Annotated in this window: 51 protein-coding genes and 1 tRNA gene (1 of these 52 only partly in view); 21 read left to right on the forward strand and 31 right to left on the reverse strand. The window is 68.9% G+C overall.

Annotated features, from left to right (window positions below):
• Positions 1 to 176: 176 nt before the first annotated feature.
• Positions 177 to 251, forward strand: a tRNA-Gln gene (locus ACFE87_RS13195).
• A gap of 62 nt (positions 252 to 313) precedes the next feature.
• Here ACFE87_RS13195 and ACFE87_RS13200 read toward each other — a convergent pair.
• From ACFE87_RS13200 to ACFE87_RS13230, 7 genes are read right to left on the reverse strand one after another with little or no spacing between them, the layout of a single operon-like run.
• The gene (locus tag ACFE87_RS13200; protein WP_375460101.1) at positions 314 to 1744 is read right to left on the reverse strand and encodes an FAD-binding oxidoreductase; all 1431 of its coding nucleotides are present in this window, start codon (positions 1742 to 1744) and stop codon (positions 314 to 316) included.
• On the reverse strand, positions 1741 to 2694 hold the full coding sequence (locus tag ACFE87_RS13205) for a 2-hydroxyacid dehydrogenase (protein WP_375460102.1): 954 nt from the start codon (positions 2692 to 2694) through the stop codon (positions 1741 to 1743). Before ACFE87_RS13205 ends, ACFE87_RS13200 begins: the two co-directional genes overlap by 4 nt.
• Before the next feature lie 9 nt (positions 2695 to 2703).
• A complete protein-coding gene (locus ACFE87_RS13210; RefSeq protein WP_375460103.1) occupies positions 2704 to 3366 on the reverse strand; it encodes an RraA family protein in 663 nt (220 codons plus the stop codon).
• A 13-nt stretch (positions 3367 to 3379) separates the two neighbouring features.
• Positions 3380 to 4354 carry a tripartite tricarboxylate transporter substrate binding protein gene (locus ACFE87_RS13215; protein WP_375460104.1) on the reverse strand — a complete coding sequence of 325 codons (975 nt, stop codon included), beginning with the start codon at positions 4352 to 4354 and terminating at the stop codon, positions 3380 to 3382.
• A 56-nt stretch (positions 4355 to 4410) separates the two neighbouring features.
• Positions 4411 to 5388 carry a Bug family tripartite tricarboxylate transporter substrate binding protein gene (locus ACFE87_RS13220; RefSeq protein ID WP_375460105.1) on the reverse strand — a complete coding sequence of 326 codons (978 nt, stop codon included), beginning with the start codon at positions 5386 to 5388 and terminating at the stop codon, positions 4411 to 4413.
• Between the two features lie 22 nt (positions 5389 to 5410).
• Positions 5411 to 6451 (reverse strand): NAD-dependent epimerase/dehydratase family protein, encoded by a 1041-nt coding sequence (locus ACFE87_RS13225; protein WP_375460106.1) that lies wholly within the window; start codon positions 6449 to 6451, stop codon positions 5411 to 5413.
• Positions 6448 to 7905, reverse strand: a complete 1458-nt coding sequence (locus tag ACFE87_RS13230) for an aldehyde dehydrogenase (protein WP_375460107.1) — start codon at positions 7903 to 7905, stop codon at positions 6448 to 6450. Before ACFE87_RS13230 ends, ACFE87_RS13225 begins: the two co-directional genes overlap by 4 nt.
• Before the next feature lie 155 nt (positions 7906 to 8060).
• Between ACFE87_RS13230 and ACFE87_RS13235 the strand changes: the two genes are divergently transcribed.
• On the forward strand, positions 8061 to 8774 hold the full coding sequence (locus tag ACFE87_RS13235; protein WP_375460108.1) for a GntR family transcriptional regulator: 714 nt from the start codon (positions 8061 to 8063) through the stop codon (positions 8772 to 8774).
• Between the two features lie 3 nt (positions 8775 to 8777).
• Here the strand turns inward: ACFE87_RS13235 and ACFE87_RS13240 are convergent, their stop codons facing one another.
• From ACFE87_RS13240 to ACFE87_RS13270, 7 genes are all read right to left on the reverse strand, one after another.
• Complete coding sequence (locus tag ACFE87_RS13240; protein WP_375460109.1) at positions 8778 to 9656, reverse strand: AEC family transporter; 879 nt, start codon at positions 9654 to 9656, stop codon at positions 8778 to 8780.
• Positions 9657 to 9672: 16 nt separating this feature from the next.
• Positions 9673 to 11181, reverse strand: a complete 1509-nt coding sequence (locus tag ACFE87_RS13245) for a tripartite tricarboxylate transporter permease (RefSeq protein ID WP_375460110.1) — start codon at positions 11179 to 11181, stop codon at positions 9673 to 9675.
• Positions 11182 to 11189: 8 nt separating this feature from the next.
• Complete coding sequence (locus tag ACFE87_RS13250; protein ID WP_375460111.1) at positions 11190 to 11663, reverse strand: tripartite tricarboxylate transporter TctB family protein; 474 nt, start codon at positions 11661 to 11663, stop codon at positions 11190 to 11192.
• A gap of 13 nt (positions 11664 to 11676) precedes the next feature.
• A complete protein-coding gene (locus ACFE87_RS13255; protein WP_375460112.1) occupies positions 11677 to 12657 on the reverse strand; it encodes a Bug family tripartite tricarboxylate transporter substrate binding protein in 981 nt (326 codons plus the stop codon).
• A 59-nt stretch (positions 12658 to 12716) separates the two neighbouring features.
• On the reverse strand, positions 12717 to 13943 hold the full coding sequence (locus ACFE87_RS13260) for a CaiB/BaiF CoA transferase family protein (protein ID WP_375460113.1): 1227 nt from the start codon (positions 13941 to 13943) through the stop codon (positions 12717 to 12719).
• Between the two features lie 37 nt (positions 13944 to 13980).
• Positions 13981 to 14811 (reverse strand): enoyl-CoA hydratase/isomerase family protein, encoded by an 831-nt coding sequence (locus tag ACFE87_RS13265; RefSeq protein WP_375460114.1) that lies wholly within the window; start codon positions 14809 to 14811, stop codon positions 13981 to 13983.
• A gap of 142 nt (positions 14812 to 14953) precedes the next feature.
• The gene (locus ACFE87_RS13270) at positions 14954 to 16621 is read right to left on the reverse strand and encodes a thiamine pyrophosphate-binding protein (protein WP_375460115.1); all 1668 of its coding nucleotides are present in this window, start codon (positions 16619 to 16621) and stop codon (positions 14954 to 14956) included.
• Between the two features lie 169 nt (positions 16622 to 16790).
• On the opposite strand from ACFE87_RS13270, the gene ACFE87_RS13275 reads away from it, so the two are divergent.
• From ACFE87_RS13275 to ACFE87_RS13285, 3 genes are read left to right on the forward strand one after another with little or no spacing between them, the layout of a single operon-like run.
• Entirely contained in the window at positions 16791 to 17633 is an 843-nt protein-coding gene (locus tag ACFE87_RS13275) for an ABC transporter permease (RefSeq protein WP_375460116.1), read from the forward strand.
• A 29-nt stretch (positions 17634 to 17662) separates the two neighbouring features.
• The gene (locus ACFE87_RS13280; RefSeq protein WP_375460117.1) at positions 17663 to 18688 is read left to right on the forward strand and encodes an ABC transporter substrate-binding protein; all 1026 of its coding nucleotides are present in this window, start codon (positions 17663 to 17665) and stop codon (positions 18686 to 18688) included.
• A 13-nt stretch (positions 18689 to 18701) separates the two neighbouring features.
• Positions 18702 to 19526 carry an ABC transporter ATP-binding protein gene (locus tag ACFE87_RS13285; RefSeq protein ID WP_375460118.1) on the forward strand — a complete coding sequence of 275 codons (825 nt, stop codon included), beginning with the start codon at positions 18702 to 18704 and terminating at the stop codon, positions 19524 to 19526.
• A 7-nt stretch (positions 19527 to 19533) separates the two neighbouring features.
• Here the strand turns inward: ACFE87_RS13285 and ACFE87_RS13290 are convergent, their stop codons facing one another.
• On the reverse strand, positions 19534 to 19821 hold the full coding sequence (locus ACFE87_RS13290; RefSeq protein WP_375460119.1) for a type II toxin-antitoxin system RelE/ParE family toxin: 288 nt from the start codon (positions 19819 to 19821) through the stop codon (positions 19534 to 19536).
• Entirely contained in the window at positions 19818 to 20099 is a 282-nt protein-coding gene (locus ACFE87_RS13295) for a type II toxin-antitoxin system ParD family antitoxin (RefSeq protein WP_375460120.1), read from the reverse strand. The genes ACFE87_RS13290 and ACFE87_RS13295 overlap by 4 nt, the downstream gene beginning before the upstream one ends.
• Before the next feature lie 80 nt (positions 20100 to 20179).
• Between ACFE87_RS13295 and ACFE87_RS13300 the strand changes: the two genes are divergently transcribed.
• A complete protein-coding gene (locus ACFE87_RS13300; RefSeq protein WP_375460121.1) occupies positions 20180 to 21409 on the forward strand; it encodes an amidohydrolase family protein in 1230 nt (409 codons plus the stop codon).
• Between the two features lie 79 nt (positions 21410 to 21488).
• Here the strand turns inward: ACFE87_RS13300 and ACFE87_RS13305 are convergent, their stop codons facing one another.
• The 3 genes from ACFE87_RS13305 to ACFE87_RS13315 all read right to left on the reverse strand — a co-directional run bounded on the left by ACFE87_RS13305 (position 21489) and on the right by ACFE87_RS13315 (position 24597).
• Complete coding sequence (locus tag ACFE87_RS13305) at positions 21489 to 22637, reverse strand: Gfo/Idh/MocA family protein (RefSeq protein ID WP_375460122.1); 1149 nt, start codon at positions 22635 to 22637, stop codon at positions 21489 to 21491.
• The gene (locus ACFE87_RS13310) at positions 22634 to 23554 is read right to left on the reverse strand and encodes a polysaccharide deacetylase (RefSeq protein WP_375460123.1); all 921 of its coding nucleotides are present in this window, start codon (positions 23552 to 23554) and stop codon (positions 22634 to 22636) included. Before ACFE87_RS13310 ends, ACFE87_RS13305 begins: the two co-directional genes overlap by 4 nt.
• 71 nt (positions 23555 to 23625) lie before the next feature.
• Positions 23626 to 24597, reverse strand: coding sequence for a Bug family tripartite tricarboxylate transporter substrate binding protein (locus ACFE87_RS13315; protein ID WP_375460124.1), 972 nt, complete (start codon positions 24595 to 24597; stop codon positions 23626 to 23628).
• 209 nt (positions 24598 to 24806) lie between these two features.
• Here ACFE87_RS13315 and ACFE87_RS13320 point away from each other — a divergent pair, with 209 nt between their 5' ends.
• The 4 genes from ACFE87_RS13320 to ACFE87_RS13335 all read left to right on the forward strand — a co-directional run bounded on the left by ACFE87_RS13320 (position 24807) and on the right by ACFE87_RS13335 (position 30756).
• Complete coding sequence (locus tag ACFE87_RS13320) at positions 24807 to 26348, forward strand: acetolactate synthase large subunit (protein WP_375460168.1); 1542 nt, start codon at positions 24807 to 24809, stop codon at positions 26346 to 26348.
• Between the two features lie 374 nt (positions 26349 to 26722).
• Positions 26723 to 28357, forward strand: coding sequence for a porin (locus tag ACFE87_RS13325; RefSeq protein ID WP_375460125.1), 1635 nt, complete (start codon positions 26723 to 26725; stop codon positions 28355 to 28357).
• A 187-nt stretch (positions 28358 to 28544) separates the two neighbouring features.
• Positions 28545 to 30335, forward strand: coding sequence for a hypothetical protein (locus tag ACFE87_RS13330; RefSeq protein ID WP_375460126.1), 1791 nt, complete (start codon positions 28545 to 28547; stop codon positions 30333 to 30335).
• 10 nt (positions 30336 to 30345) lie between these two features.
• Positions 30346 to 30756, forward strand: coding sequence for a hypothetical protein (locus ACFE87_RS13335; RefSeq protein WP_375460127.1), 411 nt, complete (start codon positions 30346 to 30348; stop codon positions 30754 to 30756).
• Here ACFE87_RS13335 and ACFE87_RS13340 read toward each other — a convergent pair.
• A complete protein-coding gene (locus tag ACFE87_RS13340) occupies positions 30743 to 31648 on the reverse strand; it encodes an alpha/beta fold hydrolase (RefSeq protein ID WP_375460128.1) in 906 nt (301 codons plus the stop codon). The genes ACFE87_RS13335 and ACFE87_RS13340 overlap by 14 nt on opposite strands.
• Complete coding sequence (locus ACFE87_RS13345) at positions 31645 to 33735, reverse strand: lytic transglycosylase domain-containing protein (RefSeq protein ID WP_375460129.1); 2091 nt, start codon at positions 33733 to 33735, stop codon at positions 31645 to 31647. The genes ACFE87_RS13340 and ACFE87_RS13345 overlap by 4 nt, the downstream gene beginning before the upstream one ends.
• Before the next feature lie 77 nt (positions 33736 to 33812).
• On the opposite strand from ACFE87_RS13345, the gene dapA reads away from it, so the two are divergent.
• The 3 genes from dapA to ACFE87_RS13360 are packed head-to-tail and all read left to right on the forward strand — an operon-like array spanning position 33813 to position 35766.
• Positions 33813 to 34703 carry a 4-hydroxy-tetrahydrodipicolinate synthase gene (gene dapA / locus ACFE87_RS13350; RefSeq protein ID WP_375460130.1) on the forward strand — a complete coding sequence of 297 codons (891 nt, stop codon included), beginning with the start codon at positions 33813 to 33815 and terminating at the stop codon, positions 34701 to 34703.
• A complete protein-coding gene (gene smpB, locus ACFE87_RS13355; protein WP_375460131.1) occupies positions 34703 to 35182 on the forward strand; it encodes an SsrA-binding protein SmpB in 480 nt (159 codons plus the stop codon). Before dapA ends, smpB begins: the two co-directional genes overlap by 1 nt.
• Positions 35182 to 35766 carry a peroxiredoxin gene (locus tag ACFE87_RS13360; RefSeq protein WP_375460132.1) on the forward strand — a complete coding sequence of 195 codons (585 nt, stop codon included), beginning with the start codon at positions 35182 to 35184 and terminating at the stop codon, positions 35764 to 35766. Before smpB ends, ACFE87_RS13360 begins: the two co-directional genes overlap by 1 nt.
• 3 nt (positions 35767 to 35769) lie before the next feature.
• On the opposite strand, the gene ACFE87_RS13365 is transcribed toward ACFE87_RS13360, so the two are convergent.
• The 4 genes from ACFE87_RS13365 to ACFE87_RS13380 form a co-directional block, all read right to left on the reverse strand.
• Entirely contained in the window at positions 35770 to 37584 is a 1815-nt protein-coding gene (locus ACFE87_RS13365; protein ID WP_375460133.1) for an ATP-binding protein, read from the reverse strand.
• Between the two features lie 31 nt (positions 37585 to 37615).
• Positions 37616 to 39766 carry a RelA/SpoT family protein gene (locus tag ACFE87_RS13370; RefSeq protein WP_375460134.1) on the reverse strand — a complete coding sequence of 717 codons (2151 nt, stop codon included), beginning with the start codon at positions 39764 to 39766 and terminating at the stop codon, positions 37616 to 37618.
• Between the two features lie 125 nt (positions 39767 to 39891).
• The gene (gene rpoZ / locus ACFE87_RS13375; RefSeq protein ID WP_375460135.1) at positions 39892 to 40293 is read right to left on the reverse strand and encodes a DNA-directed RNA polymerase subunit omega; all 402 of its coding nucleotides are present in this window, start codon (positions 40291 to 40293) and stop codon (positions 39892 to 39894) included.
• A 172-nt stretch (positions 40294 to 40465) separates the two neighbouring features.
• The gene (locus ACFE87_RS13380; protein WP_375460136.1) at positions 40466 to 40939 is read right to left on the reverse strand and encodes a hypothetical protein; all 474 of its coding nucleotides are present in this window, start codon (positions 40937 to 40939) and stop codon (positions 40466 to 40468) included.
• 223 nt (positions 40940 to 41162) lie between these two features.
• Between ACFE87_RS13380 and fabD the strand changes: the two genes are divergently transcribed.
• The 7 genes from fabD to gmk all read left to right on the forward strand — a co-directional run bounded on the left by fabD (position 41163) and on the right by gmk (position 47748).
• Positions 41163 to 42122 (forward strand): ACP S-malonyltransferase, encoded by a 960-nt coding sequence (fabD, locus tag ACFE87_RS13385; RefSeq protein WP_375460137.1) that lies wholly within the window; start codon positions 41163 to 41165, stop codon positions 42120 to 42122.
• Positions 42115 to 42852 carry a 3-oxoacyl-[acyl-carrier-protein] reductase gene (gene fabG, locus ACFE87_RS13390; protein WP_375460138.1) on the forward strand — a complete coding sequence of 246 codons (738 nt, stop codon included), beginning with the start codon at positions 42115 to 42117 and terminating at the stop codon, positions 42850 to 42852. Before fabD ends, fabG begins: the two co-directional genes overlap by 8 nt.
• A gap of 164 nt (positions 42853 to 43016) precedes the next feature.
• The gene (locus tag ACFE87_RS13395) at positions 43017 to 43256 is read left to right on the forward strand and encodes an acyl carrier protein (RefSeq protein ID WP_375460139.1); all 240 of its coding nucleotides are present in this window, start codon (positions 43017 to 43019) and stop codon (positions 43254 to 43256) included.
• Positions 43257 to 43304: 48 nt separating this feature from the next.
• A complete protein-coding gene (gene fabF / locus ACFE87_RS13400) occupies positions 43305 to 44567 on the forward strand; it encodes a beta-ketoacyl-ACP synthase II (protein WP_375460140.1) in 1263 nt (420 codons plus the stop codon).
• A 116-nt stretch (positions 44568 to 44683) separates the two neighbouring features.
• On the forward strand, positions 44684 to 46174 hold the full coding sequence (gene mltG, locus ACFE87_RS13405; RefSeq protein WP_375460141.1) for an endolytic transglycosylase MltG: 1491 nt from the start codon (positions 44684 to 44686) through the stop codon (positions 46172 to 46174).
• Between the two features lie 9 nt (positions 46175 to 46183).
• The gene (locus ACFE87_RS13410) at positions 46184 to 47071 is read left to right on the forward strand and encodes a YicC/YloC family endoribonuclease (protein ID WP_375460142.1); all 888 of its coding nucleotides are present in this window, start codon (positions 46184 to 46186) and stop codon (positions 47069 to 47071) included.
• Entirely contained in the window at positions 47068 to 47748 is a 681-nt protein-coding gene (gene gmk, locus ACFE87_RS13415) for a guanylate kinase (protein WP_375460143.1), read from the forward strand. Before ACFE87_RS13410 ends, gmk begins: the two co-directional genes overlap by 4 nt.
• Here the strand turns inward: gmk and rsmA are convergent.
• The 6 genes from rsmA to ACFE87_RS13445 all read right to left on the reverse strand — a co-directional run bounded on the left by rsmA (position 47694) and on the right by ACFE87_RS13445 (position 54943).
• A complete protein-coding gene (gene rsmA / locus ACFE87_RS13420) occupies positions 47694 to 48593 on the reverse strand; it encodes a 16S rRNA (adenine(1518)-N(6)/adenine(1519)-N(6))-dimethyltransferase RsmA (RefSeq protein ID WP_375460144.1) in 900 nt (299 codons plus the stop codon). The genes gmk and rsmA overlap by 55 nt on opposite strands.
• On the reverse strand, positions 48590 to 49603 hold the full coding sequence (gene pdxA / locus ACFE87_RS13425) for a 4-hydroxythreonine-4-phosphate dehydrogenase PdxA (protein ID WP_375460145.1): 1014 nt from the start codon (positions 49601 to 49603) through the stop codon (positions 48590 to 48592). Before pdxA ends, rsmA begins: the two co-directional genes overlap by 4 nt.
• A gap of 61 nt (positions 49604 to 49664) precedes the next feature.
• The gene (locus tag ACFE87_RS13430; protein ID WP_375460146.1) at positions 49665 to 52274 is read right to left on the reverse strand and encodes an LPS-assembly protein LptD; all 2610 of its coding nucleotides are present in this window, start codon (positions 52272 to 52274) and stop codon (positions 49665 to 49667) included.
• A gap of 35 nt (positions 52275 to 52309) precedes the next feature.
• On the reverse strand, positions 52310 to 53392 hold the full coding sequence (gene lptG / locus ACFE87_RS13435; protein ID WP_375460147.1) for an LPS export ABC transporter permease LptG: 1083 nt from the start codon (positions 53390 to 53392) through the stop codon (positions 52310 to 52312).
• A 6-nt stretch (positions 53393 to 53398) separates the two neighbouring features.
• Positions 53399 to 54565, reverse strand: a complete 1167-nt coding sequence (lptF, locus tag ACFE87_RS13440; protein WP_375460148.1) for an LPS export ABC transporter permease LptF — start codon at positions 54563 to 54565, stop codon at positions 53399 to 53401.
• Positions 54566 to 54679: 114 nt separating this feature from the next.
• Complete coding sequence (locus tag ACFE87_RS13445; protein ID WP_375460149.1) at positions 54680 to 54943, reverse strand: hypothetical protein; 264 nt, start codon at positions 54941 to 54943, stop codon at positions 54680 to 54682.
• A 156-nt stretch (positions 54944 to 55099) separates the two neighbouring features.
• On the opposite strand from ACFE87_RS13445, the gene ACFE87_RS13450 reads away from it, so the two are divergent.
• Positions 55100 to 55929, forward strand: partial view of an ATP-dependent helicase gene (locus tag ACFE87_RS13450; protein ID WP_375460150.1) — the 5' end (the start) only. Its footprint extends 1630 nt past the window's final position; the window shows 830 of its 2460 coding nt (coding positions 1-830); its start codon is at positions 55100 to 55102; its stop codon lies off the right edge, out of view.

The raw sequence follows: 55929 nt of genomic DNA on the forward strand, positions 1-55929 counted from the left end.
ACCTGCGACCCCCACGTCCCGAACGTGGTGCGCTACCAGACTGCGCTACACTCCGCCTCGAGCGGGGCTATACCGGTCCGGGCCAGCGACCGCAAGCGGCGGGGCTATGGGACCGGGGTTCGTGCGGCTCACCCCATTGCCGGGGCCGGGCGGTCGACCTATGAGGACGCCCACATTGGGGCGTCGCCAAGTGGTAAGGCATCGGTTTTTGGTACCGACATTCCCAGGTTCGAATCCTGGCGCCCCAGCCAAGCCTCCCCGGGCCGCGACCACGACGGCGGCGGCAATCTCGTTCGGCCCGACCGACCTTTGATCACGGCGGCAAGAGCACCCCTGGGTTCAGGATGCTGTCCGGATCGAGCGCGGCTTTCAGGCTGCGCATGAGGCGCAACTCGACGGCTGTCTTGTAGCGGCCGAGCTCGTGCGCGCGGACGCGCCCGATCCCTTGCTCTGCGCTGATCGAGCCCCCGAGGGCATCAACCGCATCGTGGACGAGGCGCGAGAGGTCGGGCGCGACAGTCTGCAGCCGCTCGGGGTCATCGAGCGGGTGCGCGATGTTGTAATGCAGGTTGCCGTCGCCGAGATGGCCGAAGATGAAAGGTCGCACTCCCGGGAACCGGCCGGAGAGTTCCTCCTGCATCGGCTCCACGAACGCCGTCATGGCGGATACCGGCAGCGAGATGTCGTGTTTCAGGCACTTTCCGTCGGCGGCGAGCGCGAGCGTGATGCTTTCGCGCAGGCGCCAGAGACCGCGGGACTGCGCCAGCGAGCGCGCCAGGGTCGCATCGCTCACCTCGCTGGCGACAAAGGCCGCCTCCAGGACCGCCTCGACCTGGCCGTGAGCGCTCTCCTCGTCATCGGGCCCGCTTCGCTCGACGAGCACGTACCAGGGCGCTTCGGTCGCGCCCAGCATGGCGGCCGGAAGGTCGGGAAAGGTCGAGGCGACCAAGCGCAGGCAAGGCCCGGAGATCAGCTCGAAAGCGGTGAGCGCGGCGTCGAAGCCGGTCCGGCAGCGCGCCAGGAGCGAGCCCGCGGCCTCGATCGATCCGAGGCTCGCCAGCGCGGTGACCCGGCTTCGCGGCAGCGGGAACAGCCGCAAGGTCGCGGCCGTGATGATGCCGAGCGTCCCTTCGCTGCCCACGAACAGGTCGCGCAGGTCGTAGCCGCTATTGTCCTTGCGCAGTCCGCGCAGCCCCGACCAGATCTCGCCGTCGGCGAGCACGACCTCGAGCCCGAGCGTCAGCTCCCGCGCATTGCCGTATCGCAGGACCTGCGTGCCGCCGGCATTGGTGGCGAGATTGCCGCCGATCGTGCAGCTTCCCTCCGCACCGAGCGAGAGCGGGAAGAGGCGGCCGGCGGCCCGCGCCGCGTCCTGGACGGCCTGGAGCACGCAGCCGGCCTCGACCGTGATCGTGTCGTTCGCGGGATCGACCGCCCGGATGCGGGCCATCCTGGCGAGCGACAGGACGATCGCCCGGCCGGACGGGTCGGGAACGCCGCCCGCGACCTGCCCGGTATTGCCGCCCTGAGGCACGATCGGGACGCCGAGGCCGGCGCAGATGCGGACAAGCGCCGCGACCTCCTCCGTGCTGCCCGGGCGCACGAGAGCGCGGCCCCGTCCGTGGACCAGCTTCCGCCAGTCGGTGAAATGGCCGTCGCGTGCCGCCGTTTCGGGATCCACGACATTCGCCGGCCCGACGACCTGCGCGAAAGCGTCCAGCAGCGGTCCGTCGGCGGCGCTCACGGCGCGACCGGGGTAAGGACGCGCCCCGTCGACAGGAAGGCCCGGACGTTGTCGACGACGAGCGTTTCCATCGCGGCCCGGGTGTCGGCCGTGGCGCTCCCGACATGGGGCGTCAGGACTACCCGGTCGCTCTGCCGCAAGGCGAGTGGCGCACCGGGCTCGCCTTCCAGCACGTCGAGGCCGGCGCCGCCGAGACGCCCCGTCTCGAGCGAGCGGATCAGCGCGTCCTGGTCGACCACGGAGCCGCGCGCGATGTTGACCAGGATGCCGGCCGGACCAAGCGCCTCGAGGACGGGCGCGTCGACGAGGTGGCGCGTCTCCGGTCCTCCCTGGCAGGAGACGACCAGGATATCGCTCCAGCGGGCGAGCTCCTCCAGCGACGGCTCGAAGCCGTAGGGGGCGTCGGGGCGGGCTTGGCGGCCGTGGTAGCGGACCTGCATCGCGAAGCCGGTCCCACGCAGCGCGATTGCCCGGCCGATGCGGCCGAGCCCCAGGATGCCGAGCCGCTTGCCGGAGACGCGGGTCGAAAGCGGGAAACCGCCGAGCTCCGTCCAGCGTCCGTCCCGGACGTAGCGATCGGCCACCACGACCTGCCGGGCGACCGCGAGGAGGAGGGTCCAGGCGAGGTCCGCCACGCAATCGTCGAGCACGTCGGGCGTGTAGCTGACCTGGATGCCGCGCGCGGTCGCGGCCGCCACGTCGATGGTGTCGTAGCCGACGCCCCAGCTGCAGATGGCCCGCAGCGACGGCAGCCGCGCGATCAGCGCGCCGTCGCAGCCGCGCCGGGCCGTGGTGGCGACGACCTCGACCTCGGCTGCGTGGGCGTCGAGCCAGGCCGGATCCTGCTCCCACAGGCGGACGGCCGCGAAGGCGTCGGCGAGCGGCCCATCGGCCTGCGGCCCGATCGGCCCGAGCTGCAGGACCCGGGCGGGCCGCGCCTCACCGGGCATGACGAGCTCTCATTGCTCCGGCAGGTATCCGGACGCAGCCGCCGCTTCGGCGAAGCTGGACCCGGCCCGGACCCGGCGCTCGACCTCGGCGTCGACCGCCACGATCCGCTCGGCCGCCTCGAGCGCGGCCGGCAGGGTGCTGCGCGGCACGACGACGATGCCGGTATCGTCGCCGACGACGAGATCTCCCTCCTCGACCTTGATGCCGCCGGCCATGATCGTCCCGCCGAGCGGCTGAAGCTGGAGACGGCGCTTGCCGGTCGTCGGGGCGACGTGGCGGCTCGCGAGCCAGAGGCCGGTCTCCCGGATCTCGTCGACATCGCGACAGGCACCGTCAATGACGACGCCGGTCGCATTCCGCTGCGTGCAGGCGAGCGAGGCGAGGCCGCCCAGGGTCGAGATCGGCGCGCCGCCGACATCCACCACCAGGACCTTGCCGGGACCGGTCGCGGCAACGAGGCGCCCGACCGCGAAATCGGCCTTGTCGAAGGCTCCGAACGGACCCGGCACCTGCCGGGCCGTCAGCGCGAAGCCGCACATCTGGCCCGCGCCGCTGCGCTTCGCGATGCCCGTCATCACGCCCGCGATGCCGAGCTCGTCGAGGGCGTCGGACCAGCTGCTGACCGCGATCGCGCTGCAGCGGGCCAGAAGGGCCTCATCGTTGTCTGACATGGTCGCGCTTTCCCTAGTCGATACGGGCGCCGGAGATCCGGACCGCCTCGGCCCAGCGCGCCGTCTCCCCCTTGATGAAGGCGTCGAATTCGGCCGGCGCGAGATTGCTGACGTCGGCGCCCATCTCGACCAGTCGCTGCGTCATGGCCGGTTCCGCCACGATCGCCGAGATGTCCCGGTAGATCGCGGTGCGCAGCGCGGCGGGCAGGTTCGCCGGCGCGAAGGTGCCGAACCACGTCGCGAACTCAAAATCCGCCATGCCGGCTTCCGCGAAGGTCGGAATGTTCGGCGCCGCCGTCACCCGCCGCGGATGCGCGAGCGCGATGCCCCGCAAGTCGCCGGACTGGATGTGCTGCAGCACGGCCGAGAGCGTCGCGAAGGCGAAATGCGCCCGCCCGGCGAGGAGGTCGGTGATCATCGGCGTGTCGCCCCGGTAGGGAACGTGCTGGGACGGCACGCCGGTGCGGTTCTTGAACAGCTCGGATGTCAGGTGCTGCGCGGTGCCGATCCCGGTCGAGCCGACGACGAGGACGTCCTTCTGCGTCTTGGCCCATGCGGTGAACTCGGCGAGCGTCGAGGCCGGCACGCTCTTCGCCGTCACGAGAACCAGCGGGATGATGGCCGTGAGCGTGATCGCCGTGAAATCCCGGACGGGATCGTAGGAGAGCTTCTTGTATAGGCTCGCGCTGATCGTGTGGGCAGAGGTCGTCTCGAAGAGCGTGTAGCCGTCGGGCTCGGCCCGGGCGACGGCCTGCGCTGCCGGCACGGTGCCGGCGCCGGGCCGGTTCTCGATCACGACCGACTGGTTCCACTTGGGGCGGAGCTTGTCGGCGATCAGCCGGGCGATGACGTCCGTCGCGCCGCCGGCCGGATAGGGCACCACCAGCGTGACGTTCCGCGTCGGAAAGGCCTGCGCCCAGGCCCGCGTCTTCGCCGCGGCGGCGAGCGCGAGCCCTCCGCCCAAGCTCAGCAATGTGCGTCGCCGCATGATGTTCGATCCTCCCATGGTTGTTGGCGCTTGTTCTTGTCGTGCGGCGCAGGCGGTCAGGCGTTGGACCAGGGCCGTTCTTTCCAGAGCCGGCGCAGGACCTCGTCCTCCTGCTTCAGATGCGCCTCCCAGGCCTCGCCGGGCAGGTAGAAGAGCTCGGTATATTGGCTCTCGATCTGGCGCAGGAAGTCGGGCTTGATGGCGAGCGTGGCAAGGGCCTCCGTCAGCCGCTTCGCCACCGCCGGCGGAAGGCCGCGCGGGGCGACGATGCCGCGCTCGGATCGCATCTCGAACGGGAAGCCGGCCTCGCGGAAGGTCGGTGCGTCGGGTGCGAAGCGCGAGCGCTTGGCGCCACCCTGGACGATGATCCTGACCTTGTCGCCGAGCGGCACCGCCTCCCCGACATTCAGGCCCGCGAGATCAATATGGCGGCCGAGAAGGTCGGTCCCGAGCGGGCCGGCTCCCCGGTAGGGGACGTGGCTCAGCTTGATTCCGGCGGCCTGCTCCAGGAGCGAGAGCGCGAGATGCTCGTCCGTTCCGACGCCCGTCGAGCCGAAGGTGATCGTGGCGGGCTTCGCTTTGGCCTTGGCGACGAGGTCCGCGATCGAGGAGATCGGGCCGTCGCTCGCCGCGCTGAAGGCGGACGGGTCGGAGACGAGATTGGCCAGATACTGGAAGCTGTCGGGCGTGTATCCAACGCTCCGTTCGACCGGCAGCGAGAGCAGGCCCGGATAATTCGTGACGCCGAGCGTGTAGCCGTCCGGGGCGGCGCGCGCGATCCCGGAAAGGGCGAGTTCTCCCGACGCGCCCGGCCGGTTGTTCACGATGACCTGTCCTCCGAGTTCGGCCTCCAGGTAGCGGGCGACCGTGCGGGCCGTGGTGTCGGTGCCTCCACCTGCCGCGAAACCGACCACGAGTTCGATCGGGCGGACGGGGTAGCGCTCGTCGGCCCGGACCAGCGCCGGCATCGCGAGCGACGCGCCTCCGGCGAGACCGGTGGTGAGCATGTTTCGGCGGGTGATGGCGATCGACATGATGAGAACCTTCTCGGAGGCTTCAGGTTGCGACGGGAGTCTGGCTGTTGCGCCAGGCGAGGAGGCGCTTCAAGCCTTCGCGCATGCCGACTTCCGGCTTCCATCCGATGGCCCCCTCGGCGGCCTTGTGGTCGATCATGAACGCGCCGCCCGATGTCAGCCGCACCTTGCCGGGGTCCGGCTCCCTGTGCTCGGCCTCGAGGTCGGGTCGGCCCGACAGCTCGGCCACGAGCGTGACGAGTTCGAGCGTGGTCACGGGCTCGGGGCCGGACGTGTTGACCGCGACGTCCGTCGCGTCGGATTCGAGCGCCATCCGGTTGGCGCGGGCGAGATCGCCGACATAGACGAAATGCTTCGTCTCCGATCCGTCTCCGATCACGACGGGGCGCTCGCCGCGTTTCACCGCGTCATGCGTCTCGACGATGTAGAGCGCGTTCGCGGCCCGGTAATGCTGCCGCTCGCCGTAGACCGTCGAGTAGCGCAGGACGACGTAATCCTGGCCGTTCCGGCGATGCGCGTCGCGGCAGAGCTGCTCGCCGATGATCTTGCTGGCGCCGTACAGGATGGCGGCCGGCGGGGCGCCGACGGAGTGGAAGGGGGTCTCCTCGACGAGGTCGCCCTTCACGCCCGGCCCGTAGCCGTAGACGGCATTGGACGAGGCGAAGACGACCTTCCGGACCTTGCTGGCCCGGCAGGCCTCCAGCACGTTCTGGACACCCCGGATGTTGACGTCGATGCCGGACCAGGGATCCCGGTCCATGGACAGCGTCATGAAGGCCGCGAGGTGGACGATTCCGTCCAGGCCCTCGGTCGCATGCAGCAGCTGATGCAGGCGCAGGATGTCGCCCTGCACGACGTTGACGCGGGGGTCGTCCTTCAAATGGGCGATGGCCTCGCCAGACCCGAAGGAGAAGTTGTCGAACAGCCGGATTTCGGCCGCGCCCTGCCTAAGAAGCTCCTCGCAGGTCGCGGAGCCGACGAGGCTCGCGCCGCCGATGACCATGAACCGGCCACCCGCGATCCGGACGGAGGCTTCGGGGCGACGCTTCACGGCGGCGCTCATCGGGCCACCTCCAGGGGCTGCTCGTGCAATCCGAAATACATGCTCTTCACCTGTGCATAGAGACGGAGGCCGTCGATGCCCTTTTCGCGGCCGAGCCCGCTGCTCTTGAAGCCGCCGAAGGGCGTCGAGGTCACGGATTGCTTGTAGGTGTTGACCCAGACCGAGCCGGCCTCGAGCGCGCGGCCGACCCGCCAGCAGCGCTTGAAGTTGTCCGACCAGATCCCGCAGGCGAGACCGAAGGCGGTGCCGTTCGCCTGGGCGATCAGGTCCTGTTCGTCCCCGAACGGGAGCGCGACCAGGACCGGTCCGAAGGCCTCCTCCTGGCAGGTCAGCGCCTCCGGCCCGAGCCTGTCGATGACGGTCGGCAGGTAATAGGCGCCGGCGTCGAACTCGTCCCCGGCCGGTGCGGCCCCGCCGCAGAGAATGCGGCCGCCTTCCTCTCGCGCACGCTCCACGAAACGGTGGACGCGGTCGCGATGGTGGAAGGAGGCGAGGGGTCCCACCTCGACGCCCGGCGCGTCAGGCGGCGCGACCCTCAGGCTCTTCGTCCGCACGACCACGCGCGCGAGGACGTCGTCGTAGATCGACGCCTCGATGAAGAGGCGCGAACCCGCCACGCAGGACTGGCCGGCCGAGCCGAAGATGCCGGCCACCACGGCCGCGACCGCGTGGTCGAGATCGGCGTCGGCGAAGACGATGTGAGGCGACTTGCCGCCGAGTTCGAGCGCGGCCGGCACGAGCCGCTCGCCGGCCACGCGGCCGATGGCGCGGCCCGTCGCCGTGCCGCCCGTGAAGGAAATCATGCGAACACCCGGATGCGCGACGAGGGCCGAGCCGATTTCCGGTCCGCGCCCCTGCACGACCTGCAGCAGGCCTTCCGGCAACCCGGCCGCGAGCGCGATGCGGGCGAGCTCCGGCGCGAGGAGCGGCGAATCCTCGGAAGGCTTCAGGATGACGGCGTTGCCGGCCGCGAGCGCAGGCGCGACCTTGGTCGCGTCGTTCATAATGGGCGAATTCCAGGGCGTGATCGCCGCCACCACGCCGAAGGGCTCGAGCAACGTGAAGGACAGGTAGTCGCCCCGGCGGGGGGTGACGTCCGTCTCGATCGTCTCGCAGACGCCCGCGTAGTAGCGGAAGGTCCCGATGGCGGAATCGACCATGCCGCGGCACTCGCCCAGCGGCTTGCCGTTATCGGCCATCTGGAGCTGGGCCAGGCTCTCCTTCTGGGCCGCGAGGCCGTCGGCGACCTTCTGGAGCAAGAGAGCGCGGCGGTGCGGCAGCAGCGTCGGCCATCCCGAGGACCGGAACGCCGTCCAGGCGCGCTCGACGACGGCATCGAGTTCGGCCGGGCTGGTCGCCTCGACCGTGCCGGCGACCGATCCGTCGGCCGGATTGATGCTGACGATGACGTCGTCGGTCGCGTTCGCGACCTCGGATCCTAGTCGGACGTTCATTCTATCCCTCCCGGATCGCGGTATGGAGCGGAAAGCGGTGTTCCTCCAGCAGGTCGATGCCGATAAGAAGTGCGATGATCTTATCGATAAGCCCCCGCGACCTGCGGGCGCGTGCGACCTGCGGGCGCGTGCGACCTGATCCGAGAAGGGCGTCGATGCCGAGCCCTATGCCGGCGAGCATCGCCGAGCCGCTACGCCACCCCGTCGAGGCCGTGATCGCGGCGATCGAGACCGATGTGATCCGGGGCCGCATCCTGCCGAGGACGCGCCTGATCGAGGATCACCTGATGGAGGATTACGGCGCCAAGCGGCATGTCGTGCGGGCGGCGCTGGCGGAGCTCGAGCGGCTCGGCGTCGTCATCAAGCCGCGCCATCGCGGTGCCGAAATCCGCCGCTTCGACGCCGACCAGCTCGAACAGCTCTATGCCACTCGGGCCGTGCTGCACCGGGCCGCCGTCGCCATGATGCGGCTGCCGCCCGACCCGAACGCGCTCGCCGCGCTGGAGCTGGCCCTCCTGGCTCACGAGCAGGCGTCGGCGAAGGGGGACCTGATCGCGATCCACCGCAGCAACATGGCGTTCCACCGGCAGCTCTATGGGCTGTGCGAGAACCAGTACCTGGCCGAGTCGATCCGCCTGCATGACTGGCTCAGTTTCCCGGTGCGGGCCTACGGCGTCGCCGACCCGCACGCGCTCCGGCAGGCGTGCGAGGAGCATGCCCGCATGGTCGAGGCCGTCCGACAGGCGGATTCGGCATCGCTCGACATGCTCTCCGTCGAGCACATGGGGAAAGCCCGCCGGATCTACGAAGCCAAGTTTCTGCTGCCGCTTGAAGGATCTCGCGCTCCGACGACGGTCGGGAACCCCTGACCGTCAGGGAAGAAGCACGATCAAGAGCAGCGGAATCGTCACGAGCGAGATCAGGGTCGAGATCACCACGACGCCCGCGACGGCTTCGGGCTCGTTGTTCCAGCGCTGGGCGAAGAGGTAGTTATAGACCGCGACCGGGTTCGAGCATTGCAGGATGAGCACGGCCCGCAACGTTCCGGTGAGCCCGAAGGCGGCCGCGACCGAGAAGCCCACCGCCGCCCCGAGCCCGATCCGGACGACGGAGACGAAGAGGGCCCGGCCCATCGAGCCGACCTTGAGCTGGCTCAGCGACGATCCCAACAGGAGCAGCAACACCGGCACGGTGATGTTGCCGAGAAGGCCGATCGTGCTGCCGATCCAGCCCGGCAGCTCCACCTTCCAGAAGGCGAGCCCGACCCCGATGGCCACGGCATAGAGGATCGGCAGCCGCGCGAGCCCGCGCCAATCGGCCCGGCCTGACGCGATGGTCTGCCCGAGCGTGTAATTCGCGACCGACGAGATCGAGAAATACGCGATCGCGTAGCCGAGCCCTTCCTGCCCAAAGCCGTAGAGGGCGATCGGCAGACCGAGATTGCCGGCATTCGGGAAGGCGATCGAGGGCAGGAAGGTGCGCAGCCGGAGCCCCGCGAGACGCAGGATCACGGCGCCGATGGCGGCGAACAGGAGGATCGCGGTCGCCGTCGCGCCGAGCATCGCGGCGAAGGCCTCGAAGGAGAGACGGCTCGCCTGGAAGGTGCTGACGATCAGGCAGGGGGTCGCGATGTCCGAGACGATCGCGGTCATCTCCTTCGAGTTCAGCGAGCGGCCGAGCCGCGACCAGCCGAATCCGATCGCCACGATGACGATGACGGGCAGGACGACCGAGAGAACGGTCGAGAACATTCGCGGTGTCGATGCCTCAATCGATGATGGCGGCGCGGCGGGTCCGCCAGCCGGCGAGCCGCTGCACCAGCGGCAGCATCAGGAGGGTGAAGCCGATCAGCACCAGGGTCGTGACGAGCGGGTTCGCCACGAAGATCCGGAGCGAGCCGTTGGAGAGCAGCATGGATTGCCGGAACGCATCCTCGGCCTTGTCGCCGATGACGATGGCGAGGACGAGCGGCGCGATCGGATAGTCGAGCTTCTTGAACAGGTAGCCGAGCAGGCCGAAGCCCATCATCAGGACGACGTCCATCTGCGAGTTCGACACGGAATAGGCGCCGACGACGCAGACGATGAAGATCAGGGGAGCGATGATGAAGAAGGGCACCCGCATCAGGGCGGCGAAGATGGGCACCGTCAGGATCACGAGCACGACGGCCACGATATTCCCGAGATACATGGACGCGATCAGCCCCCAGACGAAGTCCGTCTGCTCGATGAACAGCATGGGGCCGGGATTCAGGCCCCAGATCATCAGGCCGCCCAGCATTACGGCCGCGGTCGCCGAGCCCGGGATGCCGAGGGACAGCATTGGCAGGAGCGCGCTCGTCCCGGCCGCATGGTCGGCCGCTTCGGGCGCGATGATGCCCTCCGGCTCGCCCTGGCCGAAATACGCGCGGCGCGGGGAGAAGCGCTTGGCGAGCCCGTAGCTCATGAAGGAGGCGGCGGTCGGGCCGCCCGGCGTGATCCCCATCCAGCAGCCGACCGCGACGCTGCGGACGAGGGCGACCCAATGGCGCGGCAGCCGGGCCAGCGCCCTGAACACCTCCCCCCAGTGCACGCGGGACGCGACGGATCTCGCCCGCACGTCCTCCTCGACCGCGAGCAGGAGCTCGCCGATCCCGAACAGGCCCATGACGGCGACCACGAAGCTCACGCCCTTGACGAGTTCGTCCACGCCGAAATTCAGCCGCACGGCGCCCGAGACGGTGTCGATCCCGATCGCCGCGATCGCAAAGCCGATCGCGAGCGACACGACGGTTTTCATCGGTGCGCCGCCGCCCATGCCGACGAAGCTCGCGAAGGCCAGGAAGTAGACGGCGAAATACTCTGCCGGCCCGAAGGCGAGGGCGGCCTGCGCGACCCAGGAGGCCACGCAGGTGATGAGCACGACGCCGACCAGTGCGCCGATCGCGGCCGAGCCGAAGGCGGTCGCGAGCGCCGTGCTGGCGCGCCCGTCCCGGGCCATCGGGTAGCCGTCGAAGGTGGTCGCGACGGACGAGGGCTCGCCCGGGATGTTGAACAGGATCGAGGTGACCGAGCCGCCGAACAGCGCGCCCCAATACATGCTGGACAGGAGGATGATGGCCGAGACGGGCTGCATTCCGAAGGTGAGCGGCAAGAGGAGCGATACCCCATTCGGGGCGCCGAGGCCCGGCAGGACTCCGACCACCAGGCCGAGCAGCACGCCCACCACCATCAGCGTGATGTGGTAGCCGGTCAGCGCGATCCCGAAGCCGTGGATCAGCGAATCGAGGTTCTCCAAGGGACCTCCTAGAAGCCGAGGGCCGCGCCGAGGGCGCCGAGCGGGAGGCTGACCTGGAACAGCATGTCGAAGAGCACGTAGAGGCAGGCGGCGGTCGCGATCCCGGCCGCGGCGGCTCGGAGCGGCGAGATCCGGCTCTGCACCGTGTAGGTTCCGAACACGTAGAGGGCCGCGGCGAGGTGGAGCCCGACGATCGGCATCGCGACGACGAGGGCGACGGCAGGCAGGAAGAGGGCGCCGCTCTGCTTGAAGTGGCCCCAGCCGATCGCCTGCACCCGGAGGGGCCAGATCCAGCCGTCCGCAACGAAATTGTAGACGCTGGCCGCGGTCACGATCAGCCCGAGCGCGAAGGGGAAGGTGCCGGCCTCGACCCCCGCCCTCGACCAGCCGATACCGTTACTGACACTCGAGACCGCGACGGCGACGCCGAACGCGCCGGTCAGGAGCGCGGTCAGCCGCTCGAGATTGGGCCGCGAGATCATGGCGGTCGGCCCGCTAGTCGGACACGAGCCATCCTTCCTGGGCGGCCACCTTGCGGCCGCGCTCCAGATCCTCGGTGATGAAAGCCTGGTACGCGTCGCCGGCCAGGAACGTGTCCGTCTGCGAGGTTCGGGCGATATACTCCTTCCATTCCGGCGTGGCCTGAACCTTCCGCATCAGGTCGACATAGAAGGCGACCTGGTCGGGCGTGACCTTGCCGGGCAGCCACACGGTGCGGGGCTGCTGGAATTGCGGGATGTTGAGGCCGGATTCGAGGCAGGTCGGGATGTCATGCCAGCTCTCGGTCTGCGTGACCTTGGCGCCCTCGGGCAGGCGCCGAGGGCTGAAGGCGCAGATCGGGCGCTGCGTCGCGCCCTTCCATTGTCCGACGCTCTCGCTCGGGTTGTTGACATGCGAGTCGAGATGGCCGCCGGCGAGCTGCACGGCCGCCTCGGCGCCGCTCTTGAACGGGATAAAGGTGATCTGGATGCCCGCCTCCTTGGCGATCATCCGGGTCAGCACCTCGTCCGTATCCTTGGACTGGGCGCCGCCCATCTTCGTCTCCTGGGCCTTGCCGGCCTGGACGTAGTCGGCCGCGCTCTTGATCGGCGAATCCTGTTTCACCCAGAGCAGGAACTCGTCCTGCACCATTGCGGCGATCGGCGTCAGGTCGGTGTGCCGGTAGGCGAGCTTCGAGACCAGGGGCTGCTGCCAGGCATTCGAGGTGCCGAAGACGAGCTTATGCGGGTCGCCGGCCTGCGACTTCGTGTAGATATAGCCTTCGGCGCCGCTCCCGCCCGGCTTGTTCACCACCGTGACCGTCTGGGTGACCAGCTTGTACTTGGTGACGATGCTCTGGACGGTGCGGGTGAAGACATCCGTTCCGCCGCCCGGTCCCGCGGTGGCGATCAGCTCGATCGCCTTGGTCGGTTTCCACTCGGCCGCGGCGGCCGCGCCGCTGACCAGTCCGAGCGCGGCGCAAATGGCGACCGCCATCCCCGATGATCGTCCCATATCGTCCTCCAGCGTTTCCGTCCCGTACCGTCTTCGTCGTCTCAGGCGACCGTCTGGCGAGTCGCTTCGTCGTGATGCGCCGTTACCGCGCCGTCCCGCTCCAGGGCGGCGATCTCGTCGTCGCTGAAACCGTGCTCCTGCAGCACGCCGACCGTGTCCTCGCCAAAAAGGGGCGCGGCTTTCCGGACCTTGCCGGGCGTGCGCGAGAACTTGATCGGCAGCCCAATCGTCTTCACCGGCCCGGCCGTCGGATGCTCGACGTCGATGACCATCTCCCGGGCAATCGTCTGAGGATCCGCCAGCGCCTGGTTCATGTCGTTCACCGGGCCGCAGGGTACGCCGGCCGTCTCCAGCGCGTCCAGCCAATGCGCGGCGGGCCGGGTTCGAAAGCGCGGCGCCAGTTCCGCCTCGAGTTCGGAGAGGTTGGCCATGCGGGCCCCTCCCGTGGCGAAGCGAGGATCGCTCGCGAGTTCCGGCACGCCGAGGGCCTCGACGGTCCGACGCCAGTTCGTTTGGTTCGCGCCGCCGACCACGATCCAGCCATCCACGGCCTGGAAGGCCTGGTAGGGCGCGTTCAGTGGATGGGCCGAGCCCATCGCGCGCGGAGCCTCCCCTGTCGCGAGCGCGATCGCCGATTGCCAATAAGTCTGGACGAGGGCCGCTTCGAAGAGCGAGGTCTCGACCCATTGTCCCTCGCCGGTCTTCAGGCGGTGGGCGTAGGCTGCCGCGATGCCGAGCGCGGCCAGGATGCCGGCGGTGATGTCGGAGAGCGGCGGCCCGCATTTCGCGGGCGGCGAGTCCGGGCCGTCGCCCGTGAAGGTCATGATCCCGCTCATCGCCTGGGCGACGAGGTCGAAGCCGCGGCGGTGACGGTAGGGGCCGGTCCGTCCGAAGCCCGACAGCGAGCAGTAGATCAGCCCCGGATGCTCTATCTTCAGGGCCTCGTAGCCGAAGCCGAGGCGATCCATCACGTCCGGCCCGAAATTCTCGACGACGGCGTCCGCCGTTCGGATCAGGCGGTGCAGCACCTCCGCGCCGCCTTTCGTCTTCAGGTCCACCACGATGCCGCGCTTGTTGCGGTTCATCATCAGGAAGGACGCGGCCTGGTCGCCGACCTTCGGCGGCACGGAATGGCGCGTGTCGTCGCCGCCCGGGCTCTTCTCGACCTTGATCACGTCCGCGCCCATGTCGGCCAGCATCAGCGTGCAGGTCGGGCCGGCCATGACATGCGTCAGGTCGACGACCTTCAATCCCGCGAGCGGGCCCATCGCGTCTCCTCCTCGCGGTCTGTGACCGAGCCTCGGCCTATTCGCCCTTCCAGTGCGGCGGGCGCTTGTTGAGGAAGGCGTCCATGCCTTCCCGGAAGTCCTGGCTCATGTAGCACATCAGGATCAGGTCCTCACCCTCTTCGCGCGTCAGGCGCTTGGCGAGGCGACGGACCGCCTCCTTCGTGGCCCTGAGGGTGAGGGGGGCGTGGTTGGCGATGGAACGGGCCATCTCCTCGGCCCGCTGGTGGAGGGAAGCGGTGTCCGGCACGACCTCCGTCAGGAGGCCGATCGAGAGCGCTTCCCGCGCGTCGACGAAGCGGGCCGTGAAGATGATGTCCTTCACGCGCGCCGGGCCGATCAGGGCCGTGAGCCGGCTGATGTTAGACATCGACAGGCAATTGCCGAGCGTCCGGGCGATCGGAAAGCCGAATTTCGCGCTCTCGGTCCCGATGCGGAGGTCGCAGCAGGCCGCGATCCCCGCCCCGCCGCCGGCGCAGGCGCCGGAGATGGCCGCGATCGTGGGAACGCGGCATTGCTCGAGCGTGCCGAGCATCTTGTCGATGCGCGACTCGTAATCGAGCGCATCCTGCCCGGTCTTGAACTCCCGGAATTGCGAGATGTCCGTCCCGGACGCGAAGGCCTTCTCGCCGGCGCCGGTCAGGATCATGGCCTTGACGGAGCGGTCGCCCTCGACCTCGCGGCAGATCTCGGCCAACCGCTCGTACATCGCGAAGGTCAGCGCGTTCCGGGCCTGGGGACGGTTGAACGTGATGCGGGCGATGCCGTCGCGGATCTCGAAGAGGAGGTCGTCCGCGATCGTGGCCGTCCCTGCCGGCGAAGACGGGGCGAGGGTGGCGCTGGCGCTCATGTTTTCCATCCGAGCTTGGCGGCTGCTGGAAGGCCGGCCTGACGGTTGACCCGAGCTAACCGGATTTCTCGACCGCATTCAACCGACGATCCGGGAGGTGCCGCCAGAAACCCGGACGGCGTTCACCCTGCGCCGGCGGCTCTCAGCCGGACGCCACCGATCCGTCGACCATCACCTCGATCAGCGTCGGGCCGGGCGCCCTCATCGCTGCCCCGAGACGCGGCGCGAGATCGTCCGCCTCCGTCACCCGGCTCGCCTCCAACCCGAGGGCGCGCGCCAGTCCGGTCAAATCGACCGCCGGATCGGTGAAATCCATGCCGACGAAATGGTCGTCGGCATGGAAGGCGAGGAGCCGCTGCTTGATGATCCGGTAGCCGCCGTTATTCGCGATGACGACGGTGAGCGGCAGCTTGTGTTTGGCGGCCGTCCAGAGTGCCTGTATCGAATACATCGCGCTGCCGTCGCCGGAGAAGCACACGACCGGCCGGTCCGGATTCGCGAGGCTGGCGCCCACGGCGGCCGGCAATCCCCATCCGATCCCGCCCGACGCCAGCCCGTGGAAGCCGTAGCGATCGCGATGCGCCCGCAGAGACGGGATGTGGCGGGACGAGGTCAGCGCCTCCTCGACCAGGATCGCGTTCTCGGGCATGGCCTCGACGATCTGCAGGGCCAGCCAATCCGGATCGAGCGGGCTTCGGTCGCGCCGACCGGTGATCTCGGCCACGAGCCTGGCCCGCTTCGCCCGCCAGTTCGTCGAGGCGAGCGCGGCTCGGCCGGCCTCCGCCCGCTCCAGGAGGCGCGCGCCCCCGGCCTCCCGGAGAACCGGCATGATGGCCCGCAGCGTCTCTTTCACGTCGGCCTTGAGCGCGATCTCGACCGCGTAGTTCTTGGCGAGGTCGCCGTCGACGAGACCGACCTGCACCATCGGAAGGCCATCCGGCAGCGGATCGACCTCGCTATAGACCGACATGCGGAGCGGATCGGCGCCCAGCACGACGAGGAGATCGTAGGGGGACAGGGCCGAGCGGACCTGAGTCTGGCTGCGCGTCAATGCGCCCAGGAAGCACGGGTGTTCGGACAGGAAATGGGCGCCATAGGGCACGCTCTGCTGGAAGACGGGACAGCCCAGAATCGTCGCGAAGGCGGCCGCCTCCTCGAGCGCATCGCTCCGTACGACCTCGTCGCCGACGACGATCGCCGGCCTTTCCGCCGCGAGGATGCGGCGCGCGAGCGCCTGCAGGGCCTCGTCCGAGGGCCTGACCCGCGTGTCGACACGGGTCGACCGCCCGAGATCGATCCCGGCCTCCGCGTTCAGGATGTCGCCCGGCAGCGAGATGAAGACGGGGCCGGTCGGCGGCGTGGTCGCGATCTTGGCCGCGCGGCGGACGATGCGGGGCAGGTCCTCGAGACGGGTGACCTCGACCGCCCATTTCACGAGCGGCTCGGCGATGCGGACGAGCGGGTCGTAGAGGAGCGGCTCGGTGAGGCCGTGCCCCTGCTCCTGCTGGCCGGCCGTCAGGATCATCGGCGTGCCTGTGAATTTCGCGTTGTAGAGCGCGCCCATCGCGTTCCCGAGGCCCGGCGCGACGTGGACGTTGCAGGCGACGAGCCGGCCCGAGGCCCGGCTGAACCCGTCCGCCATCGCGACGACGAGACTCTCCTGCATGGCCATCACGTAGGTGATCTCGGGATGGTCCTTGAGGGCATGCATGATCGGCAACTCGGTCGTGCCGGGATTGCCGAAGAGATGCGTGATCCCCTCGTCCCGAAGCAGCGCCAGGAAGGCCGACCGACCGGTGATGCGGTTCATGTTGTCATCCATGCTGGGGTGAAGATCGGCGCGGCGAGATCGCGCCCCCGATCACGCGCTTTGCGGCTGGACGCAACCCATATGCTCGGCCCTCAGGCCACCCGGCCCGATCCGTGCTACAGGGCGCTCCGCCAGCGGAGGTCCTGGATGCGATCACGGATGTCGGGCGATGAGTGACGTGGCGGCGCGAGAGGCCCCGGTCGGGGTCGCTGCTCCGTCGCGGTCGGCACGCCGCTCGTGGGCGCGCGATCTCGAGAGGGCCAGCCCGGCTCTCCTGATCCTCGTCCTGCTCGCGATCTGGGAAACGGCGGTGCGCGGGCTCGACATTCCGCGCTTCCTTTTGCCGGCCCCGAGCGAGATCGCGCGCCTCGCCTATGACGAATGGCCTCTCATTCGAATGCACGCCCTCCAGAGCATCTGGAGCATCCTGACCGGCTATGCGGCAGCCGTCCTGTTCGCGCTGGCGGTCTCGGCCCTGATGATCCGGTTTCCCCTGGTCGAACGACTGATCATGCCGATCTTCGTCGGCCTGCAGAGCGTCCCGAAGATCGCGATCGCACCCCTGATCCTCGTCTGGGTCGGGGCGGGGCCGGCCTCCAAGATCCTGGTCGTCGCCTCGATCGCCTTCTTCCCGATCGTCATCAACACCATGGTCGGCTTCCACGAGGTCGACCGCGGGCTGCGCGACGTATTCCGGTCGGTCGCCGCGACGGAACGGCAGACCTTCTTCCGGCTGCGGCTGCCTTACGCGCTGCCCTATATCTTCGCGGGCCTCCGTATCGCCACGACGCTCGCGGTCCTGGGCGCCATCGTGGCGGAATGGCTCGCGGCCTCGAACGGCCTCGGCTATCTCGTCCTGTCGGGGAGCTTCAACTTCAACACCGCCCGCTCCTTCGCGGCCATCATCGCGCTCGCGGTCATCGGCACGGCCTTCTTCTGGTTGATGTCGACGGCCGAGGGCCTGATCGCCTGGCGCAAGAATGCCGGCGATTCCACCACCACCCAGGCCTGACGGCGCCGCAGACCGAGACGGGGATCACGATGACGAGGCATTTCGCAGCCCTTCTGGCGGTCGTGGTGACAGCGCTTGCCGCCCTCGCCGGGCCCGGCCACGCGGCCGACAAGGTCGTCATGCGGATCAACTTCACGCCCTGGGGGATGCATGCGCCCTTCTACGGCGGCAAGGTGCAAGGCTTCTACGAGCAGGAGGGGATCGACCTCGAGATCCGCCCGCCCTCGGCCGGCCAGCAGAACGAGATCTTCATCGCCACCGACCGCGAGCAGTTCGGCCTGGCGAATGCCGACGGCTTCATCAAGGCGCGCGGCTCCGGCCTGCCGGTCGTCGCCATCATGGCGGACGAGCCCGACAACCCCTTCTCCGTCATCACGCTGAAGAAGAGCGGGATCGACACGCCGGCCAAGATGAAGGGCAAGAAGATGGCCTGGTTCCCGTCGAACGTGAAAGGGCTCGTCGAGCCGCTTCTCGCCCGGGGCGGACTCACGGCGAGCGACGTCGAATTCGTGAATGTGGCGCGCGGCGCCGAGATCCAGATGCTGGCGGCGGGCCAGGTCGACGCGGCCTTCGGCTATGCCTTCGGTCAGGCGCTCACGCTCGACATGAAGGGTTTTCCGACGAGCGTGATGCCGGTGAAGGATTACGGCGTGCAATTCTACGGCACGGTCCTCTACACGGGCGACGCGCTCCTCAAATCCAACCCGGACCTCGTCCGGCGCTTCGTCCGCGCCACGATGAAGAGCTATCTCTGGACGCGGGACAACATGGAGAAGGCGGTGGCCGAGATCGTGAAGGTCTCGCCCGATCGCGATCTCAAGCTCGAGACCCAGAAGCTCGGCATCATCTACAGCCTCTACGATACCCCGGACTACGCGACCCGCTTCGGGATGATGAACGACGCCAAGTGGCAATCCTCGATCGACATCCTGCATGCCTCGGGCGACTTGCCCAAGAAGCCGAGCCCAGGCGAGATGTATACGAACGCGGTCGTCGAAGGTCTCGACGAGGCGAAAACCCTGAGTCAGGCCGTCCGGGGCAAGGCCGCCCATTAGCGCGACCGCGACCGTGGCTCCGACCGTCTTGTCTTCCGCCCGGCCTGTCTCCCGGCAGGACGAGAATGCCGCGATCCATGTCCGGGGCGTCGAGGTCACCTATGGCTTCGGCACGTCGGAGCGGGTCGACGCCCTGTCGGGGATCGACCTCGACGTTCCGGATGGGGCCTTCGTGTCCCTCGTCGGCCCGTCAGGCTGCGGCAAGAGCACCCTTCTGAGGGTGGTGGCCGACCTCATGCCGCCGACCGACGGCTCGGTCCGGATCGGTGGGGCTGCGCCCTCGGACCTGCGCAGGCAGGGCCGCATCGGCCTCGTGTCGCAGCAGGCGAACCTGATGCCGTGGCTGCGGATCGACGACAATGTCCGGCTGCTCGAAGACCTGGTCGCGGGCCGCGGCGGCAGCCGCCGCAAGGCGGATGTGCCGGCGCTGCTGGATCTCGTCGGCCTGAAGGGCTTCGAGGGAAAGCGCCCGCACCAGCTCTCGGGCGGGATGCAGAGCCGTGCCGCGCTCGCACGCGCGCTCGCGCTCGACCCGGCTGTCCTCCTGATGGACGAACCCTTCGCGGCCCTCGACGAGATTACCCGCGACCGCATGGCTTTCGAGCTGATGCGGGTCTGGCAGCATTACCGCAAGACGGTGCTCTTCGTGACGCATTCCCTGGCCGAGGCCGTGTTCCTATCGGACACGGTGGTGCTGATGAGCGCCCGGCCCGGCCGCATCCACCGGGTTTTCCCGATCGACCTGCCTCGCCCGCGCGATCGCGAGACGCGGCTCGCCGATCGGTTCCTGCATCTCGTCGGCGAGATCAACCGCGAGCTGTATCGCGTGATGTCGTAAGTCGGCGCTACAGCCGGTTCGGCAGGTCGCGACGGCCATGGATGTAGCGAAGAACCAGGATGCCGTCCGCCGTCTCGCGATACAGGATGAGGTAGTCGCGGACAGGGTAGATCCTGCGTTGGCCCATGGGTCTCCAGGTGCGGCCGAGGCCGGGAAAGGCGAGGAGAAGGTCGCTCTTCGCCCCGAGGAGGCGCAGGAAGCGGTCCGCCGCAGCACGATTGTCGGTCTCGATGTACCGCCAGATGCCGACGAGGTCGCGTTCGGCTGCCGGCGAAAGGATCAGCCGTCGCGTCACGCCTTGGACGTCTCGGCCTCGAATCCCTGTCGCGCCTCGCGGGCTAGCCTCTCGAAGTCGACTGTCCTGCCGGGGCCGCTCGCTTCCGCCTCTTCCGCGAGACGGTCCAGCTCGTCGGGGGTGTAGTCGAACAGCTCTCCACGCTCCGACTGCCAGCTCTGGACGACGGCCTCGATCACGGCGCTCGCGTTCGGAAACTCACCCGATTCCACCGCGTCGACGACGGCGCGGGCGGCTTCGGGAGAGAGATCGACCGTCACGGTGGGGGCTGCTGACATGGGCGCAATTCTAGCATAGGCGGACCGCTTACGTCTCTCCGCGAAGCGGACCGCTTCGCCCTCGGTGGCCCGCTCCTCCCATGATCGATTACGTGATCCGCAACGCGCGTCTGCCAGGGCGCGACGACCTCGTCGATATCGGTTTCGCCGGTTCCCGCATCGCGGCGGTCGAGCGCGGGCTCAGCTGCGACGCGCCGGAGCATGATGCGGCGGGGTGCCTGTGCTGCGGGGGGCTCGTCGAAACCCACATCCATCTTGACAAGTCCCGCATCATCGACCGCTGCGCGCCCGAGCCGGCCGGCCGCGGCCACCTCGCGATGGAGCGGGTATCGGACGTCAAGCACACCTTCACGGTCGAGGATGTCCACGAGCGGGCGAAGACCACGCTCGAGCGCTGCATCGCGAACGGCGCGACCCGGATGCGCGCGCATGTCGAGGTCGATCCCAAGGTCGGGCTGCGCGGCTTCGAGGGCGTGCAGGCGCTCGTCGCCGAATATGCCTGGGCGATCGAGATCGAGATCTGCGTCATGCCGCAGGAGGGCCTGACCAACAATCCGGGCACGGACGAGCTGATGGTCGAAGCCATGCGGCGCGGCGCGCGGGTCGTCGGGGCGGCCCCGAATTACGACAGCGACCACGCCGCCCAGATCCGCCGCGTCTTCGAGATCGCGCGCGACTTCGATGCCGACATCGACATGCATCTCGATTCAGGGGCGTCGCCCGAGCATCTCGATGCGGTGCTGGTCTGCGACCTCACCGAGCAATACGGCTGGGGCGGCCGGGTCGCCTTCGGACACGGGACCAAGCTCTCGACCATGCCGCCGGACGAGCAGGCCGTCTGGGCGCGCCGGCTCGGCGATGCCGGCGTGGCCGTGACCGTGCTGCCCGCGACCGACCTCTTCCTGATGGGCCGCGACCAGACCTACAATGTCCGGCGAGGCCTCGTGGACGCGAATTTGTTCGTCGCGAATGGCTGCAACTGCTCGCTCTCCACGAACAACATCCTGAACCCGTTCACGCCCTTCGGGGATTGCTCGCTGCTCCGCATGGCGAACCTGCACGCGAACGTGCTCCAGGTCGGCAGCCGCGACGGCATCGCCGAATGTTTCTCCATGCTGACCGATCGCTCGGCCCGGCTGATGAACCTGACCGATTACGGGATCGCGGTCGGCAACCCGGCCGACATCGTCGTGATCGATGCGACCTCGCCGACCCAGGCCGTGGCCGAGATCGCTCAGCCGCTGGCCGTGTTCAAGAACGGGCGGCGTACCGTGACGCGCACCCGGCCGGAGCTGCACCGCCCGGCTTGACCCTCTCGGCCGCTCGCCCCGGCACAAGCCGGGGCCCAGGCGCCGTCTGGGTGCCGGCTTTCGCCGGCAGGAGCGGTGATTACCCGAGCTTCGGCACGTCGATCCAGCGCCGCTCGCGGTTGCTCCGGTAGGCGAGTTCCGCGAGCTGCACCCCCTTCGCGCCCTCCATCAGGCTGTAGGGGAAAGGCGCGTCCTCGAGGACGTGGCGGATGAAGAGCTCCCAGCCGGCCCGGTAGCTGCCGGTGTAAGTCTGGGCGAGCGGCACCGCGTCCCAATTGTCGAAGAAGCGCGGATTGCCCGGGATGGCGGAGGCGAGCGGACCGGCCGGCGCATGGTCGGCGCGCTGCGACCAGCAGCCGAAGGGGCCCGCGACGGCCGAGCCGTCCGTGCCGTCGATCTGGACCTGGATCGGGAATTCGCGCCGGACACGGGTCGCCCAGCTGCAATTCACCGAGGCGATCGCGCCGCTCGCGAGTTCGAGCGAGGCGAAGACGCTGTCGTCGACATCGACGGGGTAGGGCTGTCCGGCCTCGTCGCGCCGGCTCGGTATCTGGGTGCGGCAGGTGGCGCTGACGGCTGTGACCTCGCCCGCGAGCGCGTCCAGCATGTAGCGCCAATGCGGGAACATATCGAGGATGAGGCCTCCGCCGTCGCGGCTGCGATAGTTCCAGCTCGGGCGCTGGCCGGGAGTCGTCTCCCCGTCGAAGACCCAGCGCCCCATCTCGACCCGCACCTCGAGCAGCCGGCCGAAGAATCCAGATCGGCTGAGACCGAGCAGGGCCGCAAAGCCCGGCAGGAACAGCTTGTCCTGCACCGTGCCGTTCTTCAGCCCGGCCGCGACCGCCTCGCGGCTGATCGCGAGCGCGTCGTCGAGGGAGCCCGCGATCGGCTTCTCGACATAGACATGCTTGCCGGCCGCGATCGCCTTGCGGACCACGCCGACCCTCATGCCTGACGGGGCCGCGTCGAAACAGATGCTGATCCCGGGCTCGGCGAGGGCCGCGTCGAGATCGGTCGTCCAGCGGGCAAATCCCGTCTCCGCCGACGTATCCCGGAGCTTGCTCTCGCTTCGCCCGACCAGGATCACGTCGGGCACGACCCGGCCGCCATTGGCGAGCGGAAGCCCGCCCTCGCGTCCCATCGCGACGAGGCCCGGGAGGTGGTGCTTGCGGGCGAGTTCGCCGGTCGCGCCGTTGAAGACGATGCCGAGTGGAATCACCTGGCTCATCGGGCGGTCTCGGCAGTTGCCTCGGCGTGGTCCCGCGCATAGGTCGCGACCTCCGCATGGGTCGCGAACCACACGTGGCCCTTCGCCTTCGCGTGCCGGATGAGCTCTTCAAGGATCCAGATGCGGGACCGGTAGCCGATAATATGCGGATGGCAGGTGAGCTGGAACAGCCCGCCGGCCTCGTAGGCGGCGTCGAATTCGCGCCGGAAGATGTCGAACACGCCCTCGGGCGGGGTGTAGGGCCTGAGCGACGAGAAGCGGTTCATCATGAAATAGACCGCATCGTCGCGGACCCATTCCACCGGCAGCTCGACGATGCCGGTCGGCACGCCGTCGAGCAGCAGCTCGTAGCAATCCTCGTCCGCCATCAGCGACGAATCGTAGAGGAGCCCGTATTCCTTCTCGATCCGGAGCGTGTTCGGGCTGAAATCCCACGAGGCCGTCCGCATCCCGACCGGCCGGACACCGGTGATCTCTTCCAGCACGTCGGCGGCACGGAACATGAGGTCGCGCTCGGCCTCGTAGGGCAGGACCGAGTTCAGCTCGTGGATCCAGCTATGGATGCCGATCTCGTGCCCCTCCCGCACGACCCGGCGCTGCTCGTCCGGATAGAGGAGCGCGGCCACGGCCGGCACGTAGAAGGTCGCCTTGGCGCCGTACCGGTCGAGGAGGTCGAGGATGCGGGGCACGCCGACGCGGTTGCCGTATTGGCCCCAGGATAGGCGGCCGATCGACTTGCCGCCGTCGCGGAGCTCGTTCGTCTCGTGGTCGGAATCGAAGGAGAGCGCGACCGCGCAGCGCGCGCCGCCGGGCCAGCTCTTGGGCCGGAGCGGCCGGCCCGCGCGGGCCTGGTTCACGAGCTGGCGCCAATGCTCCTCGGGCCATTGCCAAGGCTCGAGCTCGCCGCGCTGGTCCATGAATGATCTCCCGGCCTCAAGGGACGTCTGCAGCGGAGTTAGTGGGATGACGCGTTCGACGGGGTCAAGCCTTACTCGGTGCTGACATTGGCGGCCCGGATGATGTCGGCCCAGCGCTGGATATCCGCCTGCTGGAAACGGCCGAAGGATTCCGGTTCGCGCCAGTTCAGCAGCATGCCCTGGGCTGCGGCCGCGGCCGCGACCTCCGGCCTCGCGAGCGCCGCCCGGATAAGCCCGGCATAGCGGTCCCGGATTTCGCCCGGCAGGCCCGCCGGCCCGAAGATCGCGATCCAGGCATCGGCGTCGACGCCGGCCACGCCCTCGCGGGACAGGATGGGCGCGTCCGGCACCTGCGGCGAGGGGGAGGGCGAGGCGACGGCCAGGGCCCTCAGCTCGCCCGCCTGGACCTGGCCCAGAACGGTCGGCACGGTCGCGAAGGCGAGGTCGACCCGGCCGCCGACCAAGTCCTGCAGGAGGGGAGCGGCGCCCCGATAGGGGACGTGGACGAGATCGATGCCGGTCTTTGCCCGGAACAGCTCCATCGTGAGATGGGAGGCGGAGCCGATCCCTGTCGAGGCGCAGGTCAGCTTGGGCGTCGCTGCCTTCCCGAGCGCCAGGAACTCCGCGACGGTCCGGACAGGCAGGTCCTTCCGGACCACGAGCAGGTGCTGGAGATCGGCCAGGCCGCCGAGCATTGTGAAGTCCCGGACCGGGTCGTAGCCGCCGCCGTCCCGCAGCAGCGAGATGTTGGTCGCGTGGGTCTGGTTCGTGGAGAGGACGAGGGTATGGCCGTCCGGCTCCGCCCTGGCGACCCGCCGTGTTCCGACCGCACCTGAGGCGCCGGGCGCGTTCTCGACGACCACGTTCTGGCCGAGTTCGGGGGCGATCTCGCGGGCCACGATCCGGGCGAAGACGTCGGTCGCCCCGCCCGCCGGATAGGGCACGACGATGGTGACGATCCGGCGAGGGCTCCAGCTTGCCCAGCCCGGTCGCGCGGCCAAAGACGAGGCTGCGGCCGCCAGCAGTGTTCGTCGCGCGATCATGATGCCTCCCTGGTATCCGCTCGATAGGGAAGGGGCCCGGCCTTGGCCAGCCATCCGGCGAGACCTGGCCATGCAGGCGCTCGCCTTGTCCCGGGGCGGGAATTCGAACCAATGTCGCCGCACATCCCGAGGCCGGTCTCGGGGTCACAGGATCAGAGGACGCGATGCGAGAGGACGGCAGCATGACGGGCGAGCGGCCTGATACCGGGATGAACGGCGCCGAGAGCCTCGTCCGTACGCTCGTCCAGGGAGGCGTCGAGGTCTCCTTCACCAATCCGGGCACCTCCGAGATGCATTTCGTGGCCGCGCTCGACCGGGTCGACGGCATGCGCTGCGTGCTTTGCCTGTTCGAAGGCGGCGCGACCGGGGCTGCCGACGGTTATGCCCGGATGGCCAACAAGCCGGCCTCGACGCTGCTGCATCTCGGCCCGGGCCTCGGCAACGGCCTCGCCAATCTGCACAACGCCCGCCGTGCGCGCTCGCCCGTGGTCAACATCGTGGGCGAGCACGCCACCTATCACCGGGCCTACGACGCGCCGCTGACGAGCGACATCGAGTCGATCGCCCGGCCGGTCTCGGCCTGGGTCAGGACTTCGCCCGATTCGCGCCAGGTGGCGGCGGACGGTGCCGAGGCGATCGCGGCCGCCCGGGCAGCGCCGGGCGGGGTCGCCACCCTGATCCTCCCGGCCGACACGGCCTGGGGCGACGGCGGCCCCGTCGCGACTGTGCCTGCGGTGGCGGCTCGAGCCAAGGTCGACGAGGCGCGGGTCACCGAGGCGGCGCGCGTTCTCCGGTCGGGCGAGCCGGCCATGCTCTTCCTCGGCGACCGTGCGGTCCGGGCCGACGGGCTCGCGCTCGCCGACCGCATCGCCGCCCGGACCGGCGCCCGCATGCTGGCCCAGGTCTCGAATGCCAGGATGGAGCGCGGCGCGGGTCGCGTCCCGATCGAGCGCCTGCCCTATCCGGTCGATGCCGCGCTGGCGGCGCTCGCCGGCGTCCGCCACCTCGTCGTGGTCGGCACGACCCAGCCCGTCGCCTTCTTCGCCTATCCGAACAAGCCGAGCCTCCTGGCGCCGCCGGATTGCGAGGTCCTGGTCCTCGCGGAACCCGCGGAGGACCAGGTCGACGCGCTCGCCCGGCTGGCGGACGCGCTCGGCGCCGCGGCCCCGTCGGTCCGGCCCGGTTCGCCACCTCCGGCCGTGCCGACCGCCGGCGCTCTCGACGGCGACACGCTGGCCCAGGCGCTCGGCGCGCTGCTTCCCGAGGGCGCCATCGTCTGCGACGAATCGGTCACCACCGGCCGCGGCTTCTTTCCGGCCACGCGGCAAGCCCCGCCGCACGATTGGCTTCAGCTCACGGGAGGGTCGATCGGACTCGGGATCCCGCTCGCGACCGGCGCGGCCGTCGCCTGCCCCGACAGGAAGGTCGTGAACCTGCAGGCCGACGGCAGCGCTCTCTACACGGCGCAGACGCTCTGGACCCAGGCGCGCGAGAATCTCGACGTCCTGACGCTGATCTGGGCGAACCGGTCGTATGCCATCCTGCGGGCGGAACTCGCCCATGTCGGGGCCAATCCGGGCCGCAAGGCCTTGGATATGCTCAGCCTCGACAACCCGCCGGTGGATTGGGTGAGCCTCGCCCGCGGCTACGGGGTCGAGGCGCGACGCGCCTCCGACCTGGGCGAGTTTGTGGCCGCAATGCGGGCCGGCCTCGCGCATCGGGGGCCCTTCCTGGTCGAGGTTCTCCTGTGACGAGGACCGGCCGTCAGCCAGGGTGTGGTTTTGATGCCGCGACGCAACACGGGGCTGGTTCCACCGTCGTTAATGCTGGTATCTCAGTGGCTTAGGTATTGGTACGACCTCTGCCTTGGCCGCTTCGTTGCTGTTTAGCAACAGCGAATTGGAAACCCCCTTCGCATGCCCCCAAAACCGCTCGGATCGGTTGATCGAAGCCCCGGCCTCAATCATGGTGACTTTGCGACGGGGACTACTTCATCGCGATCGGGCCGAAGCGATAAGCCGATAGGCGACGCAGACGCCAGGTTTTTGGGGGTAAGGACAAGCGGTCGACCTGGGAGTGGGTCGGCGGTGAACCGAAGCCCGAGGTTCTAACTTTGGAGATCAACATGAAGCTCATGAAGAGCCTTCTCCTCGGGTCTGCCGCAGGTCTCTGCGCGGTCGCCGGGGCTCAGGCAGCCGACCTTCCGACCCGGAAGGCCGTGCCGGTCGAATACGTTCGTGTCTGCACCGCGCAGGGTGCCGGCTTCTTCTTCATCCCGGGCACCGATACGTGCCTCCGGGTCGGCGGTCGTGCTCGCTTCGAATACCAGTACGTTTCGAACCGCACCCGTAACAGCGACGTGTCCGGCTTCCGCGGCCTGGGCCGTCTCAACATCGACGCCCGCACGCAGACCGCCTTCGGCACCCTGCGCGCCTTCGTCCGCTTCGAAATTCATTCCCGCACCGGCGCCCAGCTGACCTCGGGCACCCAGCAGCGCTACGCCAACGCGTTCCCGGGCCTTGGCCAGGACACGTTCGGCCGCGCTCAGAAGTATGTCGAAGTCGACAAGGCCTTCATCCAGTTCGCCGGGTTCACGGCCGGTCGCGCTTCGTCCTTCTATGACTTCTACGCTCACGACCTCGAGTTCAGCGGCCTGACCGTCGGCTCGGACGTCGCCTCGACCAACCTGCTCGCCTACACCTTCACCTTCGGGCAGGGCTTCTCGGCGACGCTGTCGATGGAAGACCCGATCGCTCGGCGTAACCCGACCTTCGCCTTCACGCCCACCATCGGCACCGCTACCAGCGGCAACACCTCGACGGGTTCGGCCAACATCTTCCTCGGTCAGATCGCCCCGACCCCGGTCGGCCTGACCTTCGCGGCGAATGGCACTCCGCTGTCGGCGATCAATATCGACGTGGCGCAGCGTAACCACCTGCCCGACTTCGTCGGCGCGGTCCGTTACGACGCTCCTTGGGGCGCGGCGCAGGTTTCCGCGGCTGTGCATGAACTCCGCACCGGCAACTTCGTGACTGGCGCGTTCGCCGTGAATGGCGGCGCGGTGCCCGCTGGCGCGCCGGTCGCGCGGGTTCCGGATGCCGAGTACGGCTACGCCGTGCAAGGTGGTTTGAAGCTCAACATGCCGGCGATCGGAACCGGCGACGTGCTCTGGCTGCAGGCGGCGTACGCGGAAGGCGCTGGTTCCTACACCGGCATCTACGTCCCGCAGGGGTCGGAGTCGCTTGGGGCCACCTATACGAACCGGTTCAGCGGCACGAACGTTCCGGGCGGCTACGACATGGCCGTCGACACGAATGGCCGGACGCACCTGACCACCTCCTGGTCCGGCACCGCCGCCTACCTGCACTACTGGGCTCCGGAATGGCGTCAGGCGTTCTTCGGCAGCTACGGCCGCACCGAGTTCGATCGCGCTCTGCGCGGTGCGGCGTCCCCGCTAATCGGCGTGTTCGCGGCTCCGGGTGGCATTCCTGCCGCTACGGCATCGGGACCGGGCGGTATCTTCAGCGGGTTCGCCAAGGACTACAGCAACGTGGTTGCCGGTTCGAACCTGGTCTGGTCGCCCGTCAAGGATCTCGATATCGGTGTCGAGGCCCTCTACCAGCGGATCGAGTTCCTCGGCGGCGCCAGCAACGGCCGTGTGATCGACTCGAACAAGCCGGTCACGGTCGGCGGCGTGCCGCGGACGGTCAAGGTCGACGACAACGTCATCGTCCGGATGCGCGTCCAGCGCGACTTCTGATCTCTCGACGTATCGAGCGATCCGAGCCCCGGCCTTGTGCCGGGGCTTTTTCGTTGTGAGGCCCCTTCGGCCTCAAAGACGTCCCGATCTTGAGGCTCATGACCGGCGCGGCGATGCGGCCGCGTGATCGGGTCGACGAAAGAGCGTGACAGAGCAAGAACCCCCATCGGGCGGGGAGACCGAACCGGTGACCGGAGGGCACCGGCCGGCAGGCTGGACCTACGGCCTCCCCGCGCTGGCCCTCCTCTGCGGCTTGACCGGCCTTCATCTCGTTCCCGCGATCGAACAGGCGATCAGGCGGAGCACGATCCGGCTCGCCGATCCGGGTGCTGGAGAGGCTGGTCTCGCACGCTACCGAGCCCGAGCCCAGGTCGACGGTCGGGACGTCACGCTGGTGGCCGATCTCGGTCTGACGGGCGACGTCAGGAGCCTGAGCGAAACCGCGATCCGGTCCCTCCCCGGGGTCCGGTCGGTCCGGACCGAGGTCGCTGCCCCGGTCGCCATGACACCCTTCGCGATGACAATCAGGCGAAGCGAAGGCGGGTTCTCCTTCGCAGGCGGCGTATCGAGCGCCGAAGATCGGGCCGCCCTGGTCGAGCAGGCCGGGACCCTCGTCTCCGCCGAAGCCGTCGACGATCGGCTGAAATTGGCCACGGGCGCCCCGCCCGGCTTCGAGGCGGCGGCCCGTTTTCTCCTGGACGTCTTGTCGCGAGCGACTTCGGGCGAGGCATCCATCTCCGATCGCAGCCTCCGCGTCCGGGCGGTCACGCCGGACTTCGCGTCCTATCGGGCCACGCTCGCGGCCGTGAACTCGCCACCGGCCGGCTTCGCGGTCGAAGCGATCACGATCGAGCCGCCCGTCGTGCCGTCCTATTCCTGGTCGGCCCGACGCGACGAAGGCGGCATCCGCTTCGGAGGGTTCGTCCCGTCCGAAACGCTGCGAGCGGAACTTGTGCAGAGCGCCAGGGCGGCTTTGCCGGACGTCGCCGTCACGGACGACATGCAGACGGCGGGCGGCCTCGAATCGGGTGTCGATTTCCGGGCCTTCACGGGATCGATCGTGGCGGCGCTGGCGGAACTCCAGGCCGGTACGGCCGAACTCGCCGAGCAACGGTTTCGCTTCTCCGGGCAGGGCGTCGACAAGCTGCGGCTCGGCGCTATCGAGACCCGGATCCGGCAATCGATTCCGGCCGGCATCGAAGCCGGGCCGATCGCGATCGTGGCGGTCGCAGCGTCGCCGTTCCGGGTCGTTGCCCGCCGTTCCGGAGGCCGGGTCGTCCTGACGGGCTTCGTTCCGGGCGAGCGGGAGCGGCGCGAGGTCGCCGCTCTCGTCTCTGCCCGGTATCCGGGCGAGAGGCTCAATGACCAGCGGGTCGTCGCGGACGGTGCGCCGGCCGGTTTCCCGGAGGCACAGCGCGCCGCCCTGGAGGCTCTCGCCGATTTCGCCGAGGGCGAAGCCGTGATTCGCGACACCGACCTCCGTCTCTCCGGCCGGATACTCTATGGCCAGCTCGCGGCGCGGGCCCGGGATGCGGTTCCGAAATCCGTGCCCCCGGGCTGGTCCGCCTCGATCGTCGTCGAGCCGGTCGCACCGGAACGATCGCTCGACGCGATGACCTGCGCGGATGTGCTGGCCGAGGCGGCGCGTCGTGACCCGGTGCGGTTCCAGCCCGGCAAGGCCGAGCTGTCGCCCCAGAGCCGGGCGGCGCTCGACGGGCTGGCCGACATCGTCCGCCGCTGCGGCACGGCGCGGATCGCGGTCGCGCATCGTCTGGACGGCGTCGCCGACGGCCGGGCGCTCGCGACGGCGCGGGCCACGACGCTTGTCTCCGCCCTCGTCGAGCGGGGTGCCACGGCCCGTCTCACGGCCGCGGGATCCGCGAGCGCGGCCGGCGCGCCCGCGACAGCCACTGCGGCCGGTGCGGGTCAGCCGCCGGCGAGCGCGGGCGAGCGGACCGAATTCGCCGTCTCCCCATGAGAAACGCCCGATGATCTTTCTGCTCGAGCGCCTCTGGCCAGCTCTCGCCTTGGCGGCCGTGCTCGGCCTTCTCTTCGCCGCTCTAGGCGGACGGGGCCGATCGGCGCCGAGCGCCCGAAACCCATTTCGAACCGGGATCCTGGTTCTCCTCGCGTCGGCCTGCCTGGCCGTCTGGAGCCAGGTGGTGCCGGGCACGGCGGGGCTGTGGCTCGACATCGGCGTGAGCTTGGCCGTCGCCTACCTCGTCGGTGCGCTGGCCGGCACCGGCCTACGCCGCGTCATCCGCCGCAGAGACGACGATCTCGCGCCGGATCAACCTGTCACGACAGCGCCGGCGCGACCGTCGGAAGCGAATGGCGCCGGCCGGGACAGACCGGCGGCGGTCGCCAGCCCGACCGCCTCCGCCGCTACGCCGGTTTAGCGGCAGCCGGGGGCGCCGCCGCGGCGCGTCGAAGGAAGGCAGCGATGCGGGAGGCGAGGGCCGACCTGTGCAGGAGGGGCGTATGGCCCTCGTCCGCGACCTCGACCGTCTCGAGATCGGAATGGCGCCTGGCCATCTCGATCACCGTCGCGGCCGAAAGCAGGTCCGAATTCGCGCCCCGGACGACCATGACGGGCACGGAGCCGAGCGCGTCGAAGAAGGGCCAGAGATCAGGGATCGGCGAGTCGGGCTCGATCGCGTCCAGGGTGCGGGCGAGGGCCGGATCGTAAGCTGCGACGAGGCGGCCGTCCTTTTCGGTCCAGACCGTCTCGGCCCAGTCCTGCCACTCCGCCTCGGTCAGGTTCGGGAAATGCGGGCCGAAGCGCGCCCGGAGGAGGGCAGCCCCCTCGGCAAGATCCGCGGGCGCCCCGAGCCGGCCGACATAGCCCTTGATCCGGAGCAGGCCCTCACGCTCGATCACCGGGCCGATGTCGTTGAGGACCAGTCCCCGAACGAGGCCGGGCTGCGTGGCCGCGAGCCCCATCCCGATCATGCCGCCACGCGACACGCCGATGAAAGTCGCCTCCCGGATGCCGAGTTCCACGAGCAGACGAAGGAGATCCGCGGTCTCGACCGCGATCGTGTAATGGGCGAAATCCGGATCGTGATCGGACAGGCCCCGGCCTCGATAATCCACGGCCAGCACGGCGCGGTCCGGATCATCGGCCCGCAGCATGGCCGCAAGGGCATGGAATTCCGAGCTGTTCCGGGTCAGGCCGGGCAGGCAGACGACCGGAAGACGGCCCGACGGCAGGGGCCCGTAGAGCCTCGCATGCAGCCGGAGCCCGTCCTCGGAACGGGTCCAGACATCCGAAAAAGCCGCCCCGCTCATCGGATCGTCGAACCTGTCCTGGCGGGCTGAGCCGGAGGGGAGGCTTCGGGTCCCGCGGCGGCGGTGGATCGTGGCTGGCTGCTCCCCTTCAGGTCGGTCTCGATCAGGAGGGCGCTCCTGGCGTCGAGCCGGCGGCGGTAGACCTGGAGGTTCTCCATCACGCGCTGGACGTAGTTCCGGGTTTCCGAGAAGGGGATCCGCTCGACCCAATCCACCGGGTCGACCCCGGGGTCGCGCGGGTCGCCATAGGCCTGGATCCACTTCCTGGTGTTACCGGGGCCGGCATTATAGGAAGCGAAGACCAGGATGAAGGCGCCCTTCCAATCCTCCATCAGGTCGGCGAGATGGGCCGAACCGAGGCGTGCATTGTAGACGGCTTCGAGGATGCGGCCGGGCTCGTAGGCAATGCCGGCCTTCTTGGCCGTGGCCTGGGCCGTTCCGGGCATCAGCTGCATCAATCCGCGCGCTCCGGCCCCCGACCCGGCGGCGGGATCAAAGGCGCTTTCCTGGCGCGCGATCGCATGGACCATCGCGGGCTCCACCCCAGGGCCGAGCGGCTCGTAGACCGGCACGCCGATGATCGGAAAGGCTGCCTCGTCCAACGGCAAGCCGCGCTGGGTGGCGAGCTTGCCGAGCGTCAGCAGCGTGCGGACATCCTGGTTCTCGGCGACGATCTCGGCGACGGCCTCGAGCTGAGGAAGCTCCGTCGAGCCGCGCGCGAATTCGAGCGCCAGCGGCGAGGCCAGCTCCCGCAGGCCGGCCGCGTAGGCGAGAGTGACCGCCTCTACGAGGGGCGTGCGGGCGGCGGCAAGACGGCCCGGACTCGACGGATCGCTTGCCGGGCGAACGACCGGAGCGGTGATGCCAAGCTTCGCAGCCGCGAGCTGGCCGTAATAGGTGATGCCGTGCGACGAGGCCCGCGCATAGAACCACTTCGCCTCCTCGCCTGAACCCGCCGCCTCCGCCGCGCGGCCCTGCCAATAGGCGACCCGCGCCAGCGAAATCGGCGTCATGGCCAGGGCGGCGGCCCGGTCGAAATGGCGCCGTGCGGTCGGGGGTTCGTTCATGAACCGCAGCGCGATCCAGCCGGCCATGAACTCCGCCTCGATCCGGCGCTCCGTGGTCGAGGCGCCGTGCCCGTTCACGACCGCGTAGGCGGCCTTCGGATCCCCGTCGTCCAGCAGCTTCCGGGCGACGAGCCGGCGCTCGACCCACCAGACGTCGCCGTCGACCAGAATGGCCGGATCCCGCGTGAGATCCGCGAGGAGGCGGGCGGCCTCGGTCGCCTTGTCGGACCTGCGCAGCAGCTGGGCGCGTGCGAACAGAAACGGGATTTCCGTCTTCAGCGCCGCCGGCACCGAATCGACCAGCTTCTGCGCGTTGCGGGCGCGATCCTCGACGGCTGTGCGTGCCCGGACCAGCGTGTCGTAACCCTCGCCAGCATAGCTGGCGGCCCGGCGTCCGCCCTCCCAATTCTCGCGGCCAAGGAAACGGGCCATCCGGGCGCGATGGTCGGTGATCGTGAGGGCGTCGTTGAAGGCGTCGAGGATGCGCAATTCGAGATCGCGCCCGAACATGTCGTTGCGCCACGTCTCCCGGATCAGGGCGCCGGCATCATCGACCAGACCGTCGGCCCGGAAGGCCTGGGCGAGCGCGAGCTTGCCGGCCGGGGTCTGGGGGCGTTCCCGCGCGAAATAGGCCCGGACGAGGGACGGTGGCTTGCGCTCGACCAGCAGCGCCTCCTCGCCCCGCCGCCTGAGCCAGCTCTGGCCCGGAAAGTCCGGGTTGGCGACCGAGAATGCCGCGACTCGCTCGAAGGAGACCGTCATGCCGCCGAGCCGCAGGGCGGCCCATTCCAGGAATAGTCCGGCAGCTGCGCTCTCCGCACGCGCCCGCATCGCGTCGCCGGCGGCGAGATCGCCGCGGCGATAGGCCGTGACCGCGTCGCGGAGGAGCGGGAGGTCGGGCCGTGCGGCCGCATTCGTTTCCGGCGGCTTCGTCTCCTCGGGCGCGGCGACGGCAGCCGTGCCGAGGATCGAGAAGGCGAGAGCGGACAGGAGAGGGAGGCAAAGAAGGCGGGACGTCATGGTGCGGTTTGCCTCACCCGGGAGGGCGCTCTATGTGTCGGACAGCTGGAGCCGGTGGCGCCAGGGAGGAAACCACGATGGCCACCCGTCGTCTTCGAGGGTCGCTCACCGCGCTCGTGACGCCGTTCCGGGACGGCGAGTTCGACGAAGCCGCGTTCCGCGCCCAGGTCGACTGGCAAATCGAGAGCGGCACGGACGGTCTCGTGCCGGTCGGCACCACGGGCGAGAGCCCGACCCTGACCCATGACGAGCACAAGCGCGTGGTCGAGGTCTGCCTGTCGGAGGCAAGCGGCCGGGTTCCGGTGATCGCGGGTGCCGGCTCGAACTCGACCGCGGAGGCCGTGGCGCTCGCCCGCCATGCCGAGAAGGCCGGCGCGAATGCGGTCCTGGTCGTCACCCCGTATTACAACAAGCCCACTCAAGAAGGCATGTTCCTTCACTTCAAGGCCGTGAACGACGCGGTCGGCATCCCGATCATCATCTACAACATCCCGCCCCGCTCCGTGATCGACATGTCCGTCGCCACGATGAGCCGGCTCTACGAATTGCCGAACATCGCCGGCGTGAAGGACGCGACCGCGAATCTTGCCCGCGTCTCGCAGCAGCGCCACGCGATGGGACCCGATTTCCTCCAGCTTTCAGGCGAGGATATGACCGCGCTCGCCTATAACGCCGCGGGCGGGCATGGTTGCATCTCGGTCGTGGCGAATGTCGCGCCGGCGCTCTGCGCCGAATTGCACAGGACGTCGCTGTCCGGCGACTATGCCGGCGCGCTCAAGGTGCAGGATCGTCTGATCCCGCTGCATGACGCGATCTTCCTCGAGCCCGGCCTCGCGGGCGCGAAATGCGGGCTGTCGCTGCTCGGTCGCGGCAACGAGGAGATTCGGCTCCCCATGCTGCCGGTCACGCCGCCGACGAAGGCCGCGATCCGGTCCGCCATGGTCCATGCGGGGTTGTTGAACGCCTGATGGCTGGGAAGGACAAGAACGCCTCGCCGAACCGGATCGTCGCCGACAACCGCAGGGCCCGGTTCAACTACGAGATCATCGACACGGTCGAGGCCGGCATCGCGCTGACCGGCACCGAGGTGAAGTCGCTGCGGGCGAACAAGGTCACGATCGGGGAATCCTATGCCGGCCCGTCCGGCAACGAGATCTTCCTCTTCAACGCCAACATCCCGGAATACCTGCAGGCGAACCGGTTCAACCACGAGCCCCGGCGGCCCAGGCGGCTGCTCCTGCACAAGCGCCAGATCGACAAGTTCATCGGCGCGACGCAGCGGGAGGGGTTCACGCTCATCCCGCTCAAGCTTTACTTCAACGATCGCGGGCGCGCGAAGGTCGAGATCGGTCTCGGGCGCGGCAAGCAGCTCCACGACAAGCGCGAGAGCGAGAAGAAGAAGGACTGGGATCGGGAAAAGGCCCGGCTGATGAGGAGCAAGGGCTGATGTTGGAGGCTCTCGGCGCGAGCTGGACGGAGCTTCCCGTCGGTCTTCCGGTCCCGCCGGACGACGGCGGCGCCTCGCATCTCGAGGGCTCGGCATTGCCGGACGTCCCGCTCCCGGCGACGGATGGCGGGACGGTGTCGCTCGCGCGGCTCCCGGGCCGCAGCGTCGTCTATGCCTATCCGCGCACCGGCGAGCCCGGCAGGCCGAATCCCGACGGCTGGGACGCGATCCCGGGCGCCCGGGGCTGCACGCCGCAATCCTGCGCCTTCCGGGATCATGCGGAAGAGCTCCGCGGGCTCGGGGTGGATCACCTGTTCGGGCTCTCGACGCAGGACGTGCCCTACCAGCAGGAGGTAGCGGCCCGGCTGCACCTGCCGTTTCCGCTCCTGTCCGATGCGGCGCTCACTTTCGCGGTCGCCGCCCGGCTTCCCGTCTTCGAGGTCGCCGGGATGACCCTGCTGCGACGGCTGACGATGGTCGTCGATACGGGCCGGGTCACGAAGGTGTTCTATCCGGTCTTCCCGCCCGACCGGAATGCGGCCGACGTCGTGAGCTGGCTCCGGGCCGAGCCCCGCCCGGCCTGACCTTCAAGCCGCGTCCAATTCCCCCGCTTCGCCCCGGAAACGGGCCGGCAGGGTCACGGTGAAGGTCGTGCCGCGCCCGAGCTGGGACTCGAGCTCGATCCGACCGCCCATCGCCCGGACCAGCGTGCGAACATGCGCGAGACCGATACCCTCGCCCGGGCGATCCTGCATTCCCGAGCGCCGGAACAGGTCGAAGACGCGGCCATGATCGGCGGCGGCGATGCCGCGACCGTTATCCTCGACCCTGTAGCGCACATGCCGGCCCAAGGAGGTGCCCGTGATGGAGACCCGCCCGGGCCTCGCCGGATCGAGATACTTCACCGCATTGTCGAGGAGGTTGCCGAAGACCTGCTCCACGGCGACCCGGTCGGCGACGATGTCCGGCAGCGCGCCGACCTCGACCGTGGCGTGCGCGACATCGGCCTGATGGCGCTGGGCGTCCGCGAGGCCCTGGACGAGACGCGTCATGTCCAGGCGTTCCGGTGCGAAGGAGCGACGGCCCTCCCGCGACAGCCGCAGGATGGCGTTGATCAGGCCCTCCATCTTCTGGATCGCGGCCGAGATGAAACCGATGGCCTCGTCGAAATCGCGCTCCACCTCGGCCCGCGCGTCGGCCTCGGGCGGAAGGATGCCGGCGGCCAGGAGCTCGGGCTTGAGCGTTGCGAGTTCCTTCGTGAACCCCATGACGTTCACGAGTGGCGCGCGCAGGTCGTGGCTGACGATATAGGCGTAGCGCTGCATCTCCTCGTTCGAGTCGCGGAGCTCGGCCGTGCGCTCGGCGACCTGCTCTTCGAGTGTCGTATTCGCGGCAGCGAGGTCCGCGCGTGCGGTTTCGAGGCCGGCGAGGGCCGCAGTCTCGCGCCGTGACTGTCGGATCGCGAGGGCCGAGACGGCCAGGAGCGCCAAGGCGGCGAGCGCCGCGACGAGGCCGAAGACCTCGAGATTCCGCCACCAGGGATCGAGCGCGGTCGCGCGCGTCAGGCCGTATCCGACATAGACCGGATACTCGCCGACCTGGCGGAAGCCATAGATCCGGGGAACCCCGTCCCGGATCGCGTGGGCGCTGACCAGGCGGTCCGGCGACCCCATCCGGAGCCAGGTGAAGAAGGCGCCGTCGCTGCTGAGCCGGACCTGGCTCGTGTTGGGATCGCGGGCCAGGATGGTCCCGTCCTGGCGAACGAGCACGACGGAATGGGTCGGGTCCGTCTCGACCCGGCGATAGAAGCGGTCGAAATAGCTGCGGTCGACCGAGACCGCGACCGCGCCGCCGAAGGCGCCGTCGGCGGCGGCCGCCCTGCCCACGATGTTGAAGACGGATTGTCCGGATTGGCGACCGATATAGGAGCGCGAGACGAAGGGCCGCTTGGGGGCGTCGTCCCTCACGGCCTGGAACCAGTCCCGGTCCGCGAAGGCGATCGACGCATCGACCGGATGGAGGCGGCTGCTGGCCTTCAGCCTCCCCAATTCATCCGTGAGGGTGATCGTGGCGACCTGGTCGAGGCTGTCCTGAAGCCCCTTCATCAAGGCGTGGAGGTCCGTCCGGTCGGCTTCGCTCGACCAGTCCATGAACCGGGCGCGCAGGTTGACCTGCTCGATGACGAGACGATGAGTCTCGAACACCTTGACGGCATGCTCCTGCAGGATGCGAACCGTGCGCTCGATCCGGACCTCCGACGAGGCCAGCACCTCCTCGTGGTTCCGCCATGCGGCCAGGCTGAACAGGATCGCGGGGAGGCAGAGCGAGACGAGGACGAGCGCCCATTCGAGCAGGCGCCCACGAGAGATCGCGCTCCGCTGATGGTCGAGACGCGTGCTCACGACCGGCGGTCCTGGGCAGATTGCAGCGACGTCATCCGGTGGCGCGCTCGACCTTGTTCACGGCCGACTTCGCACGAAGCTCGGAGATGATGGCCGTCAGGTGCTTCAGGTCGAAGACGGAGAGATCGACGGTGACCTGGGTGAAGTCCGGCGTGCGCCGGTGCATCGAGATGTTCTCGATATTGCCGTCGTGGTCGGCGATGACCTGAGCGATCTGGGCGAGGCTGCCCGGCTCGTTGATCGACTGCAGGGAGAGACGTGCCGGAAAGCGGCGTCCGGCACCCGCCTCGACATCCCATCGCACGTCGATCCAACGCTCCGGATCGTTGTCGAAATCGGCGAGTGCCCGGCTCTGGATCGGGTAGATCGTGACGCCCTCGCCAGGCGTCAGGATGCCGACGATGCGGTCGCCCGGGACCGCGCCTCCGTTCGGGGCGAAGCGGACAGCGATATCGGCCTCGATGCCACGGATCGGGAGCGCGTCCGTGGGCGGTCCGGCGCTGTTGGCCCGAGCCGCGAGCGAGCGGGCGGCCTCGCCGTCACCACGCCGCTCGACGTAATCCGGATAGACGCCCCGGACGACGTCGCCGGAGAACATCTCGCCCCGGCCCACGGCCGCGAGCACGTCGTCGATCGAGGCCCGGGCCAGGCGGGGGAGGGCGCCCCGGACTTTCTCGTCCGAAAACGCCTTGCCGGCGCGCTGGAAGGCGCGTTCCAGGATCTGGCGGCCGAGGCCGGCATATTGGCGGCGGGTCGCGGCCTTGGCCGCGCGCCGGATCGCGGCCCTGGCCTTGCCGGTGACGACGAGCGATTCCCAGGCGGGCGGCGGGCTCTGGCCATCCGCCCGGACGATCTCGACCTCGTCGCCGTTCTGCAGCTCGTTGAAGAGCGGGGCCATGCGGCCGTTGATCTTCGCGCCGACGGCCGTGTTGCCGACGTCGGTATGCACGGCATAGGCGAAATCGATGGCGTTGCCGCCGCGGGGCAGCGCGATGAGCCGCCCCTTCGGGGTGAAGCAGAAAACCTGATCGTGGAACAGCTCGAGCCGGGTATGTTCCAGGAATTCCTCGGGACTGTCGCCCTCCGCCAGAAGATCCACCGTCCGGCGGAGCCATTGATAGGCGCGGCTCTCGGAGGCGAGCGCCGCGGCGCCGTCCCGGTAGAGCGCGTGGGCGGCAATGCCGTATTCGGCGACATCCTCCATGTCGTGGGTGCGGATCTGCAGCTCGACCCGCTGCGAGCGGGGCCCGATCACCGTCGTGTGCAGCGAGGAATAATCGTTCTGCTTCGGATTCGAGATGTAATCCTTGAAGCGGCCCGGCACGGCGGGCCAGGCCGTGTGGACGATACCCAGCGCGCGGTAGCAATCGTCGACCCCGTCGACGATGAGGCGGAAGCCATAGACATCCGAGAGCTGCTCGAAGGCGACGGACTTGCGCTCCATCTTGCGCCAGATCGAATAGGAGCTCTTGCGGCGTCCGCTCACCTCGGCCTTCACGCCGCTGGCCGCGAGCTTCAGCCTCAGCCCGGCTTCCACCTCCTCGACCAGGGTCTCGTTGCGCTGGCTGAGGTCCTTCAGCCGACCCGAGATGGTGCCGTAGGCCTCGGGGTTGAGGTTCCGGAAGGCCAGGTCCTCGAGTTCGTTCCGGATCTCCTGGATGCCCATGCGGCCGGCGAGCGGCGCGTAGATGTCGAGCGTCTCCTGGGCGATGCGCTTGCGTTTCTCCGGCGGCATGAAGCCCAGCGTCCGCATGTTATGCAGACGGTCGGCGAGCTTGACGAAGAGGACGCGGAGGTCGGCCGCAACGGCGAGAAGAAGCTTTCGGAAATTCTCGCCCTGGGCGGCCTGCCGCGACACGAGATCGAGCCGCTTGATCTTGGTCAGCCCATCGACGAGGGAGCCGATCTCCTGACCGAAGATGCGGTTGATCTCCTCGAGCGTGGTCGCCGTGTCCTCGACCGTGTCGTGCAGGACCGCCGCCACGATCGTCGCGGAATCGAGCTTCAGGTCGGTCAGGATCGCGGCGACTTCGAGCGGGTGGGCGACGAAGGGGTCGCCGGAGGCCCGAGTCTGGCTGCCGTGGGCGACCATCGCGTAGACGTAGGCCCGATTGAGCAGGGCCTCGTCGACATTCGGGTCGTAGCGCTTGACCCGCTCCACGAGGTCGTATTGGCGCATCATCTTGGGCGAGCCGACTTCCCGCCGTGGCGAATTCAGAGCGGTTCCATCTGTTGGGAGACCCTCACGCCCGCCAACGAAACGCAACCCGGCACCGGGCCGGGCTCATCTGCGACCTGAACTCCGGCTCAGCCCTCGTCGTCGTCGGTCTCGGCCGGCGGCACCAGACCTTCGAGACCGCGAAGCAGATCCTCTTCGCTCATCTTGTCGAATTGCACGTCCTTGTCGTCGGACGAAGCCGCCGGGACGGCCGCCGCGGCCGAGCCGAGGAGCGGAACCGTTTCGGCCTCGGGCTCGTCGACCTCGACATATTTCTGCAGCGAGTGGATCAGCTGCTCCTTGAGGTCGTCGGGCGCGATGGTCTCGTCCGCGATCTCGCGGAGAGCCACGACCGGGTTCTTGTCGCGGTCGCGCTCGATCGTGAGCGGCGAACCGGAGGCGAGAAGACGTGCGCGATGGCTCGCCAGCAGAACGAGCTCGAACCGGTTCTCGACCTTGTCGACGCAATCCTCAACGGTGACGCGCGCCATCCGGCGGCTCCTTCCACGGCTAATATCGGGGTTTGGGAACGCCCTACACCCAAGCCGGTCCTGGAGCAAGGACCGGCCCCGCACTTGGCCGCGTCGACGAAGAACGGGCCGCGCAGCGATGCCGCGCGGCCCTGTCAATGACAGCAAGAACGGAGGAAGGCCGCCGACCTGTCTACCGGTAGCAGACCTCGACCTTTCGCACATGCCAGCCATACGGGCCGCGAACCCGCTGGCGCTCCAGCACGCATCCGCCATAGGAGGCCTGGTAGTATCCGCCGCTATATGAGGCCGGGTAATACCCGCCGCCATAAGACGCCGGGTATCCGCCGCCGTAATAGCCAGAATAGCCGCCGCCGTAATAGCCGTAGCTCGGATAGGTAGAGGCTGCGAAGGCACCAAGCGCCAGGCCGCCGAGGATGCCCGCGCCGGCGTAGCCGAAACCGCGCCCATAGCCGCGCCCACCGTAATACCCGCGCCCACCGTAATAGCCGCGCCCGCCGTAAAAACCCCGGCCGCCGAAGCCGCCGCGGGCAAAGCCGCCACCGCGGTAACCGGGACGCGCGTCAGCGCTCTCGGTCATCGCGAAGGTCGATCCGACCAGCGTGGCCGCAGCCACGCCCGCTAGTCCCAAAACCTTCAAGGACATCTCAAACTCCTAACCATTCGCCGCCACCTTGACGGGAAAATGCTGCAGAGAGGACAGGGTTCCCGGCGGCGGCAGCGCGCCACGTCGGGCATCGTCGGCGTCTCAACCTGAACGCAGGCTAACCAGGGGGAGCGCGGGTTGACACTCGACGCAGGCCGGTGCGACCTCCCGCCTCAAAGTGCGGCCAGCATCGATGGTCCGAAACAGGGTGGAACGACGGGATATGCTAGCGGTCATCTTTCCAGGTCAGGGCAGCCAGGCCGTCGGCATGGGTGCGGCCCTCGCGACGAAGTTTCCCGCAGCCCGGGCCGTCCTGGCGGAGGTCGACGAGGCGCTGTCGCAGAACCTGTCCGGCCTGATGCGCGACGGTCCGACGGAGGAACTCAACCTGACGTCGAATGCGCAGCCTGCCCTTATGGCTGCGAGTCTCGCCGCCTTCAGGGTGCTGCAGAGCGAGGCCGGACTGGATCTCGCCCGGGGCGTCCGGGTCGTGGCCGGCCATTCGCTCGGTGAATATTCGGCCCTTGCGGCTGCCGGTTCGCTCTCGATCCGCGACGCCGCCCGGCTTCTGCGGATCCGAGGCGACGCGATGCAACGCGCGGTTCCGGTCGGAGCCGGCGCCATGGCGGCTTTGCTCGGACTCGACCGCGAGGTGGCCGAGGAGATCGCCCGCGAGGCCGCGACCGGCGGCGAGGTCTGCGATGTTGCCAACGACAACGGCCCGGGCCAGGTCGTCGTGTCGGGGCACAAGGCGGCCGTGGAGCGGGCCGTCGTGATCGCGCAGGGTCGGGGCGCCCGGAGGGCGATCATGCTGAGCGTCTCCGCGCCTTTCCATTGCGGGCTGATGGCGCCCGCGGCGGAGACGATGCGGGAAGCCCTCGGCGGCACGATCCTGCATGCGCCGGCAGTGCCGGTCGTGGCCAATGTCAAGGCTGCGCCGATCTCCGACCCCGACGCGATCCGGGCCGCGCTCGTGCAGCAGGTCACCGCCACCGTGCGCTGGCGGGAGAGCGTCGTCGCCATGGCGGCGCTCGGGATCGACCGGTTCGTCGAGGTTGGTGCCGGCAAGGTGCTGACCGGCCTCGTGAAGCGGATCGCCACCGGGTCGAGCGCCGCCGCCTTCGGCCAGCCCTCGGATCTCGACGCCCTCAGAACGGTCCTGGAGGCCGGCGCCCATGTTTGACCTCACCGGACGCACAGCCCTCGTCACGGGCGCGACGGGCGGCATCGGCGGAGCGGCGGCGAGGGTTCTTCACCGGCAGGGCGCGACCGTTGCCGTGTCAGGGACGCGTCTCGAGGCCCTCACCGAACTGGCCGGGGAACTCGGCGAGCGCGTTCACATCCTGCCATGCGATCTCGCCGATCCTTCGGCCGTCGAGGCCCTGGTCCCGGCCGCGGAAGCGGCGTGCGGGCATGTCGACATCCTGGTCAACAATGCCGGCGTGACCCGCGACGGACTTCTCCTGCGCATGAAGGATGAGGATTGGGAGACCGTGATCGCGGTCAATCTCACGGCGGCGTTCAGGCTCACGCGGTCGGCCGTGAAGGGCATGATGCGGCGCCGGCATGGCCGTATCATCTCGATCGGCTCCGTGGTCGGCTCGATCGGGAATCCGGGTCAGGTGAATTACGTGGCGTCCAAGGCGGGCCTCGTCGGGATGGTGAAGGCGCTGGCGGCCGAGGTGGCGACACGCGGCATCACGGCGAATGTCGTGGCGCCGGGCTTCATCGCCTCGCCGATGACCGAAGGCCTGACGGATGCGCAGCGCGCCGCGATCCTGGCGAAGGTCCCGATGGGCCGGCTCGGAGAGGGCGCCGAGATCGCGGCGGCGGTCGCCTATCTGGCATCCGACGAGGCCGGCTACGTCACGGGCCAGACGATCCATGTGAATGGCGGCATGGCGATGCTGTGAGCGGCATCAAGGGGCCGCGCAGCGCCGGCGCAGGGCTTGACCGGCGGCGAAAATAAGGCTTTGCACGGCCACTTCAGGCAGGGCCGTTGCAATGCCGACGGCCCCGATCGAGAAATCTCGCCGGGGTTCGGCGGGCCGCCGAGTTTGCATGTGCGAGGATAGTGATGAGCGATACAGCTGAGCGCGTGAAGAAGATTGTCGTGGAGCATCTCGGCGTCGAAGCCGACAAGGTGACCGACAATGCGAACTTCATCGATGATCTTGGGGCGGACAGCCTCGACACGGTCGAGCTCGTCATGGCGTTCGAGGAAGAGTTCAACGTCGAGATCCCGGACGACGCGGCCGAGACCATCGTCACCGTCGGCGACGCCATCAAGTTCCTGGACAAGAGCGCGGCGGCTTGATGCGCGCGGGTCTTCTCGCGGCCTGACGCCGCGACGGGCGTGAGCAACATGCGGCGGGTCGTTGTCACCGGCCTCGGAATGGTGACCCCTCTCGGCTGCGGGGTCGAGACCACCTGGCGCCGCCTACTGGCAGGTGAGAGCGGGGCCGTCCGGGTCGACACCTTCGACGTCTCGGACCTCGCCTGCAAGATCGCCTGCATGATTCCGCGGGGCGACGGGACGGAGGGCACCTTCGATCCCGACCAGTGGATGGACCCCAAGGACCAGCGCAAGGTCGATCCTTTCATCGTCTTCGCGATGACGGCCGCGAAACAGGCCCTCGACGATGCCGACTGGCATCCCGAGAGCTACGAGGACCAGACCTCGACGGGTGTCGTGATCGGCTCCGGCATCGGAGGCATTGGCGGCATCTACGATGCCTCGATCACCCTCTACGAGAAGGGTCCTCGCCGGATCTCGCCCTTCTTCATCCCGGGACGGATCATCAATCTCGCCTCGGGCTATGTCTCGATCGCGCATGGCCTCAAGGGACCGAACCATTCCGTGGTGACCGCCTGCTCGACCGGCTCGCACGCGATCGGCGACGCGTCCCGGCTGATCGCCTTCGGGGATGCGGACGTGATGGTCGCGGGCGGCGCGGAATCGCCGATCAACCGGCTCTCCCTCGCCGGTTTCGCCGCGTGCCGGGCGCTCTCGACCGGCTACAACGACGATCCGGTCCGGGCCTCACGCCCCTATGACCGCGACCGCGACGGCTTCGTCATGGGGGAGGGCGCCGGGATCGTGGTACTCGAGGAATACGAACACGCCATGGCCCGCGGCGCCAAGATCTATGCCGAAGTCATCGGCTATGGCCTGTCCGGGGACGCCTATCACATCACCTCCCCGGCCGAGGACGGCGACGGCGCCTTTCGCTGCATGAGCGCGGCCGTGAAACGGGCCGGGATCTCGGCCTCGGACATCGACTACATCAACGCCCATGGCACCTCGACGCCGATGGGCGACGAACTCGAATTGAGGGCGGTCGAGCGCCTGGTCGGCAACGCCGCCGGCAAGCTCGTCATGTCCTCCACGAAGTCGGCGATCGGGCATCTTCTCGGTGCGGCCGGATCGGTCGAGGCGATCTTCTCGGTCCTGGCGATCCGAGACGGCATCGCGCCCCCGACCCTGAATCTCGACAATCCGTCGGTCGAGACGCCGATCGATCTCGCGCCGCACGAGGCGAGGACGAAGCCGATCGAGACCGTGCTGTCGAACTCCTTCGGGTTCGGAGGCACCAATGCCTCCCTGGTGTTCCGGCGTGCGGCGTAACGCCATGGACGGCCTCGTCACGCCATTTCGCCATAAAGTACCAGCAGGTACGGTCGGGCCTGCAGCCCGGCCGCGGACCCGCATGGGACTTGGCGTGCCTTTCGTGAGGCGTTGAGATGTTCGGCAAGCGACGGATCACACCCGAGCCGCCCTACGAGTCGGACACGCTGCCGGGCCGCGTCGCGCCCCGCAGCCCGAACGATTCCCTCAAACCCATCCCGGTGAACAAGGTCCGGGTGCGGCGGCCGCGCGGTGGGCTCCTGTCGCTGCTGAGCGGATTGACGACGGTCGCGGTGGTGGTCTGCGGCACCCTGGTCTTCGGGCTCCTGGCGCTGGAAGGCGAGGTCGAGAAGCCCGGCCCGTTGCTGGCCGACAAGACGGTGCTGATTCCGAAGAGCGTCGGCACATCCGACATCGCCGATCTCCTCACCCGGGAGGGCGTGATCGGCAATCCGACCCTGTTCGAACTCTTCTCCTACCTGAACCGCAGCAAGGGCCAGCTGAAGGCCGGCGAGTTCCTGTTCCGGGCCGGGATCAGCATCGATGAGGCGATCGACACGCTGATTCAGGGCAGGGCGATCCTGCACACCTTCACCCTGCCGGAGGGGTTGACGAGCGAGCAGATCGTGACCCGCATCCGCGAGAACGACATCCTGACCGGCACGATCAACGAGGTGCCGCGCGAAGGCTCGCTCATGCCCGACACCTACAAGATCGAGCGGGGCGAGACGCGGCAGCAATTCGTGAACCGGATGCAGGCAGCCGGTCGGGACGTGCTGGCCAAGACATGGTCCGGGCGCGCGCCGGACCTCGCCATCAAGACCCCGCAGGAACTCGTGATCCTGGCCTCCATCGTCGAGCGGGAGACCGGCCGGGCCGACGAGAGGCCCCGGGTCGCGAGCGTGTTCCTGAACCGGCTCGCGCGCCGCATGAAGCTGCAATCGGACCCGACCATCGTCTACGGCATCGTCGGCGGGAAGGGCACGCTCGGACGCGGCATCACCCGGGCCGAGATAGACCGGCCCACGCCCTACAACACCTATGTCATCGAAGGGCTTCCGCCCGGGCCGATCGCCAATCCCGGACGGGCTGCGCTGGAGGCGGTCGCCAAACCGCTGAAGACCAAGGACGTGTTCTTCGTCGCCGACGGCACCGGCGGCCACGTCTTCGCGGAGACCTACGACCAGCATCAGCGCAACGTCGCCCGGTGGCGCCAGATCGAGCGCGAGCGCGAGGTCGCCGGATCCGGCGCCTCTCCCGTGGATCGCCCTGCTCCCCCGGCCGACAATCGGACCCAGTACGACGCCGCTCCGACGTCATCCGGGGCGGTGTCGGCCTATGCCGATCCGTCGGCCCGCTCTGCCGGTCGGGGCTTCGATGCCTCCGAGGGCACCCTTCGCGACCCGCTCCGGAACCAGAGCTGGGACCTGACGACCCCGAAGAACGTGCCGAATGTCGGCCAAGAAGCGTCGGCCTTGCCGGCTGCGCCCGCCCGGACGCGAGCCGCCGCACGGCCTGCGAGGCGACAGCCGCGCGGGCAGGAGGGAACACGGCGTGAGGCGGAGGTGCTGCAGCCGCCGCCCGGCTTCGAGACGCCGCGGCGCTAGGCAGCGATCTTGACCGTCAAGTCCATGACCGGCTTCGCGCGGGAAGCCGGCGCCACCGGCCCGAACCAATGGGCCTGGGAAATCAAGAGCGTCAACGGCCGCGGGCTCGAGGTCAGGATGCGGACGCCGCCCGGGCTCGACGCAGCGGGCGAGGAGGCTCGCCAGATCATCATGCGAGGGCTGTCGCGCGGGCAATGCCAGCTCACGCTCTCGTTGACCCGCGCGGCAGGGGCGGCCCGGGTCCGCATCAACCGGGACGTCCTGGCCGGGTTGATCGAGGACCTGGCGCGAGTGCCTCGCCCGGAGGGTCTCGGGCCGGCGACGCTGGACGGGCTTCTCGCCATTCGGGGCGTCGTCGAGATCGACGAGGAATCCGGGGGCGAGGCCTTCGACGAGGCGCTGAAACGCGACCTCGTCGCCGGTGCCGCCCGCCTCGTCGCCGCCCTGCAGGTATCTCGCGCCGCGGAAGGTGCCGCGCTCGACTCCGTCCTCGCGCGGCAGCTCGACGAGATCGGCAGGCTGGTCGAGGCGGCGGACAGCTCTGCCGGCCGCCAGCCCGAAGCCGTGAAGGCGCGCCTCGCGTCCCAGGTCGCGACGCTTCTCGAGGCCTCGCAGGCGCTCGATCCCGGTCGGCTCCACCAGGAGGCCGCGCTTCTGGCCAGTCGGGCCGACATTCGCGAGGAACTCGACCGCTTGCGGTCGCATCTCGATGCCGCGCGCGCGCTACTGGCGGAGGAGGCTGCCGTCGGGCGGCGGCTCGACTTCCTGGCCCAGGAATTCGGTCGCGAGACGAATACGCTCTGCTCGAAGGCCAACGACGTCGCCCTCTCTCGGATTGGGCTCGAGCTCAAGGCCGTGGTCGAGCAGTTCCGCGAGCAGGTCGCGAATATCGAATGACCGTGCTTCAGCCGGACCATGCCGTTCCGCCGCCTGGCGTCGTGATCCCGCGGCGGGGCCTCGTCCTGATCCTGTCCTCGCCCTCGGGCGCCGGCAAGACGAGCCTCACCCGCGCCCTCTCCGTCGACCAGTTCGCCGGGCTCTCGGTCTCGATCTCGGTCACCACACGGGCGAAGCGTCCCTCCGAGATCCCCGGCCAGGATTACGATTTTATCGAGGTCGATGACTTCCTGGCGCTGCGCGACCACGGCGACCTGCTCGAATGGGCCGAGGTCCACGGCAATTATTACGGAACGCCGCGCCGTCCGGTCGAGCGGGCGCTCGGCTCCGGCCTCGACATGATCTTCGACATCGACTGGCAGGGCACCCGGCAGGTCAAGGAGAAGATCGGACGCGACGTGGTCACGGCTTTCATCCTGCCGCCGAGCATGTCCGAATTGCAGCACCGGCTGGAGCGCCGGGCGGAGGACAGCCGCGAGACGATCGAGCGCCGGCTCGCGAATTCGCTCGTCGAGATCGAGCGCTGGGCCGAGTATGACTACGTCATCGTCAACGACGATCTCGGCCGTTCGCTCGACAGCTTGAAATCCATCCTCGAGGCCGAACGCCTGCGCCGGGAGCGTCAGACGGGACTGGACGGGTTCGTGTCCTCGCTCCTCGCCGAGCGCACCATCTGAGCGGCGTCGAGCGCGCAGGCGAGGGCGATGAAGCCCTCGACCGGCACCTCTTCCGGCCGAATGGTGCCGGGAATGCCGGCGGCCTCCAGGATCGGCGCCGGGTCACCACCGAGCGACTTCAAGCTCTGCCTCAGCATCTTGCGCCGTTGCCCGAAGGCTGCCGCCGTGACGCGCTCGAGCGCGCCGAGGCGGCAGGGTAGAGGCGCTGGCCGAGGCTCGATCAGCACGACGGCCGAGGTGACCTTCGGGGCCGGCACGAAGGCCTGCGGCGACACATCGAACAGGATCTGCGCGCGGGCACGCCATCCGCACAGGATGCCGAGCCGGCCGTAATCGGAGGGCGCATCCGGGCCGGCCACGATCCTGTCGGCGACTTCGCGCTGGAACATCAGGGTCGCGCTGGCCCAGGCCGGAGGCCAGATCTCCGTCGTCAACCACTTGATCAGGAGCGCGGTGCCGACATTGTAGGGCAGGTTCGCGACGATCCGCGACGGCCCCGGGCCGAGCAGCCGCGCCGGGTCCAGGGTGAGAGCGTCCGCCTCCACCACCTTGAGCCGCCCGGGATAATGCGCCGCGATCTCGGCCAGGGCCGGCAGGCAGCGCGGGTCGCGCTCGACCGCGATCACGCGCTCGGCCCCGGCGGCCAGGAGGGATCGCGTGAGCCCGCCCGGACCCGGCCCGACTTCCAGGATCGTGTGCCCCTGGACCGGGCCCGCGGCCCGGGCGATCCGCCCGGTCAGGTTCAAATCGAACAGGAAATTCTGGCCGAGCGCCTTGCGGGCGCCGAGGCCGTGGCGGGCCACGACCTCGCGTAGTGGAGGCAGCCCGTCCTGGGCGGTCGTCATGGGCGCGCCACGCGCGACAACCGCCCGGCGAGGGCGATCGCGGCGTTCAGGCTGTCCGGCCTGGCTAGCCCTTGTCCGGCGATGTCGAAGGCGGTCCCGTGATCGGGCGAGGTCCGCACGAAGGGAAGCCCGAGCGTGACGTTCACGGCCTCGTCGAAGGCGATCGTCTTGATCGGGATCAGCGCCTGATCGTGATACATCGTGAGCACCGCGTCATAGCGTGCGCGGGCCCGTTCGTGGAACAGCGTGTCGGCCGGCCAGGGCCCGGAGACGTCGATGCCGTCCGCCCGCAAGCGCTCCACCGCCGGCGCGATGATCCTCCCCTCCTCGGTCCCGATCGTGCCGGCCTCGCCTGCATGGGGGTTCAGCCCGGCGACCGCGAGACGCGGCCGGGCGATGCCGAAGCGGAGGCGGAGGTCATGGTCCACGATGCGGCCGGTGCGGACGATCAACTCCGTCGTGAGCCGCGCCGGCACTTGCGCCAGCCCGACATGGACGGTGACCGGGACGACGGCCAACGCCTCGCACCAGAGCATCATGACCGGGTGCGGCGGCGACCGGCCGGGATCGGCTGCGAGCTCGGCCAGATACTCGGTATGGCCCGGGTGGCGGAAGTCGGCCTCGTACAGCACATGTTTCGCGACAGGATTGGTCACGACGGCGGCGGCGCGGCCGGCTCTCGTCAGGGCCACCGCCATGTCGATCGACGCGATCGTGGATGCCGCATTCCGGCGATCCGGCCGGCCAGGCGCGGCTTCGACCGAAAGGCCGTGCAAAACGACGGGCAAGGCGCGCGCGAAGACGTCCCTTGCGGTCTCGGGCGTGCTCTCCGCCACGGGCACGGCCCAACCGAGCGCTTCCGCTGCCCGCCGCAGGAAGCGCGGATCGCCGACGACGAAGAAGGGGTCGCGCCGGCTTCCGTCCCGCCATGCCCGGAGCGTGATTTCGGGGCCGATGCCGGAGGGGTCGCCCTGCGTGATCGCGAGGGGAGGGCTCGGAATGCCGGCCATGGATGATGCCCATGCGGGCCGGCGCGAAGCGAGCCCGCCTGCCGCGCTGCGTCCTCTCAGGTCAACGGGACGCGATACCGTCGGCCGAGGAGGCCGTGGTCAGGTTCTGCGAAACGGAGGTCTGCCCGAGCGTCCGCAACTCCAGCCGGACCAGCACGGTCCGGTCGGACTCGCGCTCGCCGCTCGTCGCGAGTCGGGGCGTCATCGCGTAGTTGATGCTGAAGGTCGTGCACTCGTCCTTGTAGCCGAGGCTCAGCCCAGTCTGGGCGACCGTGTAGGGATCCGACTTGCGGTAGGACACGTTCGCCTGCGCGGCCGCCTGGCCGAAGTCCCTCGCGTAATTAGCGTAGTTGACCGCGTAGGTTTCGCGGCTGTCGATGTAGCGGTCGAGATCGAACAGGACGGAGCCCCCAATCGACCAGTTCGGCGTGAACTGGAGCGAGGCCGCGGGCTGGAGGCCCTCGCGCCGGTGGGAAAAGCCTTGAAGGGGCTGCGCCTGGTAGCGCGCGTAGGTCAGCGAGGCGACCACCGGGATGTAAGGTTTGAAATTCGCGACCGCCTGGGCCTCGAAGCTGTTCACGGTGAGATCGTCCTTGTCGAACCTGCCGCGCGTGATCAGCGAGAAATTGTCGTTCGGGTTGATCTGTGCGCGCGCGACGAAGTCCGAGACCCGGTTATCCAGCCCCGAGCCGAGCCCCGTCGCGAGAAGGTCCGGCTGCGCATAGGAGTTCAGGCCGGCGACCTGGTATGACTGGCCGAAGAGCGCGTTGCCGGTCCAGCCGGCCGGGGTGGTGACGTTGTATTGCAGCCCGACATTGGCCCTCACGCCGCCCTCGGCCCGGTCGTAGCCCGAGAACTTGTCCCAATCGAAGAGGGTGGAATCGTCGAAGACGAGGCTGTGGGCGTCCTCGTTCGGAAGGCGTCCGATGCGGGCCTCGTTCGGCCGGGCGACGATCTGTCCGATCGGCGTCAGGGTATGCGTGCCGAACCGGCCCTGTTCGGACACGAACGGGTAGCGGTACTCGACCCCGATCGCCGGCGTCGCGCGTCCGACGAACTCATCCGAACCCTTGATAAAGTTCGAGATCTGCTGGTTCTGGAAACCCGTCGTGCTCGGATTGTTGAAGAAGCCGTCCGCCCGAAGATACGTGAAGGGCGTCCAGGTCTGTCCGGCATCGTCGATGAAGGTCCGGCGCCAGGAAGCTTCGGCCGAGACGCGGGCGAAATCGCCCGAGAGCCCGCGGACGAGGCAGCTTCCGCGCTGGAACACGGCGCAGCTCTCGTAGGGCGTCAGGACGCTCCCGCCGTTGAGGGAATTGGTGGTCAGGAAGGGGAATGCCTGGTTCGCCCGGGAGGTCGGCGTGAATTGCGCCGCGTCCCGCGAGACGTTGGTGAAATTGAACTGGAGCCGGGCCTCGCCGCCGATCGGCTGCGGGCCGTTCACGCGCTTGTCGTAGTCGAGAACGGGCGCAACGAGCGGCAGCTGCTTCTGCCAATCGGCGTAGGACAGTCCCTGGAAGTAGAACGCCCGCAGATCGAAGAAGGAGCGGTCACCTTGCCCGCGCAGATACGCCTGCGAGATCGACTCGGCCAGAATGTAATTGCTGGCGAGGCTCTCGCTCCGGATCTTGTAGTTCTGGAGGAACCACTTGTCCGAGAGAAGCGCGATGTCGAAGCCGTAATGCCAGCGCTCGTTGATGTTGAAACGCCCCGACGTTTCCAGGGAGCCGCGGGCCTCGCGGTTTCCGGGCCCGAACGGCGCCGGCAGGAAGGCGCTCTGGTCCTGCTGCAAGATACCGGCGGCCCGGATGTTGAAGGCGCCGGTCAGGAACCGCTGGCGGTATTCCGCCTGCATCAGGAAGCCCTGCCGGGTCAGGCCCGTCGGCTGGAGCGTCAGGTCGCGGTCGGGTGCGATCGCCCAGAAATACGGGACCGACACTCCGTAGCCGAGGGCGCTCGTGTGAACGTAGCGCGGGGCCAGGAAGCCGGACTCGCGTCGGACCGAGGGGTCCGGCGTGTAGAAATATGGCACATAGGCCAGCGGGATGCCGGCGAATTCGAGGGAGGCGCCCTCGTAATAGATGCGCCGCTCCTCGTTGTTGTGGATGATCCGGGCCGCCTTGACCTGCCACAGCGGCGGCCGCTCCGGATCGTCGCGACAGGCCTCGCAGGCCGTGTAGGTGCCGCGCTCGAAGACGGTCGTCTCGCCGTTCACGCGTTCTGCCCGCGGCGCCGAGAAGCGCGTCGTCACGGGACCCGACATGTCGCGGGTCGACTGCTGGAGCCGTAAACTATCTATAAACCCTGTTTTGAAATCATCCGTGAGCTCGAAGCGGTCTCCGGTCGTGACGGCGCCATTCGCTTCGGTGAGGCGGACATTGCCTTCGGCCAGCACGCGGCTGGAATTCCGGTCGTAGATGACGCGATCGGCCTGGACCGTGCGGGGGCCGTAATTGAGCTCGACGTCGCCGGACGCCGTGACAGTGTTCTTGTCGCGGTTGTAGATGATCTCGCGGCCTTCGACGAGAAGGCGCGCCTTCGGGTCCTGCGCCGCCTTGCGGGACAGCATGTCGTTGGCCGTGCCCTGGGCGGACGCGACGGACGGCAGCCCGGCGCCGATCAGCACCAGAGCGACCGCCCAACCTGCGATCCTGCCCCGACCGAACTCCATCCTTGCTCCTCGACGGCCGTAACTGGCGTGAGCCATCAACCGTCTTCCTGATACAGCAGCGCCAGCGCCCCGAGGAGCGAGCCGACCACAGCCGGAAGCCACGCCGCCACGGAAGGCCCGACCATTCCGGCCCCTCCAAGGTCGCGCATGACCTCCGTCACCACGTAAAGCACGAAGCCTGCGCTCACGCCACCGAGCACCATCTTCGCGACGCCACCAAACCTGAAAAACCTTAGCGAAACGGATGCAGCTAAAAACACCATCGCGACGAACAGCAGAGGGCGCGAGAGCAGGACATCGTATTGCAGGCGGTATCGGCTGGCATCAAGGCCGGCACTTTCGGCCCGCGAAATCGTGTCGCCGAGTCGCCAGAAAGACACAGAATCCGGAGGCGTGAAGGTCTGCCGAACCTGGCTCGGATCGAGATTCGTGGCGAGCAGGTAGACCGGGTAGGTCTGCGGCTCCTCGACGGTGGTCGAAACCCGCGCGTTGCGGAACTCCCAATAGCCGTCACGCAGGACGCCATCGGTTGCCTCCACCCGTTCGACGAAGGCTCCGGCAGGGTCGAACACGAAGACCGTCGCGCTCGTCACCGTGTTGGTGGCGGCAACCGCCGCCTCGGCCCGTATCACGGCCTGACCGTCCACGCTTCTCTGGCGGATCCAGAGCTCCGGCCCGAGCCCCTTCATCTTGCGGGCGAAGACCTTCGCCTCGATGCGGGTCGCCTGCTGTTTCAGCGAGGCGGAGATCGGATTGTAGGCGACCACCGACAGGATGCCGAGGCCGACCGCGACAGCGATCCCCGGCTGCAGGAATTGCCACGCCGAGATGCCGGCCGCCCGGGCGATGACGAGTTCGAGCTTGCGCGACAGCTGCAGCAGGGTCGCCATCGAGCCGAACAGGATGGCGAAGGGAAGCACCTGCTCGGCGATCGCGGGCGTGCGGTAGAGCGAGAGCTGGGCCATCAGCCCGGGCGTGGCCCCGGCCGTATCCCCCGCGCGCCGGAGCAGTTCCACGAAATCCAGCGTGAAGACGAGGCCGAACACGGTCGCGAAAACGAGCAGGATCGTCCGGATGAACCGGCTCGAGATGTAGAGGCCGAGGGTCGCGCCGATCACGGCGGGTCAGGCTCGCTTAAGGCCGAGGCGACCCGGGCCCGGTAAGGGCAGCCGCTTCGCGAGGCGGGCCAGGCTGGCGACCCACGCCGAAACCCTCGCTCCCCCCGCGATGATCGCGACCGAGCAGGCCATCGCCCCGAGCGGTAGCCCGTAGATCGCGAAGACCGCTCCGGGCGAGCGGACTGCGGCGCTGGAGGCCGCGAAGAGCCCGATCCGGAGCGCGATCACCGCGACCACCGCCGAGGCAAGGGCGGTGCCGCGTCCCTGCCGCGTGGTCTTCGCCTGGCCGAGTGCCGCGAAGGCGATGAAGGTGACGGCGAGCGGAAACAGCCAGGCCGTGAGTCGATCATGCAGCTCCGCCCGGAACCGGCCGAGCTGCATGCGGTAATAGGGATCCGTCTTGTCGGGCAGGAGGAGATCGCCGGTCGAGCGCTCGCGGGGCTTGTAGACGAGCTCGCCGGTCTCCTGGTTCAGCGCCGCCAGCCCGATCGCATAGCGCTCGAAGGCCACGATCGAACTGTCCTGGGTTCCGTCGCGCTGGCGGTGGACGCTGCCCTTCTCGAGCACGAGATAGCTCGAGCCGCCCTGCTCGATGGTCTGCCCGCGCTCGGCCAGGTAGACGACCGTTCTGCCCTTCTCGCGCCGATCCTGCATGAAGATGCCGAGGAGCGCCTGCCCGGCCCGCTCGCGGTAGTGGAAGGTCACCCCGGAATCGAGAGTCGTGAACTGGCCCTCCTGGGCGATATTCGCGACGAAATCCGCCCGGATGCGGGTGATGAGGTCGCGAAGCTCCTGGAAGCTCGCCGGGATGAGGTAGATGGTCAGCATCGCGACCATCGCCGAGACCGCGATGCCGAGGGCGAGGAACGGCCGCATGATCCTGGCGGGCGACATGCCGGCAGCGCTCATGACGATGAGCTCGGAATCGCCGTTCAGCCGGTTCAGCCCGTAGATCACGGCCACGAACAGGGCGACCGGTGCGATCACGGCGACTAGGGTCGGCAGCGTCAGGCTGGTGACCGTGAAGAAGACCAGGATCGTCTGGCCCTGCGCGGTGATCACGTCGAGCTGGCGTAGCGCGGAAGTGAGCCAGATCACCCCCGTGAGGGCGACGAGGCAACCCACGAACGCCACTGCGATGATGCGGAAGATGTAGCGCTCGACCAGGGGCATGCGGGACCGAAGCCGTGACCTTTCTGGCTAGCGCGCCGACCGCGCCCGGGCAATGACCCGGCGGACACACTCGCGGCCCCTTCCCGCCATGCGAGGAACTGCCACCCCGCGTGTCTAGCGACCGATGCCGGGCGTTGTCGCGTTGTAGGGGATCAGGGGCGGCGGCGCCGGCCGGGACAGCTCGTTCCGGAGCGAGTTCACCTCGAACTGATTCTGCTGAGCCGAGGCGCGGTTCTGCTGCTCCACCGCCATGGAGCGATTGAGCGCATTCGTCTGCGATTCCGCTCGGCTCGTCGGAGGCACCTGAAGTCCTTGCGCGCCGGCCCCGGACGCAAAGACCAGCAGCGCCAGTCCGACACCCATTTCCACTCGTCGCATGGCTCTTCTCCCGCCTTCCCTCGATCCCGATATGGGGACAACCCGAAGCCGCCGCGCCGGTTCAGGCCGCGACTTGGCGTCGCCGCGTCGGCGCCTCGGGCGTCGAAGGCGGCCCGCTCCTCGACGCACGACCCGATTTGATCCAGGAAGGCTTCGATGAATCCCGCGCAAGCCCTTCCGGCGCTGCCGGCCGCTCCCGACGACGATCACGCGCCGCCCCCGCTCTCGATCAGCGAGCGTGCCCGCGTGGCCGCGGCGCCGCGGGCCTCCGACTATCTCGCCGGCCTCAATCCCGAGCAGCGCCAGGCCGTGGAGGCGACCGAAGGTCCGGTCCTGGTCCTGGCCGGCGCCGGCACGGGCAAGACCCGCGTCCTGACGACCCGGATCGCGCACCTGATCGCGACCGGCAAGGCGTGGCCGTCCGGCATCCTGGCCGTGACCTTCACCAACAAGGCCGCGCGCGAGATGAAGGAGCGCGTCTCCCATCTGGTCGGCGCGGCGGGCGAGGGCATGCCGTGGCTCGGCACCTTCCACGCGATCGGCACGAAGGTGCTGCGCCGACATGCGGAACTCGTCGGTCTCCGGTCCGACTTCACGATCCTCGGGATGGACGACCAGATCCGGCTCCTGAAGCAGGTGATCGCGGCCGAGGGGATCGACGAGAAGCGCTGGCCGGCGCGGCAGCTCGCCTCCTTCATCGACGGCTGGAAGAATCGCGGGCTGCAGCCGAAGGAGGTCCCGGCCGGCGAGGCCGCGGCCTTTGCGAATGGCCGCGGCCTCGCGCTCTACGGTGCCTACCAGGCGCGGCTGAAGACGCTGAACGCGACCGATTTCGGCGACCTCCTGCTCGAATGCCTGCGGCTCTGGCGCGACAATCCCGACGTCCTCGAAAGCTACCAGCAGCGCTTCCGCTACATGCTGGTCGACGAATACCAGGACACGAATGTCGCCCAGTATCTCTGGCTCCGGCTCCTCGCCCAGGCCCG

It is taken from the genome of uncultured Enterovirga sp. (assembly GCF_964242715.1).
In the GTDB taxonomy this organism is placed as follows: Bacteria; Pseudomonadota; Alphaproteobacteria; order Rhizobiales; family Beijerinckiaceae; genus Enterovirga.

What these genes read in the sequence shown, in the direction of transcription:
- ACFE87_RS13205 (WP_375460102.1), bottom strand. Translation starts at nt 2,694, where the DNA reads ATGCCCGGTGAGGCGCGGCCCGCCCGGGTCCTGCAGCTCGGGCCGATC.
- ACFE87_RS13210 (WP_375460103.1), bottom strand. Translation starts at nt 3,366, where the DNA reads ATGTCAGACAACGATGAGGCCCTTCTGGCCCGCTGCAGCGCGATCGCG.
- ACFE87_RS13215 (WP_375460104.1), bottom strand. Translation starts at nt 4,354, where the DNA reads ATGCGGCGACGCACATTGCTGAGCTTGGGCGGAGGGCTCGCGCTCGCC.
- ACFE87_RS13220 (WP_375460105.1), bottom strand. Translation starts at nt 5,388, where the DNA reads ATGTCGATCGCCATCACCCGCCGAAACATGCTCACCACCGGTCTCGCC.
- ACFE87_RS13225 (WP_375460106.1), bottom strand. Translation starts at nt 6,451, where the DNA reads ATGAGCGCCGCCGTGAAGCGTCGCCCCGAAGCCTCCGTCCGGATCGCG.
- ACFE87_RS13230 (WP_375460107.1), bottom strand. Translation starts at nt 7,905, where the DNA reads ATGAACGTCCGACTAGGATCCGAGGTCGCGAACGCGACCGACGACGTC.
- ACFE87_RS13235 (WP_375460108.1), top strand. Translation starts at nt 8,061, where the DNA reads ATGCCGAGCCCTATGCCGGCGAGCATCGCCGAGCCGCTACGCCACCCC.
- ACFE87_RS13240 (WP_375460109.1), bottom strand. Translation starts at nt 9,656, where the DNA reads ATGTTCTCGACCGTTCTCTCGGTCGTCCTGCCCGTCATCGTCATCGTG.
- ACFE87_RS13250 (WP_375460111.1), bottom strand. Translation starts at nt 11,663, where the DNA reads ATGATCTCGCGGCCCAATCTCGAGCGGCTGACCGCGCTCCTGACCGGC.
- ACFE87_RS13255 (WP_375460112.1), bottom strand. Translation starts at nt 12,657, where the DNA reads ATGGCGGTCGCCATTTGCGCCGCGCTCGGACTGGTCAGCGGCGCGGCC.
- ACFE87_RS13260 (WP_375460113.1), bottom strand. Translation starts at nt 13,943, where the DNA reads ATGGGCCCGCTCGCGGGATTGAAGGTCGTCGACCTGACGCATGTCATG.
- ACFE87_RS13265 (WP_375460114.1), bottom strand. Translation starts at nt 14,811, where the DNA reads ATGAGCGCCAGCGCCACCCTCGCCCCGTCTTCGCCGGCAGGGACGGCC.
- ACFE87_RS13270 (WP_375460115.1), bottom strand. Translation starts at nt 16,621, where the DNA reads ATGAACCGCATCACCGGTCGGTCGGCCTTCCTGGCGCTGCTTCGGGAC.
- ACFE87_RS13275 (WP_375460116.1), top strand. Translation starts at nt 16,791, where the DNA reads ATGAGTGACGTGGCGGCGCGAGAGGCCCCGGTCGGGGTCGCTGCTCCG.
- ACFE87_RS13280 (WP_375460117.1), top strand. Translation starts at nt 17,663, where the DNA reads ATGACGAGGCATTTCGCAGCCCTTCTGGCGGTCGTGGTGACAGCGCTT.
- ACFE87_RS13295 (WP_375460120.1), bottom strand. Translation starts at nt 20,099, where the DNA reads ATGTCAGCAGCCCCCACCGTGACGGTCGATCTCTCTCCCGAAGCCGCC.
- ACFE87_RS13300 (WP_375460121.1), top strand. Translation starts at nt 20,180, where the DNA reads ATGATCGATTACGTGATCCGCAACGCGCGTCTGCCAGGGCGCGACGAC.
- ACFE87_RS13305 (WP_375460122.1), bottom strand. Translation starts at nt 22,637, where the DNA reads ATGAGCCAGGTGATTCCACTCGGCATCGTCTTCAACGGCGCGACCGGC.
- ACFE87_RS13310 (WP_375460123.1), bottom strand. Translation starts at nt 23,554, where the DNA reads ATGGACCAGCGCGGCGAGCTCGAGCCTTGGCAATGGCCCGAGGAGCAT.
- ACFE87_RS13315 (WP_375460124.1), bottom strand. Translation starts at nt 24,597, where the DNA reads ATGATCGCGCGACGAACACTGCTGGCGGCCGCAGCCTCGTCTTTGGCC.
- ACFE87_RS13320 (WP_375460168.1), top strand. Translation starts at nt 24,807, where the DNA reads ATGAACGGCGCCGAGAGCCTCGTCCGTACGCTCGTCCAGGGAGGCGTC.
- ACFE87_RS13325 (WP_375460125.1), top strand. Translation starts at nt 26,723, where the DNA reads ATGAAGCTCATGAAGAGCCTTCTCCTCGGGTCTGCCGCAGGTCTCTGC.
- ACFE87_RS13335 (WP_375460127.1), top strand. Translation starts at nt 30,346, where the DNA reads ATGATCTTTCTGCTCGAGCGCCTCTGGCCAGCTCTCGCCTTGGCGGCC.
- ACFE87_RS13340 (WP_375460128.1), bottom strand. Translation starts at nt 31,648, where the DNA reads ATGAGCGGGGCGGCTTTTTCGGATGTCTGGACCCGTTCCGAGGACGGG.
- ACFE87_RS13345 (WP_375460129.1), bottom strand. Translation starts at nt 33,735, where the DNA reads ATGACGTCCCGCCTTCTTTGCCTCCCTCTCCTGTCCGCTCTCGCCTTC.
- dapA (WP_375460130.1), top strand. Translation starts at nt 33,813, where the DNA reads ATGGCCACCCGTCGTCTTCGAGGGTCGCTCACCGCGCTCGTGACGCCG.
- smpB (WP_375460131.1), top strand. Translation starts at nt 34,703, where the DNA reads ATGGCTGGGAAGGACAAGAACGCCTCGCCGAACCGGATCGTCGCCGAC.
- ACFE87_RS13360 (WP_375460132.1), top strand. Translation starts at nt 35,182, where the DNA reads ATGTTGGAGGCTCTCGGCGCGAGCTGGACGGAGCTTCCCGTCGGTCTT.
- ACFE87_RS13370 (WP_375460134.1), bottom strand. Translation starts at nt 39,766, where the DNA reads ATGATGCGCCAATACGACCTCGTGGAGCGGGTCAAGCGCTACGACCCG.
- rpoZ (WP_375460135.1), bottom strand. Translation starts at nt 40,293, where the DNA reads ATGGCGCGCGTCACCGTTGAGGATTGCGTCGACAAGGTCGAGAACCGG.
- ACFE87_RS13380 (WP_375460136.1), bottom strand. Translation starts at nt 40,939, where the DNA reads ATGTCCTTGAAGGTTTTGGGACTAGCGGGCGTGGCTGCGGCCACGCTG.
- fabD (WP_375460137.1), top strand. Translation starts at nt 41,163, where the DNA reads ATGCTAGCGGTCATCTTTCCAGGTCAGGGCAGCCAGGCCGTCGGCATG.
- fabG (WP_375460138.1), top strand. Translation starts at nt 42,115, where the DNA reads ATGTTTGACCTCACCGGACGCACAGCCCTCGTCACGGGCGCGACGGGC.
- ACFE87_RS13395 (WP_375460139.1), top strand. Translation starts at nt 43,017, where the DNA reads ATGAGCGATACAGCTGAGCGCGTGAAGAAGATTGTCGTGGAGCATCTC.
- fabF (WP_375460140.1), top strand. Translation starts at nt 43,305, where the DNA reads ATGCGGCGGGTCGTTGTCACCGGCCTCGGAATGGTGACCCCTCTCGGC.
- mltG (WP_375460141.1), top strand. Translation starts at nt 44,684, where the DNA reads ATGTTCGGCAAGCGACGGATCACACCCGAGCCGCCCTACGAGTCGGAC.
- gmk (WP_375460143.1), top strand. Translation starts at nt 47,068, where the DNA reads ATGACCGTGCTTCAGCCGGACCATGCCGTTCCGCCGCCTGGCGTCGTG.
- rsmA (WP_375460144.1), bottom strand. Translation starts at nt 48,593, where the DNA reads ATGACGACCGCCCAGGACGGGCTGCCTCCACTACGCGAGGTCGTGGCC.
- pdxA (WP_375460145.1), bottom strand. Translation starts at nt 49,603, where the DNA reads ATGGCCGGCATTCCGAGCCCTCCCCTCGCGATCACGCAGGGCGACCCC.
- ACFE87_RS13430 (WP_375460146.1), bottom strand. Translation starts at nt 52,274, where the DNA reads ATGGAGTTCGGTCGGGGCAGGATCGCAGGTTGGGCGGTCGCTCTGGTG.
- lptF (WP_375460148.1), bottom strand. Translation starts at nt 54,565, where the DNA reads ATGCCCCTGGTCGAGCGCTACATCTTCCGCATCATCGCAGTGGCGTTC.
- ACFE87_RS13445 (WP_375460149.1), bottom strand. Translation starts at nt 54,943, where the DNA reads ATGCGACGAGTGGAAATGGGTGTCGGACTGGCGCTGCTGGTCTTTGCG.